Raw genomic sequence first — 56,085 nt, 5'->3', positions numbered from 1 at the left:
CGTCCGCCGGGAGGGTCCCTGGGTGGTGCCGCAGCGGCTGGAGATCGAGGTCGGGAGCGGCGCGGTCTCGCTCGACTTCACCGGCGCCGTGATCGCACTGCCCGTGCTCGAGATCGAGGCGTCGGTGCACAGCGGCTCGGTGACGCTGGTGGTGCCGCCGGACGTACGGGTGGACCTCGACGAGGTGACGGTGCGCAGCGGCAGTGCGCGGAACCGGGCGCAGCCCGACCCCGCGGCGCCGGTCCGGCTGCAGGTGCACATCACGGGCAAGGTCCACAGCGGCAGCATCCGCGTACGCGCCCCGAAGCCGCCGCGCCGCACCTTCGGGCAGTGGTTGTTGCGACGCCCGCAGTCGAAGCCGGAGCTCGGCCGCTGACCGGTCCGGCGTCAGGACGACGCCGGACCGGCCTGCGCGGCTGTGATCTCAGCCGAGTCCGACGGAGAACACGTGCAGCTCCCCGTCCTTCGGCAGCGTCACGCTCTTGATCTGCTTGCCGTCGGGCACCTGGAAGGGCGTCGTGGCGAAGACGTACGCAGGTCCTCCCTGACCCCCGCCCTGGTTCCTGGGGGCCTTGCCCACCACGGTGTTGCCGAAGACCGGGTCGCTGCCGCCGCCCGGCAGGGTCCAGTCGCCGAACGACAGGTCCGCGGTGCCGGTCGTGCCGTCGGTGAACGTCACGGTCGCGCTGCCCCGCTGGTCACCGTTGGTGGCGGAGCCCACGAACAGCAGCCTCCGCGCGTCCTCGGCGGCCGCGCCCAGCTCGATCGTCTGGCCGCCCGCGACCAGGTTGTCGGGGCGCCCCTGCGGGGCGGCGGGCCACACGAACGACGTGCCCGACGCCTCCAGCCGGGCGCCGCCCTTCAGCCCGGCGGCGGCGAGCCCCTGCCGGGAGAAGGTGTTGCCCGCGCCGTCGAGGTCGCCCTGGCCGTGGTCGGCGTCGTCCGACATCCCGGTGTTGTCGTACGCGGCGGACAGGCTGCCCTCCGCGGCGACCAGGACGTACGCCGAGAGCTTCACAGGGGCGGACTTCCCGGATCCCTTCACGGTCAGCGGGACTTCGTAGTAACCCTCGGGCGTCCCGGCTGCGGCGGTGACGGTGAACGCGACGCTCCCCGACCCCGTCCGCGCATCGAGCTTCAGCTGCTTGCTGCGCGCACTCCCGCTCAGCTCCTTCGGCACCTCGGCGGTGACCGTCAGGCTGTGGTCGCGCCCGCCGAGCCGCTGCGCGTCGACGGTGATGTCCGCCCCCGCGCCGCCGGGCACGACGGTGGACTGGTTGGGCGTGGCACTGACCAGGAAGGGGTGCTCGCCGGTGCGGTACGAGGGCGGCGCCGCCTGCGCGGACGTCGCCCAGTGGGTGTCGGGGGTGGTGGAGAGGGTGAAGTCGAGGCGGCCTCCGCCCCGTACGACGGACTGCGGAAGGTACGTGCGCTCCCAGTCACGGCCGTCGAGCTTCAGGTCGTGGACGTACGGGGCGGACGCCGCGGCCTTCGGCGCACGGATGTCCAAGTCCCTTCCACCGCCCGGGAGATCGAGCACGGCGCGCTCGAACAGGGGGCTGTGCACGGAGAGGTCGGGCGTGCCGGGCGTCGAGGGGTAGACGCCGAGCGCGGCCCAGACGTACCAGGAGGACTGGGCGCCGAGGTCGTCGTTGCCGGGCTCTCCGTCGGGCGTCGGGCTGAAGAGGGTGGTGGCGATGTCACGCACCGTCTTCTGGGTCTTCCAGGGGGTGCCGAGGTGGTTGTAGACCCACGGAACACCGAAGTTGACCTCGTTGCCCGCCCACATGTACGGCTCGTTCGGGCCCGCGTTGAGCTTCGCGAAGAAGGTGTCGAGCCGCTGGGACGTCGCGTCGCGGCCGCCCATCGCCTGGATCAGACCGGCCGTGTTCTGCGGTACGAGCCAGTTGTACTGGGCGGCGTTGCCCTCGTCGAAGCCGTCCTGGCCGAACTTGCCGGGGGCGGGCGGCTGGTAGCCGGGCCCGTCCGGGAAGCGGCCGTCCTCGCCGCGCGGCTGGAGGTAGTCCGTGGCCGGGTTGAGGATGTTCTGCCAGTTCTGGGCGCGCCGGGTGAAGGTGCGGGCGGTGCTCTCGTCGCCCGCGGCCTTCGCGAGCTGTGCGATCCCGAAGTCGTCGATCGCCCACTCGAGGGTGACCGAGCCGCCGACGCGGGCGTGGTCGCCGCGGGAGGCGTCGTTGTTCGGTGCGTAGCCGCGCTCGACGTAGTTCGCGATGTCCGGGCGCTCCTTGTACGCACCCGGGGTGTCGTCCACCGTCGTCGCACCCTTGACCAGGTACTTCAGCGCGGTCCTGAGGTCGAAGTCACGGGCGCCGAAGGCGTAGAGGTTGGAGATGAGGGCGACGGAGTTGTCGCCGGTCATCTGCCCGGTGTAGTCGTTGGCGACGGGCCAGCGCGGCCACCAGCCGCCCTGCACCGCGTCGTTGACGAGCGACTGCGCCATGTCGCTCGCCTCCTTGGGCCAGAGCATCGCCTGCAGCGGGGCGAGCGAGCGGTAGGTGTCCCAGTCGGAGAAGTTGGCGTACTGGTGACGGCCCTTGGGGAGCGTGCGGATCTTGTTGTCGAAGCCGATGTAGCGCCCGTCGGCGTCGTCGAACGTGTTCGGGTGCATCAGCCCGTGGTAGAGCGAGGTGTAGAAGGTCTTCAGCTCGTCGGTGTCCTGGCCCGCGACCCGGACCTTGCGCAGCGCAAGCGTCCACTGGTCGCGGGTCTGCTGCCGCAGCGCGCCGAAGTCCCAACCCGGCACCTCCGCGGCCATGTTGGCCTCGGCGCCGTCCACGGAGACGTACGACATCGAGATCTTGGCCTGCACGGTGCGGTTCTTCGCCGTGTCGAAGGTCAGATACGCGCCCGCCTTCGGGGCGTCCACCGTGTCGCTGCCCGCGGTGACGGTCTTGCCGTCCCAGGTGCCGTGCGCGGTGAACGGCTGGTCGAAGGTGATGGCGTAGTGGACGGTGTACTCGTTGCCCTTGCCGCAGAAGTTCCCGGTCGTGGCCGACCCGGTCACCTCGCGGTCGCCCACGACACGCATGTCGGCGGCCTTGTCGCCCGCGAGGCTGGCACCGCCCTTGACGAGGACCTGGGCGGCGGCGCCTTCGGGGAAGGTGAAGGCGGCGAGTCCGGTACGGGTGGTGGCGGTGAGCTCGGCCCGTACCTTCGAGTCGTCGAGGGTGACGGCGTAGTAGCCGGGCTCCGCCTTCTCGTCGGTGTGCGAGAAGTGCTCGACGCGGTCCCAGGGGGCGGCGCCGACGTCACCGGTCACGGGGAGGACCGGCACGTCGCCGAAGGCGGTGCAGCCGACCGAGGCGTGATCCATGCTGAAGCCGCGGATGGTGTCGCTGTGGTACTGGTACCCGGCGTAGGAGCCGGGGGTGTCGGGAGAGAACTGCATCATCCCGAACGGGGTCGAGGGCCCGGGGAAGTTGTTGATCTCACCGACGCTGGACCCGCCTCTGCCGGTGCCGATGAGGGGGTCGACGTAATCGCTGGGATCGTCGACGAGCGGGGCGCCGTGTCCTCCCGCGAATGCTCCTGACAACGTTGTCACAGCAACTGAAGAAGGCGCGGCCGTCCCCACGAACAGCATCGCCGCGACCGCGGCCAGCGCACCTCGAGTCTTCCAACGTCTCACGCGTACCTCCTGCTTACTTGCGGCTCAAACCCACCACACCCTCAGGGACGAACGGCGCCAGGTCAAGAGGAGGACGCAGAAGGAGAGTTGGCGACACCCCCGCGCACCACACCCTCGGACGAGTAGCGCACGACCAGAGTCAGAACCCCCGCCGTGACCGCGAAGATCCCCGTCACGGGATTGACGTACCCGGGCACGACCGCCTCGTACGTCCATCCGTTCTCCAGATGGCACCCGAACCGCAGGGGGACGAAGGAGGTCTCGTACCCGTCGAGCAGCTTGGCCCGCTCCGGCCCCAACGCCTCCTGGCACGCGCGCAGTTGGCGGTCCTCGTCGAGCAGTACGAGGTGCAGCACACCCCAGGTGTACATGCCGATCATGCCCGCCCACACCAGCAGCGCAGCGCCCTTCACGGCGGTCCGCGTGGTCCACCCGGCCCCGGCCCGCGACAGCAGCAGCACGGCGCGGATGTCGATCCACAGCGCGGCGACGCATCCGGCGACGGCCACCAGGATCACGAGGACGGGGTGGTGGCCGTCGTAAGGGTCTCCTGACATGCGGCGCAGCCTGCCACATGTGCACGCCGCATTCCGGATACGACTCCCGTTACCACCCTTCCCGACGAACTACCGCAAAACCACTCACTCCCCACTCCACAACCGCAGCTTCTCCGGATTGCGGACCGCCCAGATGTGCGTGACACGGCCGCCGGAGAGGCCGAACGCCGCCACGGACACGGTGACCCCCTCGTGCCGGGCGACCAGCCCCGGCAGCCCGTTGACCGTCCGCTCCAGAAGCACGAGCCCAGGGGTCTTGCCGGCGAACCCGGCCAGGAACTGGGCGATGCGCTCACCGCCCTCGACCGGGCGCAGGGCGGCGGCGACCAGACCGCCGCCGTCGGCGATCATCGTGGCGTCGGGGTCGAGGAGCCCGACCAGGGCCTCGATGTCCTTGGCCTCCCAGGCCTGCTTGAAGTCCCGTACGAGACCGGCCTGCCCCGCGGCCGCCCCCACCGGAGCCTGAGCGTCACGCACCCTCCGGCGCGCCGAGGACGCCAGCTGCCGGCAGGCCGCGGGCGTGCGCCCGACGATCGCGCCGACCTCCCCGAAGGGGTACCGGAAGACGTCGTGGAGGATGAACGCCACGCGCTCCGCGGGGGTCATCGACTCCAGTACGACGAGAAAAGCCATGTTCACGGACTCGTCCAGCGTGACCAGCTCAGCGGGGTCGACCGGCTCGGCCCCCGCCTCGGCCCGCCCGCTGAACCACTCCGTACGGTCGGGCAGCGGCTCGGGTATCCACTCGCCGACGTACCGCTCGCGCCGGACCCGCGCCGACCCCAGCAGATCCAGACAGATCCGCCCGACCACCGTCGTCAGCCAGGCACCGGGCGCCTCGACCGCCGCCTGCCGCTGCGGCGACATCGCGTACCAGCGGGCGTACGCCTCCTGCACGGCGTCCTCGGCCTCGGCGACCGACCCGAGGAGCCGGTAGGCGACGTTCATCAACTGCCGCCGCTCGCCGGTGACCGTACTGGTGCTCATGCTCGACCTCACATTTCGCGGGCCCGTGTCGTCGGACTACTGAGACCTTACTGATCCACTTGCCGCGAGGCAGAAGAGAGGACCGCGTCATGGCCGCACAGACGACGGCAGCACCGACCACCACCAGAGCCACGTTCCTCCAAGTCGCCATAGCCCTGCAGACGTTGACGATCTTCCTTCAGGCAGTCAGCGCGGGACTGCTGCTCTCCACGTCCTACGGCGAGACGCTGCACAGCGCCGGAGCGCGCGTGATGTACGCGGCCACGATGCTGTACGTCCTCGCCGCGATCCTGGCGTGGCGCCCGGGCGGCGGCTCACCGCGCCCCATCCTCTACTCGTCCGGCTTCCTGGTCCTCGCGTCGGTGCAGGTGGTGCTGGGCGTGACGCACCACCCGGCGCTGCATGTGCCGCTGGGCGTCCTGATGTTCGGCCTGAGCCTGCTGGCACTGGGCCAGGTGCTGTTCACCACTCGGCCGCAACCCTCCCGTGAGGCATGATCGACAGATCCCCCACGATCGGAGAGCGCCGTATGCCAAGTGGACTGACAGCCCTGGCACTTGGGAGCTTCGGCATCGGCCTGACCGAGTTCCTGATCGCCGGTCTGCTGCCGCAGGTGGCGTCGAGTTTCGAGGTCTCCGAGGCGGCCGCGGGCTGGCTGATCTCGGGTTACGCACTGAGTGTCGCGGTCGGCGCGATCGTGCTGACCGCGGCGACGGCGCGGCTGCCCCGCAAGAGGATCCTGGTCGGCCTGGTGGCGCTGTTCGTCATCGGCAACCTGCTCTCCGCCGTCGCACCGGACTACCGGATCATGCTGCTCGGCAGGGTGGTGGCGGCGCTGTGCCACGGCTCGTTCTTCGGGATCGGCTCGCTGGTCGCGCGCAGTCTCGTCGTACCGGAGAAGAAGTCGCGCGCGGTGGCGGTCATGTTCGCCGGGCTGACGGTCGCGAATGTGCTGGGCGTGCCGTTCGGCGCGCTGGTGGGTGAACGCTGGGGCTGGCGGGCGGCGTTCTGGGCGGTGACCGGATTCGGCGTACTGGCACTGGCGGGGATCGTGGCGCTCGTACCGGCGGGGACGGCCGAGACGAGCCCGCCGCACCAGTTCCGAGCATTCCGCTCCGGGCAGGTGTGGCTGACGCTGGCGGCCACCGCGCTCAGCTACGGCGGGATGTTCGGGGCGTTCAGCTACATCGCGTACACCTTCACCGAGGTCGGCGGCTTCTCCGACCGGGACGTCGCCTGGCTCCTCATGGTGTACGGGGCCGGCCTGGTGGCGGGAAACCTGATCGGCGGACGGGCGGCCGACCACGACCGCGACCGGGCCCTGATACTCGCCCTCCTGGGACTCACCGCCACCCTGACCGCGTTCGGCCTCCTCGCCACCAGCGCCACGGCCTCCGTGATACTCGTCTTCCTGATGGGCCTGTTCGGCTTCGCCACCGTGCCCGGCATGATCACGCGCGTCACGGACTTCGCCCGCGGAGCGGCACTGGCAGCCAGCGCCAATGTCTCCGCGTCCAACCTGGGCAACGCACTGGGCGCCTGGCTGGGAGGCCTGGCCATCACGGCAGGCCTCGGCTACGCGGCGCCGCTCTACGTAGGGGCGGGCATCGCCCTGATCTCGGTGATCGTCATGACGATCGCCCTCCGAACTGCCAGGGATGCACCTCGACCGAGGCATACCGATCCACGGTGAGGACGGCACGTGCGGTGTCCGCATCGGGAGCCCGAAGCAGCACAGCCGTCCCCAGCCAGGTGACACCGTCGTCGGCGAGAAGCGGCCCGAAGGCGATCAACTCCGCGTCCCCCGAGGGCACATCGAGATCCACGGCGTCCCCCTCCCCCAACCCGAGGACCAGATACCGGTCCCCCTCGGTGTCTCCGCCGGGAAACTCCCACATGGTGCGCCCCAGCACATTGCGCCACCGCCGCAACAGCACGTCGCGGTAGACACCGGCCTGATACCCGGGCTCGTCGAAGGCGAAGGCACGAGCAGAAGCAACATCGGGAAGATCGAGAATATGAATGCTGCCGGTGGGCGCTTCCCGATCTTCGGTCAGAGTGGGTCCACGAGCGATCATCTCCTTGGCGAACCCGTCCATGTAGGACCAGTGCGCTTCGAGCAGCTCGCCACGTAGCTCCAGGGAGCCGGGCCGATCACGGTGATAACAGAGAAACTCCATCTCACCAGTCTCCAGCAGGTCAGGCCGCGTTGACCAACTTCATGTACTTCGCCCAGTCCCAGTACGGCCCCGGGTCCGTGTGGTCGGTGCCCGGAACCTCGACATGGCCGATGATGTGCGTGCGCGTCTTCGGGATGCCGTAACGGTCACAGACGGCCGCGGTGAGCTTCGCCGACTGCTGGTACATCACATCGGTGAACCACTCCGGCTGATCGACCCAGCCTTCGTGCTCGATGCCGATGGAGCGCGTGTTGTAGTCCCAGTTGCCGGCGTGCCAGGCGATGTCCTTCTCACGCACGAACTGTCCGATGTAGCCGTCGCCGGAGGCGACCATGTAGTGCGCGGACACCTTGCGGGCCGGATCCTGGAAGATCCGCATCGCGTCCTGGAAGGTCTCCTGAGTGACGTGGATGACCACGTAGTTGAGGGGATAGCTGCTCGGACGGCTGGAGACCGTGTAGTTGGAGGTGCTCGCCGGTATCCAGTGCGTCACGGGATACGGAGCCGCGGCAGCAGCACGGCCGGCGGCCAGCGGCCCCAGCGCGGCGGCCGCGGCGGTAACCGCGGCACCCTGCAGCAGGCGTCGGCGCGAGGGTCTGTCGGCGTGGGGGCTGGGCTGGTCCATGGGGCGCTCCCTTGGGGAGGGGGATGGGGGGCACGCAAGCGCAAGTCGCGTCCATGACAACGACGCGCCTCATGATGAGCCCACCCCCACACCCCTGCCAAGACCTCCTGGAACATGCCAAAGGGCCGACCAAAGGCGGTTCGCGCCAGGGGTCGGCCCCGGAGGTTCAGCAGCGTGCCATCGGGGTCACTTCGTCGTGGGCAGCACCATGAGCGAGTGGCTGGTGTCGCCGCTTCCGCCCCCCACGCCCGTGACGTAGATCCTGCCGTCGTGCCAATGCGGCCACGCTCCCGAGCTCATGCTCTTGTTGACCGACTCCGGATACTCGACGAGCGTCTTCATCGAACCGTCGTACTTGCCCATCTCGATCAGTTTGGCGGCATTGTCCGTCTTGACGTACACGAGGATCCGGTTCGCGCCCGTCCCCATCAGCGGAATGTACTGGGTATGCGCCTGTGCGGGCGTTCTCCACACCTGTCGACCGCTGTCGAGGTCGTAGGCCGTCACGAAGCCGCTCTCGTGGTCCTTTCCGGCTACCCCCATCACGAAGACATTGGCGAACACGGCGGTGTCCGGCCATACGCTGCCAGACGCGCGTTCAGTGAACAGGTTCACTGTCTGGTCCAGCGCGCTGCCAAACACACTGCGCCGCACGCCATTTGCCTCATTCGCGACGTAGGTCTCGGTGTTGGAGCTGAAGACCATGGGCAAGGTCGAGACGGGGAAGGTAGTTGCCCGATTTCCCTCCTTGGTCATCCACTTCGCCTTGCCTGTTTCCGGGTCGATCAACGACTCGGTGTGCCACGACTTGACGTTCGGATAGCTGCCGCTCTCACAGCGCTGCACTCGGACGAGGAGCTCGCCTCCGGTGTACGAACCGGCATTGCAGCCGCCTGTGGCTGCCCGTTCCGGGTTCCAGGCAGAGGTGCCGTCGGCGATCCGCAGCGCGATGCTCTCCTTGTTGGTGCGGACGACCACAACACCACGCGAGCGAGCCACCGAAACCTGGTCACGGTCAACTGGATCGACGTCATTGGCCTTGAAGGTGAAGTTGAGCGACTTACTCCAGACCACCTTGCCGGTGTCGAGGTTGTACGCGGCAACGTGATCGCACGCATACCCAGCCCAAGCGCCTTCGTGCTTCCCGCCGTAGGCGACGACACCAATCCCGCCGTACGAGTCCGACGGTGCGAGGCATGCATGGTTGCCGGCGCCAGGGAGCGGTGTCGTCCAGAGCTGCGTGCCGCTCTTCAGGTCGTACGCCGTCACCCCGTCGGCCAGGGTCTGCACCACGGCCTTGCCGGTGAACCAAGTACCTTGCGTCTCCTGGTGGTTACCGATCCAAGAGGCGTTCGTCTTCACGGTCCAGAAGGGCTGGACGGACGAGCTCCTGGTCAGATACCAGGCGCCGACGCCGCCTGCTCCGGCCAGGACTACCAACGCCAGAACCAGCGTCAGGATGAGCCCTGTTCTCTTCTTGGGCGGACGCGGCGGCCCGATCGGGTTCGGTTGGCCATAGCCATATCCAGGAGGTGGCGGCATCGCAGGCTGCGGCTGCGGTGGGTACGCGTACCCCTGTTGTGGGGGCACAGCCGGCTGCGGCGGCCCGTACCCCGGCTGCGACTGCCCATAGGGCCCCGGTGTCCCCGGAATTGGACCGTTTACGGCCATTGCGCCGCGCTCCTCGAGTATTGAACTGTTCCAGCCCTACAGACCCTGATACGGGGGCTGCTGGGGATAGCCCTGCGGGGGCTGCTGGGCGTACGGATGGGGATTCGGCGGAGCCTGCCCCGGCACGTGAGCCGGGTACTGCGGCTGGTGTGGGTAGCCGCCGTAGCCCTGGACGGGCGTGCCACCGCCAGGGCCGCCCGGGCCGCCCGGGCCGCCACGATTGCGGCGACGGATGATGACCGCAACGACGATGCCGATGCCGATGACCACGACAGCCGCGATCCCGCCGACGATGGCGAGCAGGGCCCCCGAGGACGGACTGCTCGACGAGGCAGCCGACTCCTCGGAGTTGCGGTCGGTCGACCTGTCGGTGCCGGGAGCCCCTCCGGACTCCTTGGCCGCCGGCGCCTGCCCGAGCGGTCCTTCCTTGGGCCCTGCGGGGATGCTCATGGTGAGCGCCGAGTACGGGCGCAGGATTCCGTAGCCGAACTTGTCGTCCGGCTTCTTGGTGATCGTGTTGCCGCCGTACGTCGTCGACTTGATGAGCCGGTTGATGACCTGCCCAGCAGTCAGATCGGGGAACTTGGCCCGCACGAGAGCCACTGCAGCCGAAACATAGGCCGTCGAATCGGATGTACCCGATCCCTCTGCGTAACCGCTGGGACTGGAGGTCTTGGCCCCCACGATATTTACACCGGGGGCGGTAATGGTAAGACCATGGCCGTAGTTGGAGTCGTCCCAGACATTCGCCTTGCCGTCAACGGCGCCAACGGAAACCACCCCAGGGAGGGCAGCCGGGTAAGAAATCGAGTCATGCCCGTCATTTCCCGAACCCGCGACTACGACAACATCGTGCGCCTGCGCGTACGCAACCGCTTCAGCGCCATCAGAGCCGGGCCTGGTCCCGCCGCCACCAAAGGACAGATTGATGACCTTGGCGCCATGATCGACTGCGTACCGAACCGCCGGGGCCCAAGTAGCGTCGTGAATATCCTTGCCATTGGACGAAATCCGAAGTGGAAGGATCTTCGCAGCAGGCGCAAGCCCCATCACACCGTCTGCATGGTGGGCGCCGTGGCCATGCCCCGCAATCTCACTGGCCAGGGAGGTTCCGTGGCCATCGAGGTCCCTGTGCGCACTGCCACCGGCACTGAGGAAGTCCTTGCCTGGAAGCACCTGCCCAGTCAGGTCTGGATGACTTCCGTCCACTCCCGTGTCGACCACTGCGACCGTCACGCCTTGGCCTTTGCTCTGGGACCAAACAGATTCGGCGTCGAACGCCTTCAAAATCCACTGCTTGTCCCGGATGTAGTCGGCCGACGCCATCGGAGCCGAAGCGAGGAGCAAGGCTCCCGTCAGGGCCACAACTCCCGTCGCGGCCCAGACTCGCTTGACGCCCATTCCTTACTCCTCAATCAACCACTGAAATGCACTACTGACCCTGGTACGGGGGCTGCTGGGCGTAGGGGGGATTCTGCGGCGCCTGGCCTGGAGCATTGGCCGGGTACTGCGGCTGATTCGGGTAGCCGCCGTAACCCTGTGCAGGGGTGCCGCCGCCGGGGCCGCCCGGGCCACCGCGGTTACGGCGACGGATGATGACCACGACGATAATGGCGATCACCACGACTACTGCGATGCCGGCGACGATCGCGATCGGGCTCACCGACGAAGAGTCGTCCGATGATGAAGAGGACGAGTCCTTCTTGGGAGTATCCGACTTCTCCGGATTCGCTGCGGACTTCGACGCAACGGGCGACTGCGCGAGGGGACCTTCCTTCGGACCAGCCGGGATGTCCATGGTAAGCGCGGAATACGGGCGGATCATCCCGTAGCCAAGCTTCTCGTCAGGCTTCTTCGATACAGCATTGTCGCCGTACGTCGCCGACTTGATCATCCGGTTGATGATCTGCCCGGCCGTCAAATTCGGGAACTTGGCACGCAGCAGAGCGGCTTCAGCCGATACGTAGGCCGTCGAGTCTGAAGTACCCGTAGCTTCCGCATAGCCGTTTGGCTGATTTGGCGCCACGACGATGTTCTTTACGCCCGGAGCAGTCAGAACGAGACCCTTGCCCCAGTTCGAGTCATTACCGACCTTCAATGATTCGTCGACGGCCCCTACGGACACCACCCCGGGGAGGGACGCCGGAAACCCAATGTTATCGATCCCATCGTTTCCGGCACCGGCCACCACAACGACATCATGCTGCTGCGCGTAAGCAATTGCTTCCGCACCCTTGGAAGTTGACGATCCGTTTGAAGCGGCGAAGGAGAGGTTGATCACCTTGGCGCCGGCATCCACCGCGTAGCGGACAGCCGGTGCCCAATTGGTTTCCGGATTGTCATTGTCCGGGGTGGTGACTCGCACTGGCAAGATTTTTGCCTTTGGTGCCAGCCCCATCACTCCATCGGCATTTCCTGCACCATGCCCATGAGCCGCAATGATGCCAGCCATTGACGTGCCGTGGCCGAGCGTGTCCTCGTTAGGATTCCCTGCGCCCGTAAAGTCCTTCCCCGGCAGTACCTGCCCAGTGAGGTCAGGATGGGTTCCGACCACTCCGGAGTCCACAACGGCGACCGTCACGCCCTGCCCTTGCGACACAGTCCAGACCTTCTTGGCGTTGAACGCCGTCAAAGGCCATTGCTTGTCCCTGATGTAGTCCGCCGACGCACTCGTGGCTGAACCAAGGAGCAAGGCTCCCGTCAAGGCCACAACTCCCGTCGTGGGCCAGACTCGTTTGAAACCCATTCCTTGCTCCTCACTCAACTACAACTGGTCACGCCAGCGAGCAGCCCACCCAGCGCTTGCCGGGTGGGCTGCTCGTTCACCTACTGGATGGTGGGCGGTACGATCCGGCCCTGCTCTTCGGAGATCCAGGTCTCCTCGTCCTCGACCAGGTAGTCCGGACGATCGCTGCCCTCGCCCTGGCCCTTCTTGCCCTTGCCGCGGCCAGCAGCGCCGCCCATGCCGCCTGCGCCCGACGCTCCACGCTGCGAGCCGCCGCGGCTGCCGTGCAGACCGGAACCGGCACCTGCGCCGGTCTTGTTGGTGACTCCCTTGGCTGCGCCGACCGCGCCGCCACGGGCCCGGGCAAGTGCCCCTCGGCCACCAGCTCCGGAAGCGCCACCGCGTGCACCCGCACCGGCGCCGCCGCCCATTCCGCCCATTCCACGGCCAGCAGCGGCACCACCTCGGCCCGCACCTGCGGCGCCACCGACGCCGCCGCCACGACCACCGGCACCGGCTGCCATGCCGCCGGCCAGACCGCCTGCACCGGCAACGCCGAAGCCAGAACCGGATCCTCCACCGACGCCGCCACCGCCGAGGCCACCTGTTCCGACACCTCCACCGACGCCACCGCCGCCACTGCCGATGCCGCCACTACCGATTCCGGTGGTGGGTGTCGGCGTGGTGATGCCGTCGACGCTGGTTCCGACTGACGGCGGCGTGTAGCTGCCGATGTCGTGACTACCCGTCGACGGGAGCGTGTGGGCCGGCGGAAGGCTTGAGTCGTGCGGAACCGTCGGGGCGGTCTGAACAGGCTTGACCTGACCCGAACTCCACTTGTCCGTCGTACCCGCCTTCCCCGGCACCTTGGCATTGGAAGTCGGGATGTGGACCGGCGGCGGCACCGTCACCTGGTTGTTCGGCGGGGTGATGGGCTTTTGCTGGTCAATGTTGTCTGTCTTGATGTTCTTCGCGTACGTCTGGTAGTTCGACCCAAGACTCTCCATCACGGAGACGGCCTGCAGCTGCCTCTCCTTGGTGGCCGAGAGCCGGTCCGCGTTCGCCGCAGCCGCAGCCTTCGCGTCGACTCCGTTCGCAAGGTCCTTCTGCATCTGCGTGTCGTCGCGGTCGTAGTCGGAAAGCTTGTCGCCGACCTTGTCCCAGAATCCAGGCTCCTTGATGCTCCGCATCGTCTCCTTGGCCTGGCGCAGGTCGTTCTGGACCGCATCCATCTGCCCTGCTGTCAGGCTGGCGTACGCGGCAGCATTGCGGATGCTGGTGGAAACTTCCTGAGCCTTCCTCTGGAAGGCCTGGGCTGCCTGCCCCTCCCAGTGCTCAAGGACGTTCGAAACTGCCTTGTCCAGCATCCCGGCGACGCTGTCCCCGGCAGACACGCCGTCCACTCGCCCCGTTTTGTCTCCCTCGCCGCCGGAAAGGGTGTGGTGGACCGACTTCCAGTGCTGGCTGATCTCGAGGATCTTGCCCGGATCTGCATCCTCGACCATGCGCTTCAAGCCCTTGATCGAGTACTCCATGAAGTTGGTGTCCAGCCCGGTGGGACGGTCCATTCCACCGTTCGGCTGCTCCTCCAGCTTCTCGTCGTGCTCCTTCTGAAGCCTTTCCTCATTCGCCTTCCGGATCGCCTCTTGCTGCTGAGGCGTCGTGTATCCGTATGCCATTGAACTTCCCCTCCGTCAGTGGCCCTAGCCAGGAATGCGTTTACTCAAGTCCGGGCTTCGTCTTGGGGCCACCGGAGTTGCCCCCCATCTGGGTCTTGTTCGCGTTTTCCTGCTCGCTGTACTTGTCCCTGACCTTCGAGGTGCTCGTGCCGAACTCGTCGATCAGCCCGTGCAGCTTTTTGATCATGGCCTCGATACTGGTCTTCATCTCGCCGTGTGCAGCGTGAAGCTTCGCCGCTTCCTTGAACGACTCGTGCCCCAGAGCCGTCGCCGGGATCTCCGTGTTGTACTTCGCCGTCGTCCCCGCAGTGTCCATCTCGTCGAGCAGTCCCCAGAGCTTCCGGATGACCTCATCCATCGCGCTGAGATCGACCCGCATCCCGCTACCGTCGCCCGCCATAACCCCGTTTCCTCTCCCCTGTTACCTATATGTCTTTGTTGCCAGACGACTACAGCGAACCCGTGCCCGCACCCGCAGCCCGCGTCTGCTTCCGTCGCCAGTCGCGGACCACCACACCGCTGCCGGCCACCGTCAGCACCAGCACCAGCGATCCGCCCATCACGTACATCGCCGTCCGCCGATCGCGTTCGGCTTGGGTCTCGCCCATCGTGACCGACATCGGGACCACCTGGCCCGCCACCACGTCGGGCTTGGGGTCCATGACCGCGTCGTCCGCCGGCTCGGAGTCGTCACCCAGGGCCGCGATCGGGTCCACGACGCCCCAGCCGAGGAACTGGTTCGGGCCGCGGCCCGTGCGCTTGGCTGATTCCTCTATGCGTGTGGTGAGCTGCTTCGCCGTCCAGTCCGGGTGCTTGGACTTCAGCAGGGCTGCCACGCCCGCCACGTACGGGGCCGCGAAGCTCGTGCCGTCGGCCGTGCACTGGCCGCCCTTGGGGACCGTCGAGATCATGCCTACGCCGGGCGCCGCCACGTCCACGAACTTGCCCGACTGCGAGAAGAACGCCCTCTCGTCGTTGCGGTCGGAGGCACCTACCGCGAGGACCCCCTCGTACGACGCCGGATAGGTGGCCAGCTGATTGCCGTCCGCGCCTTCGTTGCCCGCCGCCGCGATGATCAGGGCTCCCGCAGTCACCGCCCGCGCCACTGCTGCCCGCAGTTGCGCATTGTCCTGGCGCTTCACCGTGTCCGAGGAGATGTTGATGATCGAGGCGTGCTTGCTGACCGCGTAATCGATCGCGGCAGACATCGTGCCCGAGTTGCCCTGCTTCTTCGGATCGTCGCTGCCGCTGCCCGTGTACCGGAGCGGCAGGATCTTGGCCTCCGGAGCAAGCCCCGCGAAGCCGCTGCCCTTGGCCGGGCGCGCCGCGATGATGCCCGCGACCCGGGTGCCGTGGCCCTCGAGGTCCACGGTGCCGTCCGTGCTGCCCACGAAGTCCCTGCCGCCGGGGGCCAGCGCCCCGGCCAGCTGATCGTTTCCCTTGTCCACGCCGGTGTCGATCACCGCCACCGTGACACCCGCGCCCTTCGACTCCTCACGGAGCTGGTCGAGGAGGATGCGCTGCAGCGACCACGGCGTGGGCTTGATGTTGCCGCCGCCGAAGACGCATTCGGAGCTGGAGGCCAGGCCGAAGTCAGGTTTGTCGTGCTTGTCGGAGGCGGCGGCGGACGCTGCGGGGACTGCCGCCAGGCAGGCTCCCGTGGCCGCGAGTACGCCAAAGACCCGCTGCAGTGCGCGGGTTCCACTCGTACGGGGCATCAGGACCCCCATGTTCAGGACTCCCAGGGCTTGCGTGAAAGGTGAAGTGCCTACCGACAGACGTGGGTCGACCCGGCAGCAGCGCTGACCGGGTCGACCCACGTCCATGACTTGCTCAGCCCCAGGTGGCGGCGTTGCTCTTCTCCGTCGCCTGGTAGTTGTCGGCCGAGTTCTGCAGCGCGGAAGAGATCTTCAGCAGGGTGGCGTGCAGGTCGGCGGCGGTGGTGTCCCACTGCTGCTGCTTGGCCTGGTAGCCCTGCTGGGCCTCGCCTTCCCAGGTGTTGGCGACGCGCTTGACGGACGCCTCCAGGTCATCGAGCTGCTGCTTGATGCGCTGGGCGGTACCCGAGACGTCCTGCGACGCCTGGGTGATGGTGGCGAAATTGACGAGAATGGGCATCGCCAATGCTCCTTTACAGAAGAAGGAAGTCGGTACGTTCGATGGCAGTGCTGTGAAGAGCGGGCAGATCAGCCGAAGTCGGACATGATCTTGCTGATCTCAGAGTTCTGCTGGTCCTCGGACGCGTTGTAGTTCGTACGCGTCGAGTCCACGGCGTCCTTGATGTCGCCCAGGATGCCGTTCATCTTGCGAGCGTCCTCGTTCCAGCGGTTCTGCAGCTGGTGGTACGAGGTCGCCGCCTCGCCCTTCCATCCGGACGCGATCTGGTCGATCACGCCGTTGAGCCGCGAAATCTCGCCCTGGATCTGACCCCGAACGGTGTCGATCTTCCCCGAGAGGACGCGGAGTTCGTCCTCAGTTACCTGAAACTGGCCGGCCATGGTGCACCTTCCCCCATGCTTCGTTGGTGACCGGGTAGCCGTTGTCAGCCCCCGGAATAAGCTTCACGTCAATGAGCTCTGTGCTCACTCTATCGCCCGTCTGTCACACAGCTATGGGCAGATGCGATCAGTTACAGATTTCACACAGTCACGTGACCGGCTTGCAGTGAACATGCCCAAGTCGTCACGCGGGTAAGGCTGTTGGACCTCACTGACTCTGCGGCTGGGCTGCCGCACCGGTGTCGAGCGTCGGTCCCTTGGGGATGAATTCGGCCCAGGTCGCCGGTACGGGCGCCGAGTCCGTGGTCTTTTCGTACCCCAGTCGTGCCCTCGCCTTGTCCGTCTCCGAGGCGTCCTCGCCAGTGGACGGCGACGTCGTGGTCGACCCGTTCTTCTTCGTGGAGTCGTTGCCCGACGGCAGTGCGTAGCGCAGCCCGGTGTCCGTGAGCAGATACTTCGCGCCACCCCCCTCCGCCGTACCGGACAGCTCCGTGAAGAGCAGCCCCGAGCCCGAGGACACATAGGCGTTGAGTGATTCGGCGGACACGTTCTTCGGGTACGACGATCCGGCCCACGCCGTCAGCAGCGGCTTCTTGGTGGCCGGGTCGGGCGTGCCCTTGTAGACGCTGCACGCGGTGTCGTGCGCCTTCGCCCCCTCCGTCGGCGCCGAGGTGTTCGCCCACTTCGGGCTCAGCTTGGGCCAGCCCTTCCCGGCCTCGAAGACGTCCATCGAGCCGCCGTTGGCCTTGATCAGGTCCGTCGCGCTCACCTTCACGGGGTCCGTGGAGGCGTCCGCGTACAGCTTCGAGGCGTCGGGGAGCCCCCGGAGCAGCTGTGCGACGAACGGCGACACCCTGGCGACGTGGTCCTTCAGGACCACATAGAACTGGGTCCCCGAAGTGTCCTGCGACTGGAGGACCATGCCGACGGTCCGCGCCTTGTCGGGCATGCCCTGCATCGAGGTCTGTTCGCCGAGTCCCGGGATCGTCGGGAACTCGATGTGACCGCCGTCGTTCAGCGAGGCCAGCCACTCCTTGCTGACCCTCTGCGGGTCGGCCGCACCGCCGATGACCGCGGTACGCAGCTGTTCCTGCGTGGTTCCGGGCAGGGTGTTGGGCACGGCCGTCGGGTCGCCCACCAGGAACTTCGAGCCGTTGCTGTCGATGATGTACTGCGCACCGGGGTGCGTGCCGTCCGTCGTGCTGGAGTCGACCACGTACAGGACGTCCGCCGGTCCCAGCGCGCCCTTCTTCTGGTCGGTGACGGCCGAGGCTTCCTTCTCGTTCAGTACGAACACCGCGCGGTCGATGTTGGTGCCCGTCCCGACCGAGGGCCGCTCGCACACCGCCCAGACCTTCGCCTTCTCCGCGTCCCCGGCAGTCGGCAGCCGGTCGGGCGCGTACGGAATGCCGAGCGTCGAGCCGTGCGCGATCCCGCTCTTGTCGATCTCCGAGCCCTTGACCTCCAGGACCTCGCCCTTGCCCTTGTCGAGCAGGAGCTTCGCCGAGGCGTAGTTGAGGACCGGGTGCAGCGTGGGCACCTTCTTGCCGCCCGGGCCCTTGTCCGGGAGCACGACATATCGGGTCGTCGAGTCGGAGTCGACGATGATGTACTTCCCCGGTTCGTCCCAGCCCTTGGGCGCGGAAGGCTTGATCACACCCCAGCCGACGCAGCCCACGACCAGGATCACCCCCACGATCAGACTGGGCATGACCGTCTTGAACGGCCGCGGTGCACCTTCCTCGGAACCGCCCGGCGACGGCGCGAGGAACGCCGCCACTGTGCGCTTGCGAGCGAACGAGTAGGCGCTGAGCTCATCCTTACGCGTTGCCATGTGTGCCGGTTCTCCCCGTTTCGCGACGTACTTAAGGCCTGTGTGAAGCCGAGCAGGCCCCTACTATGCCCTGCCCGCTTGCCCCCGCGGGGGGCCGGGGGTTGTACGGTGACCATTCGCATGCGTCTCTTGCTTCACATCTGCGAGCGACGCAGAGGACCCAGCAGAGGTCGCTGAGAAGGCACCGCTTCGGAAAGGGATGTCCCGGGGGATGACCAGCGCTACCCGCTCTCGACGTGATCGCCGCACACCACGGCAGGCCGCGGCCCCGGTTCCGGCCCCTTCGGCCGTACTGGCCGCGTCGCCGCGCACCTTGCCGAGGCCCGGCGGCATCGGCCCGCTCCGGCTCCAGCAGCTCGTACTCCTCGAGGTCGCCGCCGCTCTCGTGGTCGGCGCCTGGGTCACCGAGAAGTGGCTCGTGGCACCCGCGGTCGTGGTGGCCGCCGTGCTGCTGCTCTTTGCCGTACTGCGGCTGCACCACCGTCCGCTCGTCGAGTGGTACGACACCACGCGCGCCCTCAAGGGCCGTCAGCGCGCGGCCAAACTGCCCGTGCCGCCCGGCACGGAGCCGTGGCTCGCGCCTGCCGTCGAGTGCGATCCGGCGCTGCGTACGTACAACTTCGTGTCCAGGGACGACCGTTCGATCGGAATGATCGGGGACGGGACGTTCCTGACCGCCGTCCTCTTCGTCCAGCCCGGTGACGAGCCGCTGCGCCCGTCCGTCGGCCGGCGTCAACTGCCGCTGGATCTGGTGCAGGAATGCCTGGAGGTCGACGGGATCAAGCTCGCCTCCGCGCAGGTCGTCCAGCACACCCAGCCCGCTCCGGCGCCGCACCTTCCGCCGCAGTCGGTGGCTGCCCGTTCGTACGCGCCCGTGCAGGCCCAGGCCGGTTCCCCGGCGCTGCGGCTGACGTGGGTCGCGCTCAAGCTCGACCCCGAGCTCTGCCCGGAGGCCGTCGAGGCGCGCGGCGACGGTGTGCCCGGTGCGCAGCGTGCGCTGCTGCGCATCGCCGACCAGCTGGCCAGCCGTCTTGCGGGCGCGGGCTTCGAGGCGACGATCCTCGACGAGGCCGAACTCGTGCAGGCGATCGCGACGTCCAGCTGCCTCAACCCGCGGGCCAACGCCCAGCGCGGGCAGAACGGGGGTCCGGCGCAGCGCCGTACCGCCGAGTCCGTACGCAACTGGCGCGTGGACGACCGCTGGCACTCCACGTACTGGATCTCCAAGTGGCCGCAGCTCGGTCAGGGCGGGGTCGCCCTGCCGCAGCTGGTCACGCAGTTCACCTCGATGCCGGTGCTCGCGTCGACCTTCTCGATGACGCTGAGCCGGGCCGGCAACCGCGGTACGTCGCTCACCGGTCACGTCCGGATCACCGGCCGCGGTGAGGACGAACTGACCAATATCCGCCAGGAGTTGGAGCGCACGGCGAACGCCGCCAAGGTCGGCCTGGTCCGACTCGACCGGGAACAGGTTCCCGGAGTGCTCGCCACGCTGCCGCTGGGAGGTACGTACTGATGTCTTACCCCGCCCCCGCCCCCGCTCCCCCCGAGCAGCGCCGCCCCGCGCACGTGGCCGCCCCCGGCGACACCGGACTCATCCCGATCGTCCAGCAGCCGGAGCCCGCCTCCCAGCAGCAACGGCGCATCTTCGCGCCGGGGTTCGGGCTGCGCGGCCCGCGCCGCAACCGCCACGTCGTCTCCCCCGACGAGGTCAACGCGATCTCGCTGCCGATCGGCGACGACGGTGTCGTCATCGGTACGGACACCGAGAACATGCCCGCGGTCCTCGGCCTCGCCCGGCCGACCCGCTTCGACGTCGTGCTCGTCGGCGGCCTGTGGATGTCGCAGGTGCTCGCGCTGCGCGCGGCCGCGACCGGCGCGCGCGTCGCCGTGGAGACCGGCCGTCCGCAGGCGTGGGCGCAGCTCGCGCAGGTGGCGGGCGGCGGTCAGCAGTGCGTCACCGTGTACCCGGTGGGCCAGGTGCCCCCGCAGGGTCCTTCGGTCTCCAGCCCCGTGGTGCTGATCCGCGACTGCGGTGTGCGTCCGCCGCGCGGGCGCGTCTCGTCGCTGCCGTGGCAGGCCGTGGTGACCGTTCTGCCCTTTATCGGGGAGTACGGCCCGCGTTGGCTGTCTCAGGCCCAACTGGTCGGGATTCAGCGGATTTCGCCGCAGGAGACGGTTCTCGTACGGGAGACGCTCGGCATTCCCGCGTCGGATCTGGAAGTGCTGCCGACGCTCTCCGACAATGTGGCGCTCTGGTCGACCCGCAAGCACCGCAAGTACGTGATGACCACGCCCACCGATGCGGAGACCGGCCTGCTCGGGACCGCGCGACGGCTCGACTGACGGGTCGGCCGGCGGCTCCGCTTACGGGCGACCGAGACCGGATCGGGACCGTATCCGGTCCCGGTCTGGCCGGGTGAGTCCGAATTGAGGACAACATCACGTGTCCGCAGTGGCCTGAGAAAGCTTAGGCTCGTCTGGTGATGCGGTGACGTCGTGGATGTGCAGCCCGCGCCCCATCCGCCCGTTACATCACGACGCATGCAGCAGTTGACCAGGAGGCAGTGCAGTGAGCAGGGACCGTTCCGAGTACAGCGGAAGCCCGTCCCCGGACGGCGAAGAGCGCGACATCGACCTCACGGGTGAGTTCGAGATCGATTACGCGCCGCCTGCCTACATGGCCTGGTACGACCAGACGAACGGCGGCGGCGCACAGTCCGGACCTGCGGGTCCGCCGCCGCCCACCGGTGCTCCGCTCGGCCCGCCCGGGGCCGCGCCGCAGGGCCCGCCGGTGACGCCGCCGCCCGCCGCACCGCAGCAGCCGGTGCCTCCGCAGCAGCAGACGCAGGGGGGCTACGGGTATCCGCAGGCACCCCAGCAGCCCGTGCCACCTCAGCAGGACACACAGGGTGGTTACGGCTACCCGCAGCAGGCGCAGCAGCAGCCCGTGCCGCCCCAGCAGCAGACGCAGGGCGGTTACGGGTATCCGCAGCAGACGCCGCTGTACCAGCCGCAGCAGTCCCAGCAGTTCCAGGTTCCTCCCCAGGAGCCGCAGCAGGCCGCGCCCCAACAGCCCGCCCCCCAGGCCCCGCAGCAGCAGAGTGCGCCCGCCGCAGGGCAGCTCTCGCCTCCCGGCTTCCCCGTCCTTCGGGCCGTCGACGCGGAGAGCGAGCCCGCTCCTGCGCCCGCCCCCGAGCCGGAGCCCGAGCCCGTCGCGCCCGAGCCCGAGCCACACGTGGTGGTGAACTTCGCCGCCGCCGACGCCGAGGCCGCAGCCCTCTTCGGCGACCCGGAGCCCGAGCCCGAGCCCGAGCAGGCCGAGGAGGAGCCGGAGCCCGAGCAGGCCCAGGCCCCCGAGCCCGCGCCGGAACCGGAGGCCGTTCCGGACCCCGAGCCCGCGCCCGAGCCCGAAGTCACCCAGCCTCCCGCGGCCGCCGCGCCCTCCCCGGAGACCGGTTCCGTCGTCCTGCCCGAGCCCGCGCCGGCCCCGGCCCCCGAGTCCGCCGCGATCCCGCCGCAGGCCGCCCCCTACCCGCCGCAGGCCCAGCCGCAGCCGCAGGCGGCGCAGCTGCCGCCGCTGCCGGAGGGGTACCAGCCGGTGCAGCCCGCGCCAGGCCCCGGCCAGCCGCTGCCCCCGCAGGCCCAGCCCGCGCCCGTACAGCAGCAGCCCCAACAGCCCGCCGCCCAGGGCGGGTTCGGCCCCGCGCAGCCGATGCCGCAGGCGCAGCAGCAGCCTCCGCAGCAGGGCGGTTACGGCTATCCGCAGCAGGGCCAGCCGATGCCGCAGCAGCCCGAGCCCGGGTACGGCTACCCGCAGCAGCCCGGCCAGCCGCAGCCTCAGCAGCCGATGCAGCCCCAGGCCGCTCCCCCGCAGCAGCCGATGCAGCAGCAGCCGCAGCCGGGTTACGGCTACCCGCAGCAGGCCCCCCAGGAGCCCCAGCCCGGATACGGCTACCCGCAGCAGCAGATGCCCCCGCAGGCCCAGCAGCAGCCCGCGCCCCAGCAACAGCAGCAGCCTCCGCAGCAGCAGCCCGTACAGCCTCAGGCGCCTCAGGCGCCTCAGGCACCCCAGCCCCAGCAGGGCTGGTCCGCACCCACGGGCCCTCAGCCCGGTGGCCCCGGCCAGCAGCCCACGGGCATGCCGGCCGGTGCGCCCCTCGGCTACAACGCGGCGGTCGAGCTCTCCTCCGACCGGCTTCTGCGCAACCAGCCCAAGAGCCGTAAGAACAACACCGGTCCCTCCCGCTTCAAGCTCGGCGCGAAGAAGGAAGAGGAGGAGCGCCAGCGCAAGCTGCAGCTCATCCGCACCCCGGTGATGTCCTGCTACCGCATCGCGGTGATCAGCCTCAAGGGCGGCGTCGGCAAGACCACGACGACGATCTCCCTCGGCGCGACCCTCGCCTCCGAGCGCCAGGACAAGATCCTCGCGATCGACGCCAACCCGGACGCCGGTACGCTCGGCCGCCGCGTACGGCGCGAGACCGGTGCGACCATCCGTGACCTGGTCCAGGCGATCCCGCAGCTCAACAGCTACATGGACATCCGCCGCTTCACCTCGCAGGCCCCGTCAGGGCTGGAGATCATCGCCAACGACGTGGACCCGGCGGTCTCCACGACCTTCAACGACCAGGACTACCGCAGTGCGCTGGAGGTCCTCGGCCGCCAGTACCCGATCATCCTCACCGACTCGGGCACGGGTCTCCTCTACAGCGCGATGCGCGGAGTCCTCGACCTCGCCGACCAGTTGATCATCATCTCGACCCCGTCGGTCGACGGTGCGAGCTCCGCATCGACCACGCTCGACTGGCTCTCCGCGCACGGCTTCGCGGACCTCGTCCAGCGGTCGATCACCGTCATCTCGGGTGTCCGCGAGACCGGCAAGATGATCAAGGTGGACGACATCGTCGCTCACTTCGAGACCCGCTGCCGCGCGGTCGTCGTGGTCCCCTTCGACGAGCACCTCGCGGCCGGCGCCGAGGTCGACCTCAACATGATGCGGCCCAAGACCCGCGAGGCGTACTTCAACCTCTCGGCGCTCGTCGCCGAGGACATCTCCCGCGTCCAGCAGGGCCAGGGCTGGGGCGGCCAGCAGCAACAGCAGCCGCAGCAGGGTTACGCACCTCAGCAGCAGCCCCCGCAGGGCCAGCAGCCGTACGCCCAGCCCCAGCAGGGCCAGGGCTGGGGAGCCCCGCCCCCGCAGCAGCAGCCGCCGCAGCAGCAGCCCGGTTACCCGCAGCAGCAGCCCCAGCCGGGCCAGGACTGGCAGCAGCAACAGCCGCCCGCGGGACCGCCGTCGGGCTGGACGCAGTAAACAGCGGAACCTCACGAAAGGGGCCGGCACCCTCACGGTGCCGGCCCCTTCGCCGTCCCCATACTTGGAATGTCCATGACCGATTCCAAGTCCGCCGTTGAACCGCCCTTGAACCCCTGTTGACCCTCCCCTGCCACGCTGTCATGAGGGCTATCACGGGGGATTGCTGTGGCGATCGAGCTGCCAGGGGAAGTCGTTTCGTTCCTTCAGTTCATCGGCGTGAACTGGCCGACGGTGAACGAGGACAAGGTCCGTGAATTCGCCGGGCACGTACGGGAGTTCGCGACGAAGCTCGAGGAGACGCACTCGGACTCCACGGCGACGGTGAAGCAGCTGGCCGATGTGTACCAGGGGGCGTCGTACGAGGCGCTCCTCGCGAAGTGGGCGCAGCTCTCCGACGGCCATATGACCGAGATGATCCAGGCGTGCCACGTCGTGGCGACCGCCCTCGACATCGGCGCCGACGTGATCGTGGCGATGAAGGTCGAGGTCATCGCGGAACTCGTCGTCCTCGCCGCCACGTTCGTGGCCGACCAGGCGGCGGCGGTGGCGACACTCGGCCTGGCCGAGGCGGCCGTGGCGCTGATCATCGAAGCGGCGGAGAAGCTGGTGGACTTCCTGGTCCAGCAGCTGGAGCAGTACGTCATCGGGCAGATCATCGAGGCCGCCATCGACCCCCTGATCGAGGTGGTGGGCCGGGCGGTGAGCGGTCTGATGTTCCAGGCCGCGGAGTCGGCGCTCGGGGTGTCGGCCGACGGAGCCCAGGGCGGGACCGGCTTCGAGATCCACCCCGAAGTACTGCAGGAGCGCGCGGAGTTGATGCACGGCCACGCCGAGAAGGTGGCCGGCCACGCCGAGATGTTCCGTACGAGCATCGCAGGGGTCAGCTTCGAATGAGCGAGGGGATGGGCAAGGGGCTGGGCAAGGGGGTCCGGCGCGAACACCGCACCGGACGGACCCCTTCCCCATGACCCCGTACGGCTACGTGAGGTCGAACTCCCCGTCGCGCGCCCCCAGTACGAAGGCCGTCCACTCGCCCTCCGTGAACCGCAGCACCGTGTCCGGGTCCGCCGAGCTGCGCATCGCGACCGCCCCGCCCTCCAGATAGGCGATCTCGACCTTCTCCTCCTCGGGGCCGCCGGGTGCGCTGACCCACTCGGCACCGCTGATGTCCATGGCGTACAGCTCAGCCTTTTCCTGCTCGGTCGCCACCGCGCTCACTCCGTTCCGCTTGCCCTTGACGCTCTTCGAGGACTGTAGCGCCCAGCCCCCGGCCGACCGGCGTCAGTTCCTCAACTGGGAAGCAAGATTGGTGTAGACCACTGGCGGACCACTGCACCACAACTTCACTCTTCCGTATGGCATTTCCGCAGCCCAGACAGGGTACGGACATCCGTTGACACGTCTAGACCACCGCTGATAAACCTTCGCTTCACCAGTGGACGCCCCTTGATTCATCTGACGCGAGGTCACCGCACCATGGACAGAAGAATGACGCCAGGCATCACCCGGCATCCCCGGAGCCGCCCTCGATTCCGGCTGCTTCTGGCCACCGGAGCCACCGCGTTCGCCCTCGCGGCGGCCACCGCGACCCCGCTGAACCCGGCGCCCCAGCAGGCCCAGGCCGCCGACGGCGGGAAGAAGGTCCTCACCGTCGCGGTCGCGCAGAGCGTCGACTCGATGAGCCCGTTCCTGGCGACGCGCCTGGTCTCCACGACCGCGCTGCGCCTGATGTACGACTACTTGACCAACTACGACGTCAAGGACGGGCACACGGTCCCCGGTCTGGCCACCGCCTGGAAGTCCTCGGCGGACAAACTGACCTGGACGTACACGATCCGGAAGAACTCCAAGTGGTCGGACGGCCAGCAGGCCACCGCCGACGACGCCGCCTGGACGTTCAACAAGATGATGTCCGACCCCGGCGCGGCCACCGCCAACGGCAGCTTCACGTCCAACTTCAAGAAGGTCACCGCCCCGGACCCGCAGACGCTCGTCGTCGAGCTGAAGAAGCCCCAGGCGACGATGACCGCGCTCGATGTGCCGATCGTCCCGAAGCACGTCTGGGAGTCGGTCAAGGACTTCTCGAAGTTCAACAACGACCAGAAGTTCCCGGTGGTCGGAAACGGCCCCTTCATCCTCACCGACTACAAGGTCGACCAGTACCTCAAGTTCAAGCCGAACAAGACCTTCTGGCGCGGTGCGCCGAAGTTCGACGAGCTGGACTTCAAGTACTACAAGGACAACGACGCGGCGGTCGCAGCCCTCCAGAAGGGCGAGGTCTCCTTCGTCCAGGGCCTCACCCCCGCGCAGGCCGCAGCCCTGAAGTCGGCGCCGAACATCAAGGTCAACGACGCCCCGGGCCGCCGCTTCTACGCGCTCGCCACCAACCCCGGCGCCAAGGCCAAGGACGGCACCAAGATCGGCAACGGCAACCCGGCCCTGCTCGACCAGAAGGTCCGCCAGGCCCTGTTCGCCGCCACCGACACCAAGACCATCATCGACAAGGTCTTCCAGGGCCACGCCGTCCAGGGCGAGGGCTACATCCCGCCGCGCTTCACCGACTACCACTGGCAGCCGGACGCGAGCCAGAAGATCGCCTACGACCCGGCCAAGGCGGCCCAGCTCCTCGACGAGGCGGGCTACAAGAAGAACGGCGACGGCAAGCGCGTCGGCAAGGACGGCAAGCCGCTGAGCTTCCGCATCCTCTGCCACGCCACCGACCCGAACGACAAGGCCATCGGCAAGTACATGCAGGAGTGGTGGTCCAAGCTCGGCATCGGCCTCAAGGTCGACTGCCTGGACAACGTCTCCGACCCCTGGGTGGCCGGCGAGTACGACCTGGCCTTCGACGGCTACTCGGTCAACCCCGACCCCGACTACGTCCTGTCGATCCACACCTGCGCGGCGCTCCCCGCGACCGCCAAGGACACCGGCGCCACGGACAACTTCATCTGCGACAAGCAGTTCGACGAGCTCTACGCCAAGCAGGCCGTCGAGTACGACCCGGCCAAGCGCGCCGACCTCGTCAAGCAGGCCGAATCGCGGCTCTACGACACCGGGTACATGAACGTCATGGCCTACCCGAACGCCGTCGAGGCCTACCGCACCGACCAGATCAAGTCCATCGACACCATGCCGCTGGCCGCGGGCAACATCTGGGGCCAGGACGGCTACTGGTCCTGGTGGTCGGCGGTCCCGGCCGGCGCCACCGCGAAGTCCGACTCGGGTACGTCCACGGGCGTCGTCGTCGGCATCGTCGCCGCGATCGTCGTCGTCGCCGGGCTCGGGGGCTTCCTCGCCCTCCGCCGCCGCTCCACCGCGGAAGACCGTGAGTAACTGATGAGCACTGCCTCCACCACACCGCTGGCGGAGGGTGCGGCCGACGGCCCGGTCCAGGTCAGGACCGGGCCGTCGGGCCCCCGCACCCGCACCCGCAGCAATGCGACCGCCTATCTCCTCTACGTCGCGGGCAAACTGGGCGGCGCCGCCGTCTCCCTGCTCGCCGTGCTGGTCACCAGCTTCTTCCTCTTCCGGATCGTCCCCGGCGACCCGGTCCGTACGATGACGCACGGCCGCCCGGTCTCGCACGACCAACTCATCCAATTGCGGAAGCAGTTGGGCCTGGACCTGCCGACCTGGCAGCAGTTCACCGAGTACTGCGGCAAGGCCCTCACCGGCGACCTCGGCACCTCGTACCAGTTCCACGCACCGGTCGGCGACCTCATCGCCCAGAAGCTCCCCGCGACGCTGCTGCTCACGGGCGTGGCCGTGGTGATCTACTCGATGCTCGGCCTCTGGCTGGGCACGCGCTCGGCGTGGAACCACGGCGGCCTCGGGGACAAGATCTCCACGGGCGTCGCCCTCACGCTCTGGTCGGTCCCGTCCTTCTGGCTGGGCCTGCTCCTGATCATCGTCTTCTCGGTCGGCATCGGCCCGATCCCCGGCCTGTTCCCCACAGGCGGCATGGAGTCGGGCGACACGACAGGGATCGCGTACGTCTTCGACGTGGCCCACCACATGGTCCTGCCGGTGCTGACGCTGGTGGCGGTCGGGTACGCCCAGACCCTGCTCGTGATGCGCTCCTCGCTCCTCGACGAGATGGGCAACGACTACCTCACGACGGCGCGGGCCAAGGGGCTCCGGGACGATCTCGTACGCCGCCGCCATGCCGTCCCCAACGCGCTCCTGCCGACGGTCACGATGGTCTTCATCAACCTCGGCCATGTGGCGGCCGGTTCGATCCTCGTCGAGACGGTCTTCTCCTGGCCGGGGCTCGGCGGGCTCTTCTACCAGGCGCTGAGCGTGCCCGATCTCCCCCTGGTCCAGGGCCTGTTCGTGGTCTTCGCGGGCGCGATGATCCTGATGAACCTCCTGGCCGACCTGCTCTATCCGCTGCTGGACCCCAGGGTGGGCCGATGACGACCGCACAACAGCCCGCGTCCAAGTCCCTCGCCTGGACCCGTCGCCGCGCGTCCGTCGCCCGCTTCTGGACGACGTACCGCGCACACAAGGCGGGACTGATCGGCCTGTCAGGCCTGGCGCTGATCGCGCTGGTGGCGATCTTCGCTCCCCTCCTTGTGGGCAGCGACGTGCAGAGCGTCACGAGCGCGCCGGGCGGGGCCCTGGAATCACCGAGCGGTGAATTCCTTCTGGGCACGGACCAGTTCGGCCGCTCGCTCCTCGGCCTCCTCATCTGGGGCGCCAGGATCTCCCTCGTGGTCGGCCTGCTGGCCGCGTTCCTCTCGGTGGCGATCGGGACGCTCGTCGGGATCATCGCCGGGCACTTCGGCGGCTGGTTCGCGACCGTCCTGATGCGGATCACCGACTGGTTCCTGGTGATGCCGACGCTGGTCCTGGCGATCGTCCTCGCGACGGTCCTCGACCACTCGATCTGGACGGTGATCCTCGCGATCGGCGTGACGAGCTGGCCGACGACGGCGCGGCTGGTCCGCGCCCAGACGCTGGCCGTCGAGTCACGTCCGTACATCGAACGCGCGAAGGCGCTCGGCGGCGGCCACGGCCACGTCATGTCGCGGCACGTCCTGCCGAACGTCATGCCGCTGGTCCTGGCGCAGACGACGCTCGGCATCTCCAACGCGATCCTCACGGAAGCCACCCTGGCCTTCCTGGGCCTGGGCGACCCCACGGTCATCTCCTGGGGCGGCATGCTCCAGGACGCGCGCGAGGCGGGCGCGGTGTCGTCCGGCCACTGGTGGTACCTGGCGCCGCCCGGGATCGCGATCGCCCTGGTCGCGCTCTCCTTCACCCTGTGCGGACGGGCGATCGAGTCCGTACTCAACCCGAAGCTGGGGGCGGGCCGTTGAGCGCGCTGGAGATCAAGAACCTGGAGGTCACGTACGGCTCGGGCCCCGGTGCGGTGCCTGCCGTACGAGGCGTGGACCTGACGGTCGACGCGGGCCAGAAGTTGGGCATCGCGGGCGAGTCGGGCTGCGGAAAGTCGACGCTGGCGCTGGCCCTGCTACGGCTGCTCCCGGCGTCGGCACATCTGTCGGGCGAGATCCTGCTCGACGGCGAGGACGTCCTCACGATGAAGTGGGGCCGGCTGCGGGCGGTGCGCTGGGCGGGGGCGTCGATCGTCTTCCAGGGCGCGATGCACTCGCTCAACGCGGTGCACCGCATCGGCGACCAGATCGCGGAACCGCTGCTCGTACACGGGCAGGCGAGCCCGGCCGCGGCGCGGCGGCGCGTGGGCGAGCTCCTGGAACAGGTGGGGCTGCCGGCGGCGCGGTCGGACGCGTACCCGCACGAGCTGTCGGGCGGGCAGCGGCAGCGCGTGATGATCGCGATGGCGCTGGCGTGCGATCCGCAGCTCATCGTGGCGGACGAGCCGACGACGGCGCTGGACGTGATGATCCAGGCGCAGATCCTGCGCCTGATCGAGGAGTTGGTGGCGGAGAAGTCCATCAGCCTGCTGATGATCAGCCACGACCTGGCGGTGCTGTCCGACACGTGCGACCGGCTCGCGGTGATGTACGCGGGCCGGGTGGTGGAGGAGGGCCCGGCGGCAGACGTCTTCGCGGCGGCGGAGCACCCGTACGCACGGGCGCTGTCGTCGGCGTTCCCCCGGATCGGGGACGCGGGGTCGCGGCGGGCGCCGAGGGGTCTGCCCGGGGATCCGCCGGATCCGTCGGCGCTTCCTTCGGGCTGTACGTTCCATCCGCGGTGCGGGGTGGCGGAGGCGGTGTGCGCGACGGAGGACCAGGCGCTGAGGGTGGCGGGGCCGGGGAGGCGGGCGGCATGCGTCCGGGTGGGCGCGGCATCCATCCCCCACCCCGCCCCTTCCCGAAACCGGGGGTGAACCCCCGGCCCCCCGGGCCCCGCCTTTGCGGGGGCTTCGCCCCCTGCGCCCCCGTACGCGACCTTCGGCCGCGTGTCCTCAATCGCCGGACGGGCTGGATTTTGCTGGTGTGGGCTTTCCGGTGTCGCATCCGAACGGACCGCAAGCGGCCATTGAGCAACCCCCACCCACGCCAGCAACCTCCGCGAGAGCGGCGCCGGTTTAGGCGCAAAACCAGCGGTCCGGGGGCAGCGCCCCCGAACCGGGGCCGCACCACTGAAACCCCGCCAGGGGGTCTGGGGCGCAGCCCCAGTTTCGGGAAGGGGCGGGATTGGGGAGACCAGCCCGCTGCAGGCGCACCCCCGGCCCACCCCGACACCGTCCAACCAGCCCAGGAGTACCCATGACGAAGACCCCCCTCCTCTCCGCCGACGCCCTCCGCGTCACCTTCCCCGGCCGCCGAGGCGCCCCACCCGCCCACGCAGTGGACGGCGTGGACCTGGACATCGCCCCCGGCGAAATCGTCGCCCTCGTAGGCGAGTCCGGCTGCGGCAAGACCTCCCTCGCCCGCACCCTCCTCGGCCTCGTCCAGCCCACCTCCGGCCAAGTCACCTTCGCGGGCGAACCCCTCGCCCACACCGCCCGCACCCTCAAGGCGTACCGCAAGCGCGTCCAGCTCGTCCTCCAGGACCCGAGCGGCTCCCTCAACCCCCGTCACACCGTGTACGACGCGGTCGCGGAAGGCCTCCGCATCCACGGCACGAACACCCACGACGGCGACGAACGCGAAGCCGTCTCCCGAGCCCTCTCCCGCGCCGGCCTCCGCCCCCCGGAGCGCTTCTTCCTCCGCTACCCCCACGAGCTCTCCGGCGGCCAGCGCCAGCGCGTCGTCATCGCGGGCGCGCTCGTCCTCGACCCCGAGCTGATCATCGCCGACGAACCGGTCGCCTCCCTCGACGCCTCCGTACGCGGTGAGATCCTTGCCCTCCTCCTCTCCCTCCGCGACGAACTCGGCCTCTCCGCCCTCGTGGTCACCCACGACCTGGGCCTCGCCTGGAACATCGCCGACCGCGTGGCCGTCATGTACCTGGGCCGCATCGTCGAGTCGGGCCCGGTGGAGGAGGTCCTCACCAACCCCCAACACCCGTACACACAAGCCCTGCTCTCCGTCCTCCCGGAGGCGGACGGCGAACCGGTCGTCCTCTCCGGCGAGCCCCCGGACCCCACCCGCATCCCCTCCGGCTGCCGCTTCCACGCCCGCTGCCAGATCCTGGCGAGCGGCGAGGCGGAGCGCGCAGGGGTCGCGGACCGATGCCGTACGGAGGACCTCCCCGTACTCAGCGGCGGAGCCCCGGCCCAACAGGTGGCATGCCACTGGGCAACGGCACCCGCGAAAACAAGTCAGGCCTGACGAACCCGCGCATGGAGGTGCATGTCGTGCCACCCGTCGGCGTGGAGCGCCGCCCCGCGCCGTACCCCCTCCGCCGCGAACCCCGCCTTCTCCGCGACCCGACAGGACGCCGGATTCCCCGTCGAGTGCTCCAACTCCAGCCGATGGAAGCCCACTTCACCCAACGCCCACTGAGCCAGCACACCAAGCGCCCGCGGGCAGACACCACTACCCCGCGCCTCCGGCGCCACCCAGTAGGAGATGGTGGCGGTGCCGTCGACGAGATTGAGGTCCCGCAGCGACATCTTGCCCAGCACAGCTCCCGAGCCCGAGTCGGCGACAGCCCAGTGCGCCCCCTGCTCCCCCTTCCAGGAGCCCCGCCACCGCTCGACCCACTCGCCCGCCTCCGCCAGGGAGTCCATCCGGCGCGCATGCCAGCGCTGGATCGCCGGATCCTGGTACGCCACCATGACAGCACCGGCATCGCCGGGCAGCCACGGCCGCAGAACAACGTCTCCTTCGACCCCGACCGGCAGAACCGGCTGCTCGGTCGCGGACAGTGAACCGGCGGCTATCGCAGGGGTGACCAGTGCAGGCATGGGCCGCATTGTCCGGGCCCCGCCTCCAAAGGATCAACTCCTTTACGGAACAGCCGCGTTCACCACCGCACCCGGCACCCGCCGCAGCCCCGGCGTCTGCACCACCGACACCAGCACCGATGCCCCGGCCATCACCGCCATCGCGCCCCCGGCCGGCACGTACTGGGCCACGGCCCCCGCCAGCGCCGCCCCCACTCCCTGCATCGTGAGCATCCCCGCCGTGTGCAGCCCGAGCGCCTGCCCCTGTACGTCGGGCGGTGTCAGCTCCACGAGCTGCTCCATCAGCACCAGGCTCGCCGCGTACCCGACCGAGGCCACGGCGACGGCGACGGCGACGAGCACCACCGGCATCCCCGGCCGCAGCACGAAGACCAGATACGGCACGGCGAGCAGCAGCCGCAGCGGGGTGGCGAGCCGGGCCCGCCACGCCACCGGGACCACCCGCCCCACCAGCACGTCACCCGTGAACATCCCGAAGGCGGCGACAGCGAGCAGCAGTCCGGCCCGCTCGGGTGCGTACGGGACGAAGAGCGCCTCGCACCCCACGATCAGCCCGTTGGGCACCCACAGCGCGAAGAGAACGGCCCGCCGGGGCGCGGACGAGAAGAGCAGGACATTCACCCGCCAGGTCTCCCGCACCGAGGGCCGGCCCGTGGCGCGCGTGGGCCGGAGGCTCAGTCCATAGCGGGCAACGACCGCCCCGAGAACATCAAACCCCGCCGCGATCAGGAGAGTTGGCCTCGGCGAAACGGCGGCGACCAGCACCCCGCCCAGGCCGAATCCGCAGATCTGCACGATCCCACCGGACATGTTGAAGACCGACCGCCCCAGGACGTACCCCTCCTTCGGAAGGATCTCGGCGAGCAGCCCGTACCGCACGCCGCCGCCCACGGAACCAGCCAGCCCCAGCAGAAGGATCACCGCGAAGGAGCCCCAGAGCGGCAGCCCGGGGACGGCCAGCACCGCGGATCCCGCACCGAAGACGAGGGCAAGGGCGACCAGAGCGGCGCGCGGCCGCAGCCGGTCGGCCGCCGAGAGCAGCGCCACCGCCCCGACGACCTGCGCGAAGGAGCCGCCGAACATGGACAGCGCGGACAGCAGGGGCGAGCCGGTCGTCTCGTAGACGAGGACACCCAGCGCGATGCCGCTGACCGTTGAGGCCGCTCCCGTGAGCGAGACCGTCGCGAAGAGCGGGGTGAACTCCGGTGTGCGGAAGAGGTCTTGGTAGCTGCGCATGGAACGGAGCCTGCGCGGCGCCGGAGAGCGGGCACAATGTTTCGCGGAGGGGCGAAACATGGGGCTGTGGCTGATCGACGCCGACACACTGGCGAACAGCCGCTTCGTCCTGTCCACGCTGTCCGAGACGGTGGCCTGCCTGGTCCTGCTGGAGCGCGGAGATGCCGCCCACCCCGGCGAGCGGACCTGGCTGGCGGCGCACCGCCCCGCGTACCGGCAGCTGATGGCGGCCGATCCCGTCACGCATCAGCTGGTACGGGCGGCGCTGCGCCCGCGCTGGATGGCGGACTTCTTCACCCCCGTGCCGCCCTCCACGGGACCCCTCTCCTTCGAGGCCGAGGTGGCGGTGGTCCGCGCGACACCGCCGGAGGTGGCGGTCGAATGCCTGCGGGTGTCGATGGACGGCCGGCTCCCTGCCGCTCTCGTACGCGACGACCTGCCGGACCGCGCCGCCGATCTGTTCACCTGGGTGTGGGAGGAGACGGTCCTGCCGTACTGGCCGCGCCGCCGGCGCCTCATGGAGGCCGATGTCCTGTCCCGTACACAGCAGTTGACCACCGGCGGGTGGGCGGCGGCGCTGGACGGCATACGGCCGGAGATGCGCTGGCTGGGCGACGGGCAGCTGCGCATCAACCACCAGGACTACCCGCCGCGGACGGTGTCGGGCGCGGAGCTCCTCTTCGTCCCGACCGGCGGCCGGGCGGGCTGGGTGGCCTGGGACGAGGCCGAGCGGCGTTTCGCGGCGGTGTACCCGTACGCGGGAGCCCTGTCGGAGTCCGACCGGTCACCCGCACCGGAGGCCCTGTCCAGGTTGCTGGGACCCGGCCGGGCGGCGGTCCTCACCCTCATCGCCACTCCGCTGAGCACCACCCAACTGGTGGCGCTGACCGGCCAGGGGCTGGGGTCGGTGGGCCGCCACCTGAAGGTGCTGCTGGATGCGGGGCTGGCCGGGCGCAGAAGGGCGGGGCGCTCGGTGCTCTACTTCCGTACGGCGGCCGGGGACACGCTGGTCGAAGCCGGCGCCCGCCTGTAGAGGAGCGAGGCCTGTCATCCCCGGGCCGTACTGCCCGCCAGCCTCATCCGGATGCGGATGACGGTGCCTCCGGGTGTCGTCCGCATGTCGGCGGCGTCGCTCAGTTGCCGTACGATCCACAGCCCGCGGCCGTTGAGGAGCCCGGTGCTCGGCGGCAGGTACCCGGCCAGCGCGGTGTCCAGGGTCCCCTGCGGGTCGGTCACCTCGCAGACCAGTTCGCCCGCCGCGACCCAGATCCGGCACATGCCGCCGCTGCCTCCGTGGCGTACGGCGTTGGAGGCCGCCTCGTCGACGCAGACCAGCAGCGAGTCGAGGCGGGCGGCGGCCAGCCCTGCCGCCCGCGCGTACTGTGCGGTGAACTCCCTTAATCGGGCGAACTGTTGCGGCCCGTCGAAGTGGAACTCGTCCCGCTTCGGCGGCGGTTCGGGCAGCGGCGCCGCATCGCAGGCCGCGCTGAACTCGGCCGGGTCCATGTGCGCCGGATTGGGCCGCACGGCCGCCATCACCGCATCCGCCCCCGCTCCCGCTCCCGTCAGGGAGGGGTGCGTCAGCTGGGCGGCGCGCAGGATCGCCCCGGGCAGTGCGCGGGTGTCGTACGGACAGAGGTGCCGGGCGCCGCTCGACGCGAGGGCGAGGGTGAGCAGTGCCTCGTAGCGGATCCACTCCCTCGCCTCGTCCTCGCTCCGGCCGTCCCAGGGGGCCTCGCCCACCACCCGGGAGGGACCCGGCTCGCGGTGCGCCTGGTCGTGGTAGGCGAGGAGCGTACGGGCGGGTGTGGTGTACCAGTCGGCGGGCGCGAAGGTCACGGCGTCGGCGCGCGGGCCCAGATGGCGGCGTAACAGACGGGTGTTGTACGGGCCGGTGGCGATGAACACCGGCTCCCCCGCGGACAGTCCGGCCCTGGCGAAGGGCACCGCGGTGGCCAGGAACTGCTCGTCCTCGCTGTACATCAGCAGGCTGTGGAGGTGAGTGGCCGGCCTCCGCCCGGACGGCCCTCGGGGTTCAGTCATCGGGGATCAACTCCAGGAGAGTGAGCGGCAGTTCGATCCGGTCCCACCCGCACGCGCCGAGCATCTCGGCGACGACGGGCTTTCGGGTGCACAGGACGAGGCGACGGCCGCGGTCCATCATTGAGGCGTACGTGACGAGCACATGAAGTGCGGAGAAGTTCAGGAAGGTCACTTCGGACAGGTCCACCGTGAGGTCCGGGGCGGGGGCAGGGGCGGGGCCCGGGTGGGAGTCGGAAGCGAGCAGCAGGGCCGCCAGGGCGGCCTGGTTCGTGAGATCCACCTGTCCGGCGAGGCGCACTCCGGGTGGGTCGGTGGTGCACCAGATCTTCAGTTGGGAATCGGCGTAGTACGCGGGCACCGGGACCTCGTCCCTCCGCACACCGTGGACCGCCCAGACCGGAGCCGGGACGCGGTATGGCTGTCGGCCGGCCGCAGAGGACCGGAGCGCGTCCGCCGGCGGGCAGGAGGGACTCCCCTCTTCGGGGCCGCCGTATGCCGGCACCGGAGCAGCGCTCGCAACGGTGGGGGCATCTACGGAGTCATATCGACCGTACGCCTGATCACCGTCACAATGCGGACACCGAGCCTCCGGACTTAGGCGTACCCCGACTGAAGGGACCCGTGCCATGACCTACGGAGAATCCGGCCTCGACGGGACCGTCGACCGCCTCTTGAACGACCATGCCGAGGTCGACGCCTCCGCCGAAGGAGCCCTGGACAACCTCGACCAGTTCCACATCGGCGGCGCCGAGGCGGTCGACCGGCTCATCCCCACCCTGGCCCTCGCGCCCGGCGACACGGTCCTGGACGTCGGCTCCGGCTTCGGCGGTCCCGCACGCCAGATCGCCCGCCGCACAGGCCAGTCGGTCGTCGGCCTCGACATCACCCCGGCGTACGTCGACACCGCGCGCGACCTCACCGCCAGGGCCGGGCTCGGCGACCGCGTCCGCTTCCACGCGGGCGACATCGCGGACTACCGCCCCGACGCGCCCTTCGCGGCCGCGCTCACCATGCACGTCCAGATGAACGTCCAGGACAAAACCACCTGGTTCCACCACATCGCCGAACGCCTCACCCCGGGCGCACACTTGGCGATCTGGGACGTCTGCCAGCCGGACGATGCGGCCGAGCTCCACTGGCCCATGCCCTGGTCGCTGGACGGTACGGACAGCTTCGTCGTGCCCGCCGAGACGCTGCGCACCCGCATCGAGGACGCGGGATTCACCACGACGGAGTGGATGAACGAGTCGGCCTGGGTCCAGAACTGGATCACCCGCACCTTCGCGGACGGCCTGCCCGAAGGCCCCTCCCTGCCGATGCTCCTGGACGACGGCTACACCCGGCTCATCAACTACGCGACCGCGCTCACGGACGGCACCCTGGAGGTCTGGCGCGGCTGCTTCACGAAGGACGCCGGCTGACTCACATCAGGTCCAGCTCGGCACGGACCGTCTTGCCGAGCGGTACGCGGTCCAGCACCTCCCACCGGTCGGCGAGCGCCTCGACGAGGAGCAGCCCGCGCCCGGAGTCCGCGTCGGGCGCGGGGGCGGTGAGGTGCGGGCGGCGCTCGGTGCGGGTGTCGGAGACGTCGATACGGAGGAAGACGGGCGTCTGCAGGAGCCGGAGCTCGAAGTCCCGCCCCGGAACGAGCCCGTGGGTCGTGGCGTTCGCCGCCAGCTCCGCGATGATCACGGCGGCACTGTCGGAGACGGCGGTACCGCGCGGGATGCCCCAGGAGTGCAGCTGATGCAGGGCAAGGTGCCGGGCGAGGCGGGCCCCGAGCCGCGTCGAGCTGAAGCGCTGGGTGAACACACGTACGGTGACCGGCTCTTGGTGGGTGTGGGGGTGCGTCATGGGCCCAATGTGGCGCGCTGCTGGGGCTGTTCACCAGATCAGGGACCCGTACGCTCTGCAAGCGTACGGGTACGCGGGGTAGACAGTAGCGGTAACTGCCCGTGACCATAGCCGACATGACAGACGGTACGGGTGGCGGCGAGCCAGAGTCATCGGACAGCCTCAAGGCATTCGGCGAGGTCGTCAAGATCTTCCGCAAACGCGCGGGCTACACACAGGAGGAGTTCGCACCACTGGTCGGCTACTCACTGCCGACCATCGCCTCCATCGAACAGGGCAGGCGCCTTCCGCCGCCGGGGTTCGTGGAGCAGGCGGAGGAGCTGCTGGACGCCTTCGGCGTGATCAGGGGTGCGGCACGGCATTTGTCGCGACAGCCGGGGCTGGCGAGCTGGTTCAGGCAGTGGGCGAAGCTGGAGGCGGAGGCGATCACGCTCTACACGTACGAATGCCGCCTGGTTCCAGGCCTGTTGCAGACGGAGGCGTACGCACGGACGCTGTTCACGGAGCAGCTCCCGCCGCTGGACGACGCGCAGGTCGAGGCCCAGTGGGTGGCGCGGGCCGAGCGGCAGGGGCTGCTGCGGGAGCGGCCGAACACGGCGTACAGCTTCATCCTGGAGGAGCACCTGTTCCTGCGCGAGATGGGTGGTCCGGAAGTCACACAGGGGCTCATCGATCACGTCCTCAACCTCGCCGATCAACGGAACATCGAGATCCAGGTCATGCCTCTGGTACGGAACACGCATGCCGGGTTGGATGGCCCCATGCAGCTGCTGGAGACACCGGAAAACCGGTGCTTCGCGTACTGCGAGGGGCAACGAGGCGGGCAATTCGTCTCCGTCGCAAAGGAGATCAGCGTCCTGCAGATGCGATATGCCAGGATGCGGTCACAGGCTCTCTCCCTCGTAGACTCCGTGAGCCTGCTGCAACGGATGCGAGGAGAACTATGAGCACCCCCGAACTCGCCTGGTTCAAGAGCAGTTACAGCAGTGGCGGCGATGGCGACTGCGTCGAAGTCGCCCTGGATTGGAGCAAGTCCAGCTACAGCAGCGGCTCCGGCGACGACTGCGTAGAGATCGCCCCCTGCCCCACCACCATCCACGTCCGCGACTCCAAGTCGCCCCAGGGACCCCAACTCGCCCTGCCCCCCGCCACTTGGACCCGCTTCGTCACGTACGCGACTCAACCCTGACGCCGACAACCCCCGGCCGTTCCGCAGGAAACCCCCGCTCCCGAGCCCGAACGACCACACCCAGCACCGCCACCAGGAGCACGATCACGCTCCACGGGAACGACATCGGCCCGAACCAACTCAGCAACAGGCCCCCAACCGCCCCGCCCACCGCCATGAACCCGTTCCACACGGTCACCAGCAAGGCCTGAGCCGAGTCGCCCCCCGCGTCGGTCACCGCGGTCTGCAGCAGCGCGCCCACACCTCCCCAGCCGAGCCCCCACAGCGTCACGGCGACGTACACCGCGCCGGAATGGTCGGCCAGCACCGCAAGCAGCGCAGCCCCGGCGCCAAACAGCACCACAGCAGCGATCGTCAGAACCCTCAACAAGCTGTCGGCCCGCGCCCCGACGACCAGGATGCTCACGATCGACGCGACGCCGAAGACGAGCAGCACCACATCCACGGAGTCCCCCATCCCGTACGCGTCGAGGAACGTGGCAATGTACGTGTAAAGGATGTTGTGCGCCAGCACATACGCCGCCACCACGAACAGCACCGCCACCACCCCCGGCCGGCCCAGCGCCCGCAGCACCGGCTCCCGGCTCTCCGCCCCCTGCCCGGGAAAGTCCGGGACGGCCACGTAGATCCACCCCACCAGCCCGACAGCAAGAACGGTCACCAGCCCGAACGTCGGCCGCCAGCCCAGCACTCCCCCCAGCAGCGTGCCCACGGGAATGCCCAGCGACAGAGCCAGCGGAACCCCCGACATGGTGATCGCGATCGCCCTGCCCTGCAGATGGGCGGGCGCCAACTTCCGTGCGTACCCGACAAGAAGCGCCCATACGAAACCGGCGCCGACCCCCGCGACGAACCGGGCCACCATCGTCACCAGATAGTCCGCCGAAACAGCCGTGACCGTATTGGCCAAGGCGAACGTCACCATCGCACCCAGCAGCAGCGGCTTGCGCCGCCAGGTCGCGGTGGCCATGGACAAGGGGATCGCAGTAACGGACGAGGCAATGGCATAAACAGTGAGCGCCTGCCCCATGGCCGGCTGGCCGACCCCGAGGTCGTGGCTCATCGCAGGCAGAACCCCGGCGGGCAGCGCCTCGGTCAGGATTCCCATGAAGGCCGCGGTGGCGAGCGCGAGCAACGCACCCCAGGGCAGCCCGCGTTGTGTGCAGGTTGTTGTCATGCCTCGTATGCTCGAACCCTCACATCAATGTGAAGGTCAAGCCAGGGCTAGATGAGGCAGGTCACATGCGTATCGGGCAGCTGTCCGAGCTCACCGGAACGTCCCGCAGGCTGCTGCGCTACTACGAGGAACAGGACCTGATCGCGTCCACGCGCGCCGCGAACGGCTACCGCGACTACGGCGACGAGTACGTCGACAAGGTGCTGCAGATCAGAGGCCTCCTCGACGCCGGGCTCCCCACCCGGGTCATCCGGCAGATCCTGCCGTGCCTCAACAGCCCCCGGACCATCAGCATCTCGGACGCGACACCGGAGACGATCGCCACGCTGGAACAGGAGCTGAACAGCATGAGCGAGCGCATCCGCTGCCTCGTACGCAACAGGGACGCCATCACCAGCTACCTGGACGACGTACGCGACGCCACCGCACGCCAGGCCGCCTGAGGCCTACGCCTCGTACGCCTCCACCAGCTCCGTCGACCGCTTCACGTCCGCCGCAATCGCGACGAGCAGCGACTCGATGGAGTCGAACTTCTCCTGCCCGCGCACGTACGCCAGGAAGTCCACGGCCACGTGCATCCCGTACAGATCAAGACCCACCCGGTCGATCGCGTACGCCTCGACCGTCCGCATCACGCCGTCGAACTGCGGGTTCGTCCCCACAGAGATCGCCGCGGGCATCCGCTCGCCGTCCGCCGTCAGCCAGCCCGCGTAGACCCCGTCGGCCGGGATCGCGGAGTGCGGCAGCGTCTCGACGTTCGCCGTCGGGTAGCCCAGCTCGCGGCCGCGCTTCGCGCCGTGCACGACGACGCCCTCGACGCTGTGCGGGCGGCCCAGGATCTCGCGTGCGCCCGTCAGATCGCCCTCGGCGATGAGGCGGCGGGTGAGCGTCGACGAGAAGGGCTCGCCGCCGCCCGCGTCCCCGCTCACGAACAGGTCGATGACCTCGACCTCGAAGTCGTACGTCTCGCCGGTCTCGGCCAGGAACGCCACATTGCCTGCGGCCTTGTGCCCGAAGCGGAAGTTGGGGCCCTCGACGACGAGCCGCGCGTGCAGCTTGTCGACGAGCACCTTCACGACGAAGTCGGCGGGCGACAGCTTCGAGAACTCGGCGGTGAAGGGGAGGATCAGCAGCGCGTCGACGCCCAGCTCCTCCATCAGCTCCGCGCGCCGGTGGTGCGGGGCGAGCAGCGGGGGGTGTGTGCCGGGGCGCACGACCTCGCTGGGGTGCGGGTCGAAGGTGACGACGACCGAGGGAATGCCCAGCTCACGGGCGCGCTGCACGGCACGCCCCATGATCAGCTGATGCCCGCGGTGCACGCCGTCGTAGGAGCCGATGGTGACGACGCTGCGTCCCCAGTCCTGGGGGATGTCCTCCAAGCCACGCCAGCGCTGCACTGATACCGCTCCTCGCCCGAAAACCGAAACCGAACCTGTGTACGTCTCATCACGCCTACTCACGCAGGTCTAAGACTGCCATGCCCGGCCGTCCCGGCCCGCATCGGCATGGGTCCGCCGAGCGACTCGACCGTTCTGCGGGCGCTCGGTCCGATGACGGCGGCCCATTCATCAGGGGCGTCGGCGAACCAGTCCACGATCTGCGCGGCGAATCCGGGGACCTCCTCCGCCAGCTCCACCAGGCGTCGATCGAAACAGGAGGCGCCTTCGGGCGTACGGACCAGGAGGAGCCCGGTGCGGTGGACGAGGTCCCGGGTCCGGGGCTCGGAGCGGTGCGGTGATCCCTGGGCGGCGGCCTGCAGCAGGGCGTCCAGAACGGTGTGGTCGCAGCCCGCGTACCGCTCGTGATCGAGGAGTACGTCCACGAGCTCGGCCCGCATCGCCCGCGAGACCCGACTGCCGGGCGCGGCGAGGACGGGCGCCAGGGCGGCCCGGACCTGGGGCGGATGGCCCCGCAGCATCCCGGTGACCAGCGGAAAGAGGACGGCCCTGGCGGCGGGCCCGTGCTCGAAGCGCCGGTCGACGAAGGCGGCGGCATGGGCTGCGCCCTCCGGGTGGCGGTCGACGTACTCGCGTACGAGGTCGGCGGCCCGGCGCGCGAGCGCGGGGGTGTCCACCTCGGCGAGCGCCCGCAGCACCTCGCCCGCGCCGTCGCCGGGCTCGTCCAGCCGGGCCCGGAAGGCGGCGAGGACCTGGTCCGGGTGGGTGGCGAGCGCGACGGCTGCGGCGGAGGCGGGGAGCCGGCCGGAGGAGAGGAGGAGCAGGGCGCGGGGCAGATAGCGGGTCCGGGTCGCCGGGTCGGTCACGAGGAGGGCGAGCGCGGGCCCGTGGAGGTCGGTGTCGGCGGTACGCCCGAGGAGGGCGAGGGCGGCGTACCGCAGCAGCTCGCGGTCGGCTTCGGTGGTGACGTGCGGGGCGACGAGGAGACCGTGGACGGCAGCGGCGGCCCGGCGGGCGGGGCGGTCGTCGTGGGCCCAGCGGTCGACGGCCCGGCAGAGGGCGGGGGTCTCGTCCTCGGCGAGCGCGGCGAGGAGTTCGTCGGCGCGGGGGTGCGAGGCGGCGGCGAGGGCCTCGGTGAGATCGTCCACGGCGAGGCGCCGCCGGGCGTAGAGCAGCGCCTGCGCGGCACGTGCGACGGTGGGCAGCACGTCTGCCCCCGGGGAGGCGGGCAGCGCCCGCTCGTCGGCGAACCACCCACAGAGCAGCACCTGCACAAAGCGGGGCGCCGCCACGAGCCGCCGCGCAACGGCATCGAGATACCGGTCCCGCCCCGGCTCGTCCCCGGGAACCCCGTCGACCGGCACGAGCCGCCGCAGCAGATCGAGGCGCACCTCGTCGCCGATGGCGACCCGCTCCCAGAAGCCGGGCCCGAACAGCCCGTAGGCGCCGGGGTGTTCGCCGCTCACGGCAATCCGGTCGGCCAGCCGCCGCAGCACGGCACGCTGCTCCTCGGCGTCGGACAACCGCAGCAGCACCTCGGCAAGGAGATGCACGGCCCACCAGCGCGCGTCGTCGAGGCGGACATGGAGCTCCCCTGTGGGTGCGGGGACTCGTTCCGGCGCGGGGGTCTGCTGCGGGAGCCGGATCTCCGCCGGAGGGGGCGCCAGCCGGTCCACGGCCTCCAACAACTCCCCCAGCCTGCGGCCCAGTTCAGCCGGTCCCCGCTCCCGGCCCAGCACGAGCAGCGCGCGGATCACCGGGCCGATCCGGTGGCGGGGTACCGGCAGGGCGCGGGAGGCGTCGCGTGCGCCTGGTACCGGTGCGTCGCTCGGGCCGGGGCGGGAGGGGAGCCGTACCGTCGGGTCCGTCGGGCCCTTGCCCTCGTGCCAGCGGTGGACCAGCGCCCTCAACGCCCCGTCCACGTCCAGGTGTTCGCCCTGGATCCAGTCGGCCAGCTCCTCGTGCGCGAAGCGGTAGCCGGTGCCCGCCGGGGTGATCAACCCCTCGGTGAGTACCGCCGACGCCCAGCCCGTACGCCACGGGAACAGCTCCTCGAAGGCCTCGCGGTCCAACTCCCCCTGCCCCGGCCCCAGACACCGCCGCGCCGCCTCGTGCACCCGCCCCGACACCCGCGCCGCCAGCCTCCGCACCGCGCTCCCCCGCAGCGCGGGCCCAGCCCCGGCCGCGATGCGGACCGCGATCCGCAGGCACATCAGGTCCAGGTGCGCGGTGAAGATCTCCTCGCGGGACGGGCAGCCCTCCGCCCCCTCCGGGAGCGCCTCGCGCACCTCCGCGAGGAGCCGCAGGGCGAGGGGGTGCGCCGCGTCGGCGGGCGCGAGGGCGCCGTCCGGGATTCCGTTCCGTACGCGCGCACGCTCCGCCTCCGCCGCCGTCAGATCCCCGATCCGTACGACGTCCGCCGCTCCCTCCGGATAGAGCGCGGACGCCTGCTCCCAGTGCTCGGGACGGCACGCGACAACCATCCGCACCCGGTGCGCCCGCAGCCAACTCGCCGTCCCCGCCGCCCAGTCGGCCATCCGGTGTGCCAGTACGGGCGCCATCTCCTCGGGCCCGTCGAGCAGCACGAGCAGGGGCTGGCCCGCGTCCGCCGCGAGACGTGCGACCCCCTCGGGCGTGGCCGCCCCCAGACCGCCCGGGGCGACGATCCGCCCGGCCTGTTGGAGGGTACGGGCCACCGCGTCGGCGACCGACGCGTCCCCGGCGCGCAGATCGGCGCCGCGCAGCCAGAGCGTCGGCGCGGGCTCGGCGCCCCGGGCCCGCCGTGCGGCGAGCGCGCCGAGTTCTGTCGTACGACCACTGCCCGGATCCCCGACGACGCCGAGGACCAGCCCGGCGAAGGAGTCCAACTCCCGTACGACATCCGGTCGTTCGACCACGTCCAGCCGCACGTCGACCGCCCCCACCGAGGTGGCCGTCAGCTCCAGCACCCCCGCCAGATTCAGATCGCGCCCGTACGCCGGCACGACCGCCCCGTTCCGCCGCAGCAGCTCCCCGAGCCCCGCCCCGCGCAACGGCACCGCGAACCCCGCCGCCGACCGCCCCGCCTCCAGCGCGGTCCCGATCACCCCGAGCACGGCCCCCGTGACGGCGTCCAGAACCGGCCCCCCGGCCGCCTCCCCGCCGAGCCGCAGCGCATTGCTGCCATCCGTACCGACCGCCAACTCCAGTGCGGCGCCCAGCAGATGGAAGCGGTCCGTCGCGGTGTACGTGACCTCCGCCTCGCCCAGGATCCGCGCCTCGCGCCACCCGTGCGCGGCGATCCGCACATACGTCCCCGCCTCGACCCCCGCCTCCCGTACGGCGATCGGCAGCGGCCGCACCCCGAGCCCATCGGTCCGCAGCAATGCAAGACCGAGCTCCGGCAACGAGGTCACGTCCCCGGCCTCGGCGAGGAAGGTCCGCTGCCCGTCCGCGTGCAGCACGACCCTGCTCAGCCCGTCGACGGCCTCATGACTGGTCACCACCGTGCCCCGGTCGTCCGCGACGAAGCCGGTGCCGCGCGGGCGCCCCGCCAGATCGCAGATGCGTACCAGCGTCTCCCGGTCCCCGCGTCCCATACCCCGACGGTAGGCATGGAGTGATCAGCAAGAGAAGAACGCCCGGCGAAAGCGCCCCCGAACGCCCCTCCATTCACTCCGAGCGCCTGCCCGAAGGGGTGAATCCGGGGGTGGAAGCGGATAGACACCTTCCGAGGGGGATCGTGGAGCGGGCATGCGGCCTTGCCCGCTCCACGGTGGGCTATGCGAAGACGGCGAGACTCTTGGCCTTGCCGTTCTGGTCCTCAACGAGAACCAGGAAGGTTCCGTCGGGTCCGAAGACCGCCACCGGACCCGGCGGATACGCCGGCATCTCGATGCGCACCCCGTTGAGCAGCAGCCCCGCCCGCTTCTCGTCGACGTCCCAGCGCGGGAAGGCGGCCGTGGCGGCCTCCGCGACGGGCATGACGGTCAGCTCCTCCTGGAGCTGGTCCAGGGTCTTGGCGACATCGAGCTTGTACGGACCGACGCGCGTGCGGCGCAGGGCCGTCAGATGCCCGCCCACACCGAGCCCGGCGCCCAGGTCGCGGGCGAGGGCGCGGATGTACGTACCCGAGGAGCAGACGACGGAGACGACCAGGTCGACGACGGGAGTGCCGTCCTCGGCGGTGGCCTCACGGACGTCGTACACCGTGAACTGCGAGACGGTGACCGGGCGGGCGGGGATCTCGAACTCCTCGCCGCCGCGCACCCGCGCGTACGACCGCTTGCCGTCGATCTTGATGGCGCTGACCTTGGACGGCACCTGCATGATGGCGCCGGTCAGTTTCGCGACCCCCGCGTCGATGCCCTCACGGGTGACCCCCGAGGCGTCCGTGGAGGAGATGATCTCGCCCTCGGCGTCGTCGGTGATCGTGTCCTGGCCGAGGCGGATCGTACCGAGGTACTCCTTCTCGGTCAGCGCGAGGTGCCCGAGCAGCTTGGTGGCGCGCTCGACGCCGAGGACGAGCACGCCCGTGGCCATCGGGTCGAGGGTGCCGGCGTGGCCCACGCGGCGGGTCTTGGCGATCCCGCGCATCTTGGCCACGACGTCGTGCGAAGTGAAGCCGGACGGCTTGTCGACGATGACAAGGCCGTCCGGCGTCTTCATGGTGCTCTGCTGGCTCATTCTGCGGCGTCGTCCTCGCCCGGGGCCTTGTACGGGTCGGCGTCGCCGGCGTACGTGGCGCCCGAGGACGCCTCGCGCACCTTGGCGTCCTGGGCCCGTGCCTTGTCGAGGAGGTCCTCGATCGCCTTGGCGTTGTCGGGCAGTGCGTCGGCGATGAACGTCAGGGTCGGGGTGAACTTGGTCCCCGCCGCCGCGCCCACGGCCGAGCGCAGGATGCCCTTGGCGCTCTCCAGGCCCGCTGCCGCACTGGCCCGGTCCTCGTCGTCGCCGTAGACCGTGTAGAAGACCGTGGCCTCCTGCAGATCGCCGGTGACCCGTGTGTCCGTGATGGTCACATGCGTGCCCAGACGCGGGTCCTTGATGCCGCGCTGCAGCTTCTCGGCGATCACCTTGCGGATGAGGTCCGCCAGCTTCTTCGCCCGCGCGTTGTCGGCCACTGGTCCGTCTCCTTCTCAAGCCTTGCTAATCGTCTTCGTCGCCGTGCAGCCGCCGCCTGACGGACAGCAGCTCCACCTCCGGCCGGGCGGCGACGAGTCGCTCGCACCGGTCGAGTACTTCTTTGAGATGCCCCGTCTCCCCGGACACCATCGCCACACCGATCTCGGCCCTGCGATGGAGATCCTGGTCGCCGACTTCGGCCACGCTCACCGCGAACTTGCGGTGGAGCTCGGCCACGATCGGCCGGACGACGGAGCGTTTCTCCTTCAGCGACCGTACGTCGCCGAGGAGCAGATCGAAGGACAGAGTCCCCACATACATGTGTGCCCGGATGTCCCGCCGGTTCGGGTTCGCGCCCCGCCACATCTGTTGGCAGGGACACAAGAACCGTACACGCAACGGCCGGGGCCGCTCGACGGAAATAACTTCCGCCGAGCGGCCCCGACTGATGCTGTACGGATCAGTCACGCAGCGACTAGCCGCGCGGCTTCTCGCGCATCTCGTACGTCGCGATGACGTCGTCGATCTTGATGTCGTTGAAGTTACCGAGGTTGATACCACCCTCGAAGCCTTCGCGGATCTCGGTGACGTCGTCCTTGAAGCGGCGCAGACCGGTGATGTTGAGGTTCTCCGAGATGACCTTGCCATCGCGGAGCAGGCGCGCCTTGGTGTTGCGCTTGACCTCGCCGGAGCGGACCAGCACACCGGCGATGTTGCCCAGCTTGGACGAGCGGAAGATCTCGCGGATCTCCGCCGTACCGAGCTCGACCTCTTCGTACTCCGGCTTGAGCATGCCCTTGAGGGCCGCTTCGATCTCTTCGATCGCCTGGTAGATGACCGAGTAGTACCGGACGTCCACACCTTCGCGGTCGGCCATCTGCGCGGCACGACCGGCCGCACGGACGTTGAACCCGATCACGATCGCGTCGGAGCCGGTCGCCAGGTCGATGTCCGACTCGGTGACCGCACCCACACCGCGGTGCAGGACGCGGATGTCGACCTCTTCGCCGACGTCGAGCTGGAGCAGCGAGGCCTCGAGGGCCTCCACCGAACCGGACGCGTCGCCCTTGATGATGAGGTTGAGTTCCTGCACCAGACCGGCCTTGAGCGCCTCGTCCAGGTTCTCCAGGGAGAACCGGACACCCTTGCGGGCGAAGCGGACGTTGCGCTCACGCGCTGCACGCTTCTCGGCGATCTGACGGGCGGTGCGGTCCTCGTCGACAACCAGGAAGTTGTCGCCGGCACCCGGGACGTTGGTGAGACCGAGGACGAGGACCGGAGTCGAGGGACCCGCCTCTTCCACGTTCTCGCCCTTGTCGTCGAGCATGGCGCGCACTCGGCCGTAGGCGTCGCCCACGACCATCGTGTCGCCGACCCGCAGCGTTCCGCGCTGGACGAGGACGGTCGCGACGGCGCCGCGGCCCTTGTCCAGGTGGGACTCGATCGCGATGCCCTGTGCGTCCTGCTCCGGGTTGGCCCGCAGGTCGAGCGAGGCGTCGGCGGTGAGGACGACGGCCTCCAGGAGGGACTCGATGTTGAGGCCCTGCTTGGCGGAGATGTCGACGAACATCGTGTCGCCGCCGTACTCCTCGGCCACCAGACCGAACTCGGTGAGCTGACCGCGCACCTTGGTCGGGTCCGCGCCCTCGACGTCGATCTTGTTGACCGCGACCACGATCGGCACGTTGGCCGCCTTGGCGTGGTTCAGCGCCTCGATCGTCTGGGGCATCACACCGTCGTTCGCCGCCACCACGAGGATCGCGATGTCGGTGGACTTGGCACCACGGGCACGCATGGCGGTGAACGCCTCGTGACCCGGGGTGTCGATGAAGGTGATCTTGCGGTCTTCACCGTTGACCTCGGTGGCGACCTGGTACGCACCGATGTGCTGCGTAATACCGCCGGCCTCGCCCGCAACGACGTTCGTCTTGCGGATCGCGTCCAGAAGTCGGGTCTTACCGTGGTCGACGTGACCCATGACGGTCACGACCGGCGGACGCGAGACCAGAGCCTCTTCGCCGCCCTCGTCCTCGCCGAACTCGATGTCGAAGGACTCGAGCAGCTCGCGGTCCTCCTCCTCGGGGCTGACGATCTCCAGGACGAAGTTCATCTCGTCCGCGAGAAGCCGCAGCGTCTCGTCGGGGACCGACTGAGTGGCCGTGACCATCTCGCCGAGGTTCATCATCACGCCGACGAGCGACGCCGGGTTGGCGTTGATCTTCTCGGCGAAGTCGGTCAGCGAAGCACCGCGGGACAGACGGACGGACTGTCCGTTGCCACGGGGCAGCATGACGCCGCCCACCGACGGAGCCTGCATCGACTCGTATTCCTGGCGCCTCTGGCGCTTCGACTTACGGCCACGACGGGCGGGCCCGCCGGGACGGCCGAAGGCACCCTGTGTGCCACCACGGGCACCGGGACCGCCGGGACGTCCACCGAAGCCGGGACGACCGCCGAAGCCGCCGCCACCGCCGGGAGCGCCACCGCCACCCGGACGACCGCCGAAGCCGCCGCCGCCACCGGGACGACCGCCGCCGCCCGGACCTGCCGGACGACCCTGGAAGCCACCGCCGGCCGGACGGCCTGCGCCGCCTGCGCCACCGGGACGGCCGGGACCGCCACCGGGACCACGGCCACCGGGGCCGCCGCCGGGACGGGGAGCTGCAGCGGGACGCTGCGGCATCATGCCGGGGTTCGGACGGTTACCGCCCGGAGCACCACCCGGACGCGGGGCGCCGCCCTGCGGACGGGGCATGCCACCCGGGCTCGGACGGCCGGGGCCGCCCTGACCCTGCGGACGCGGGGCGCCACCGGGGCCGCCCTGCGGGCGCGGAGCGCCGGAACGGTCGCCACCGGGGCGGTCGCCGCCGGGACGCGGGGCGCCCTGGGGACGAGGCGCGCCCGGACGGGCCATGCCCGTGGAGCCACCGGAGGTGAAGGGGTTGTTGCCCGGACGGGGACCGGCCGGACGTGCGCCGCCGGGACGCGGGGCGCCCTGGCCTGCGGGACGCGCGGGACGGTCGCCGCCGCGCTCGCCACCACGTGCGCCGCCCTGGCCGCCGTCACGCTGACCGCCGGCCGGAGCCGGACGGGCGGGCGCGGGGCGCGGGCCGGGGGTGGCACCCGCGGGACGCGGGGCCTGCTGCTGCGGGGCAGCGGCGGGCTGGGCCGGAGCCGGAGCCGAGAACTCGGCGGCCGGGACCGGAGTCACCGGGGCGGGCTTGGCCGCGGCGGGCTTGGGGCCCGGACGCGGACCGGCAGCCGCCGGCGTGGAAGGCGCCGCAGCAGGGGTGCTGGGCGCGGGGGTGCTGACCTCGGGGGCCTCGGCGGCGGCCGGCTTGGGAGCCGGTGCGCCGGGCTTCGGGGCAGCAGGACGTGCCGCAGCCGCCGGGGAGGGCGCTGCGGGCTTCGAGGGCGTCGCCTTGCGGGGCGCGCCGGGCTTTGCAGCGGACTTGCCGGCGTTGCCGCCGGGCCCCTGCAGTGCGTCAGTCAACTTGCGTACAACCGGCGCCTCGATCGTCGAGGACGCCGAACGTACGAATTCACCGAGTTCTTGGAGCTTGGCCATGACGACCTTGCTCTCAACCCCGAACTCCTTGGCGAGTTCGTATACCCGGACCTTAGCCACTTCGCTCCTTTTAGGTCCGGGTTACCGCCGGACCGTCGCTACTTCATGGGCGTACTCATCGCGTACTCATCGAGTGCTCATCGCAATCTCGACCTACTTCCAACTCGCGAGGTACCTGACCGCACGGGGTCCCGTGCCGTTCTCTTCTTACGGTGTTGCGGTGCTCTGCTCGACGTACCGGCTCAATGTCTCGCTGTCGAGCGGACCCTGGACCTTGAAGGCCCGGAGGAACGCCCGGCGGCGGACCGCCAGGTCGAGACAGACCGAGGCGGGGTGCAGATAAGCACCCCGGCCGGGCAGCGTACCGCGCGGATCAGGGACACAAGTGCCCTCGACCGCGACGATGCGCAGCAGATCGCTCTTGGCCGCTCGCTCCCGGCATCCCACACAGGTTCGCTCAGGGCACGCGGGAGTATGCGTACGGCCAGACACGGTTAAGTCTACCTCCCCGTAACGACCTCACCCCTTTGGGGGAAAAATCGAACGGATGTTGTGATCAGTCGTTGATGATCAGTCGCGGTCTTCGTCGGCCTCGGGCTGCTCGGTGTCCGGGCGGATGTCGATCCGCCAGCCGGTCAGGCGCGCGGCGAGCCGGGCGTTCTGGCCTTCCTTGCCGATCGCAAGGGACAGCTGGTAATCGGGGACGGTGACCCGGGCCGAACGCATGCCGAGGTCCACGATCTCGACCTTGTTGACGCGGGCCGGCGAGAGGGCGTTGGCGACCATCTCGGCCGGGTCGTCCGACCAGTCCACGATGTCGATCTTCTCGCCGAGCAGCTCGGCCATGACATTGCGCACACGGCTGCCCATCGGGCCGATGCAGGCGCCCTTGGGGTTGAGGCCGGAGCGCGTGGAGCGCACCGCGATCTTCGTGCGGTGGCCGGCCTCGCGGGCGATCGCCTCGATGACGACCGAGCCGTCCGCGATCTCCGGGACCTCCAGCGCGAAGAGCTTCTTCACCAGGTTCGGGTGGGTGCGCGAGAGCGTCACGGACGGGCCGCGGACGCCCTTGGCGACACGGACGACGTACGTGCGCAGGCGCAGCCCGTGCGTGTAGTCCTCGCCGGGGACCTGCTCCTGCACCGGCAGGATGGCCTCCAGCTTGCCGATGTCGACCAGGACGTTCTTGGGGTCCTTGCCCTGCTGCACGACGCCCGCGACGACATCGCCCTCACGGCCCGCGTACTCGCCGAACGTCAGATCGTCCTCGGCGTCGCGCAGCCGCTGCAGGATGACCTGCTTGGCGGTGGTCGCGGCGATCCGGCCGAAGTCGCCCGGGGTGTCGTCGAACTCCTTGGGCTCCTGGCCCTCTTCGAGGTCTGCGGGGTCCTCCTTCGCCCACACCGTCACATGCCCGTTCTCACGGTCGAGGCTGACGCGCGCGTGACGGCGCGCTCCCTCGGTGCGGTGGTAGGCGATGAGGAGGGCCGACTCGATCGCATCGGCCAGCTGGTCGAAGGAAATCTCCTTCTCCTTCGCCAAGCCCTTCAGAAGCTTTACGTCGATGTCCATGGCTACGCCTCCTCTTCCTTCTCGTCGTTCTCGTCGTTCTTGTCCTTGCGGCTGAATTCCAGCTCGACGCGCGCCTTGGCGATCTCCGAGAAGGCGACGCGGCGGGCGGTGGGCTTGCGCCCCTTCACGCCCGGCACTTCGAGGTCGAGGCCCTCGTCGTCCACCTTCAGGACGCGCGCGACCAGTTCGCCGCCCTCGGTCAGCGTCAGCTTGGCGAGGCGGCCGATGTTGCGTACGTAGTGGCGGTGCTCGGTCAGCGGGCGGTCCGCGCCCGGCGAGCTCACCTCGAGGACGTACTCGCCCTCGCCCATGACATCGCTCTCGTCGAGCTTCGCGGAGATCTCACGGCTCAGCTCGGCGCAGGCGTCGAGCTCGACGCCCTCCTCGGAATCCACGATGACGCGCAGCATGCCGCGGCGGCCTGCCCGGGACACCTCGATCTCTTCCAGATCCAGGTCCTTGGCGGCGACGAGCGGTTCCAGCAGCCCGCGCAGCCTCTCGCTCTGGGTGGTGCTCATCCGGGTGACTCCTCGGCCGCGTCTGCTGTTGTGGGTTTGTCGCGTGTCAGGTCAAAGGGTATCCGGTCGCGGGGGGTGTTGCCGTCCCTCGGCCGCGGGCCCGCGGGTACGCTCGCCTGCGGTGATCACTTCGAGGGGCCGAGGGAGACACACGTGCCGCGCACGGGGACCACACGCAGGCGTGCGCTGATCATGACGGGGGCGGGGCTGCTGGCAGCCGGCTGCTCCTCCGAAGAACCGGTGAAGAGCGCGCCGAAGCCGGCTCCGGCCGCCGCCGATCCCGAGACCGTACTGCGGAAGCGTTCCGCCGCTGCGAGCCGGGCGCTGCTGGGGCAGTACGACGCCGTGCTCGCCCGGCATCCGGTGACGGCGCGGTTGCTGCGGCCGATGCGGGAGGCTGTCGCGGCGCATGTCCAGGCGCTGTCCCCGGTACGGACACCGGCTGCGCGGGTACCCGCCGCCCCCGCGGACCGCGCCTCCGCCGTGAAGGCGCTGATCGCCGCCGAGCGGCGTACCGCCGGTGCCCACACCGCATCGCTGGACGCCGCCCCCGCCGAGCTGGCCCGGCTGCTGGCTTCCGTGGCGGCCGCGGGCGAGGTGCACGCGTATCTGCTGACCGAGGGGAACCGCTGATGAGCGCTCTGGACGCGGCGCAGGCCGCGCTGGCTGCCGAGCATGCCGCCGTGTACGGGTACGGGGTCGTCGGCGGGCGGGTGCGTGCGGGGCGGCGCGACGAGGCGCGTGAGGCGTACGCCGCTCACCGTTCCCGGCGCGACGGTCTCGTCCGTACCGTGCGTGACCTGGGCGGGACGCCGGTGGTGGCCGACGCCGCCTACGCGCTGCCCTTCGCGGTGACCGGGTCCGACGCGGCGGTGCGGCTGGCGGCCGTCCTGGAGGACCGGGTGGCGGACGTCTACTCGGATCTCGTACGGGCTGCGGAAGGCCCCCTGCGCCGTGAGGCCGCCGGTGCGCTGCGGGAGTCCGCGGTGCGGGCGGTGCGGTGGCGGGGCGGCGGGAGCGTAGCCTTTCCTGGGCTCGTGGAGCGCACCGTGACGACCAAGACCGCCGATGAGGGAACACCGCAGGTATGACTTTTGAACCGCCGCAGCGGCTGGTGAACGCGCTCGGCGAGGCGCAGGACGGGCAGGCGGAGCAGTGGCTGAAGGATCTGCCGCGGCTCCTCCAAGAGGCTGCCCTGCAGCGCGAGTTGACGGTCGAGCGGATCCAGATGCCCGGCGGACGCAGCAGTCTGGTGGCCCTGGTGCGGCAGGCCGACGGCACCCCCGCCACGCTGAAGCTGGCGCCCGGGCGGGGCCGGCCCGAACCGGAGCGGGCGGCCCTCACACAGTGGAACGGCTTCGGGGCGGTTCAGCTCCTCGGTCCCGACACGGGCGACGGTGCGCTGCTCATGGAGCGGCTGCGACCCGAGGTCTCGGTGCGCTCCCTGCCCGAGTCGAGGGCCCTGCTCGAAGCAGCCGGCACGCTGCGCCGCCTGTGGATCGAGCCTCCGCCGGGCCGCAACTGCGAGACGGTGACGGAGCGCACGGGCCGGCAGGCCGCCGCCATGCGCGCCTCGGTGGCCGCGTTTCCCGAGATCGCGCCGCTGGTCGACGCGGCCGTGGGTGTACGGGACGAACTCGTGATGCTGCCCCCGGAGACACGGCTGCTGCACGGCACGTTCCGCCAGAGCAAGGTGCTGTCCTCCGAACGGATGCCCTGGCTGGCGATCGGTCCCGACCCCGTGGTCGGCGAGACGGCATTCGACCTGGCCCGCCTGGTGCGCGACCGGGTCGAAGACCTGATCGCGGCCTCGACGGGCGCTTCGACCACCCGTCGCCGGGTGAAGAAGCTGGCCGAGTCGCTGGAGGTGGACCAGGAGCGCCTGCGCGGCTGGACCCTCTTCCGGGCCGTGGAGTCCGGGGTGCGGGCGCTGCGCGTGGGGCGCCCTAAGGACGCGGAACTGCTGCTGGAGTTCGCGGACTGGCTGTGAGCCGCAGGGCCAGGACCGGGCAGTCGGCCTCGGCGCGACGGGCGGCCCTGGTGTTCACCAGGGTGTCGACGATCAGGGGGTAGCCCCACTCGTCCGACGTGATGTGGTCGGGCAGCTGCTCGACGCAGAGGCGGTGGCCCGTACAGGACGTCCAGTCGATCTCGATGTGGGTCCGGCTCATCGGGGTGTCTCCTCGGGGACGGGGAGCAGCGGCGTGAAGTCGCTCGCCGTGCAGTGGCCCGTCGCGTGGTGGTCGAGTTCGGCGGCGAAGACGGTGAGGGCGCTGCGGACGAGCCGTACCGTGCCGTCGGGGTGGTGGCAGGCGCCGCGGCCCTCGACCAGGCCCGACCAGCGGGTCACGTCCTGGCGCAGGGTCGACTGCGGTCCTGGGTGGGCGAGTTGGGAGAACGCGCCCGCGATACGGGGCAGCCCGTTGAGGCAGGGGCCGCACTGGCCGGCCGACTGCAGGGCGAGGTAACGCAGCACGCGGGCGGTCTCGACGAGGCCGCAGCGGTCGGCGGGGAGAGCCGCCAGCACTCCTGCGCCGGGGGCGGCTCCGTACGGTGTGAGGCTCTTGGCGCCGAGGTTGAGGCGGGCGGCGTCGGCCGCGGGCAGCCAGGCGCCGTGGTAGCCGCCGATCAGGACCGCGGAGGCGCCGTCGAGCGGCAGGAGCCTGCGCAGCGGGGTGCCGACGGGGGTCTCGACGACCTGGGGCGGGGCGGTCGCGGTGTGCACGGTGCAGAGCATGGTGCCCGGCTCGGACGCGGTGCCCGCGGTACGGAACCAGTCGGGGCCGTAGCGGGCGATCAGGGCCAGATGGGCGAGGGTCTCGACATTCTGGACGAGGGTGGGGGCGCCGCCAACTCCCTGTTCGCGCACGGGCGGTTGGGGGTGACGGGGGCGGGCGGGTCTGCCGCTGAGGTGCTCGGCCAGGGCGGAGGACTCGCCGGAGAGGAACCGCGCGGGGACCTCGGTGAGGTGGACGGGGCGGGGGTCGTGCGGGCGGGAGGCGATGGCGTCGCGGAGGGTGCGGGTCAGCCCGGTGCCCTCTTCGAGGGTGAGGAAGGCGGCTTTCGCCCCGAGGAACCCGGCCGCCAACTGGAGCCCGTCGAGGACGAGTTGGGGATTGCGAGCCAGGAGTGTCTTGTCCTTGGCGCTGGCGGGCTCTCCCTCGGACCCGTTGGCGACGACCACGGGCGAGCCCCCGGCGGCCGCGACGGCGGCGAGCTTGCGGTGCACGGGGAAGGCGGCCCCGCCGCGCCCGGTGAGCCCGGACGCCTCGACGGCGTCGAGCCGCAGGGTGGCGGGGAGCGGCCCGTGGGCAAGGGGCTCGGTGCCCTCCGGCGGAAGGAGCCGGCCGGGGAGGGTGCGGATCGCGGTGGTCATGGGGTCACGCTCCTTTCCGTACGCGGGCAGGGGGTTGGGGCGCTGCCTGCTGCCGCGGGAGCGGGCGGGCGCCGTCGAGCAGCGACGCGGGGGTCTCGGGGCGCCGGCCGGCCCGTACCTCGTACAGGACGCGCACGGTGACCCCGCCGACGACGGCGACGACGCACACGACGGTGAGCCAGGTCATCCAGTCGACGCCGGTGTCCGTGCCGATCCCGATGCCGTGGACGAGGGCGACGGGCCAGGAGAGATAGGCGAGCCAGTGCACGGCACGCCAGACGCGGTGGCCGATGCGGCGCCGGAGCAGGCTGGTGGCGACGACGGCGAGCATCAGGTCGAAGGCGACGGTGCCGAGTCCCAGCCAGAGGGGCTGGTAGTCGGAGGCGAAGGGGACGAGGACGTCGAGGAGGGAGATGTTGACGTAGCTGTCGAAGACCGAGCTGCCGATGTGGACGGCGAGGAAGACGACGGCGAGGAGCGAGAGGGTCCGGTGCAGCCCGACGGTGCCGAAGCGGGGCAGCCCGGGAAGGCGTTTGCGCAGGTGGACGAGGATGCCGAGGAGCACGACGGCGGTGAAGAGGACGAGGCACACGACACCGGTGGCCCGGCTGACGTACCAGAGGAGGGGGCTGTCGGCGGTCATGCGGGGCCCCCTTCGGTCGGGAGGGGGGCTATGCGGGACAGGGCCGCCCTGGTGCGGCTCACTGCTTTGCGCCACGGGAGCGGTTCGGGGGGCCAGCCGTTCAGGGTGAGGACCGTGCCGTCGTGGGCGACCAGGCGGGACGGGAGGTTCTGGGAGCGCAGCCAGGACTCGCCCTGGGGGCCCTTGGCGAGTGTGGCCGTGGACGCCGTGTTGGCGTCTGCGCAGGTGGCCGCCGCCACCGACACCGTGCGCCAGGGGGAATCCGCGCTGGTGCCCGTGGTCGGGTCGATGATGTGGTGCAGCGGGCGGCCGCCGCGCAGCCAGTTGCGGGCTGCCGTGCCCGACGTGGCCAGGCCTCCCTCGCGGATCGTCACCGTCGACTGAGGGCCGTCCGTCACCG

The 56,085-nt window shown here is 70.0% G+C and carries 54 protein-coding genes (2 of these 54 cut by a window edge); 20 read left to right on the top strand and 34 right to left on the bottom strand.

The genetic code is table 11. The features are described from left to right. Positions 1 to 376, top strand: partial view of a DUF1707 domain-containing protein gene (locus tag OG707_RS29915; protein WP_329123745.1) — the 3' portion only. It extends 278 nt beyond the left edge of the window; only the last 376 of its 654 coding nucleotides appear in the window; its start codon lies beyond the left edge, outside the window; the stop codon is at positions 374 to 376. Between the two features lie 48 nt (positions 377 to 424). Here OG707_RS29915 and OG707_RS29910 read toward each other — a convergent pair whose 3' ends face one another. The 3 genes from OG707_RS29910 to sigJ all read right to left on the bottom strand — a co-directional run bounded on the left by OG707_RS29910 (position 425) and on the right by sigJ (position 5,193). Next, entirely contained in the window at positions 425 to 3,649 is a 3,225-nt protein-coding gene (locus OG707_RS29910) for a GH92 family glycosyl hydrolase (protein WP_329123743.1), read from the bottom strand. Between the two features lie 62 nt (positions 3,650 to 3,711). Continuing rightward, complete coding sequence (locus OG707_RS29905; protein ID WP_329123741.1) at positions 3,712 to 4,206, bottom strand: hypothetical protein; 495 nt, start codon at positions 4,204 to 4,206, stop codon at positions 3,712 to 3,714. An 84-nt stretch (positions 4,207 to 4,290) separates the two neighbouring features. Further along, a complete protein-coding gene (gene sigJ / locus OG707_RS29900) occupies positions 4,291 to 5,193 on the bottom strand; it encodes an RNA polymerase sigma factor SigJ (protein WP_329123739.1) in 903 nt (300 codons plus the stop codon). Between the two features lie 89 nt (positions 5,194 to 5,282). Between sigJ and OG707_RS29895 the strand changes: the two genes are divergently transcribed. Further along, the gene (locus tag OG707_RS29895) at positions 5,283 to 5,690 is read left to right on the top strand and encodes a hypothetical protein (protein WP_329123738.1); all 408 of its coding nucleotides are present in this window, start codon (positions 5,283 to 5,285) and stop codon (positions 5,688 to 5,690) included. Positions 5,691 to 5,722: 32 nt separating this feature from the next. Continuing rightward, the gene (locus OG707_RS29890) at positions 5,723 to 6,886 is read left to right on the top strand and encodes an MFS transporter (RefSeq protein ID WP_329123736.1); all 1,164 of its coding nucleotides are present in this window, start codon (positions 5,723 to 5,725) and stop codon (positions 6,884 to 6,886) included. Here OG707_RS29890 and OG707_RS29885 read toward each other — a convergent pair. The 11 genes from OG707_RS29885 to eccB form a co-directional block, all read right to left on the bottom strand. Further along, a complete protein-coding gene (locus OG707_RS29885) occupies positions 6,822 to 7,373 on the bottom strand; it encodes a YciI family protein (protein WP_329123734.1) in 552 nt (183 codons plus the stop codon). The two genes, OG707_RS29890 and OG707_RS29885, sit on opposite strands and share 65 nt — an antisense overlap. Positions 7,374 to 7,392: 19 nt before the next feature. Beyond that, entirely contained in the window at positions 7,393 to 7,998 is a 606-nt protein-coding gene (locus OG707_RS29880) for an N-acetylmuramoyl-L-alanine amidase (RefSeq protein ID WP_329123732.1), read from the bottom strand. A 186-nt stretch (positions 7,999 to 8,184) separates the two neighbouring features. Further along, positions 8,185 to 9,360, bottom strand: a complete 1,176-nt coding sequence (locus tag OG707_RS29875; protein WP_329123731.1) for an outer membrane protein assembly factor BamB family protein — start codon at positions 9,358 to 9,360, stop codon at positions 8,185 to 8,187. Between the two features lie 345 nt (positions 9,361 to 9,705). Beyond that, positions 9,706 to 10,995 (bottom strand): type VII secretion-associated serine protease mycosin, encoded by a 1,290-nt coding sequence (mycP, locus tag OG707_RS29870; protein WP_329128049.1) that lies wholly within the window; start codon positions 10,993 to 10,995, stop codon positions 9,706 to 9,708. Between the two features lie 106 nt (positions 10,996 to 11,101). Next, entirely contained in the window at positions 11,102 to 12,415 is a 1,314-nt protein-coding gene (gene mycP, locus OG707_RS29865) for a type VII secretion-associated serine protease mycosin (protein WP_329123728.1), read from the bottom strand. A gap of 80 nt (positions 12,416 to 12,495) precedes the next feature. Next, entirely contained in the window at positions 12,496 to 14,073 is a 1,578-nt protein-coding gene (locus OG707_RS29860) for a WXG100 family type VII secretion target (RefSeq protein WP_329123726.1), read from the bottom strand. A gap of 40 nt (positions 14,074 to 14,113) precedes the next feature. Further along, complete coding sequence (locus tag OG707_RS29855) at positions 14,114 to 14,473, bottom strand: hypothetical protein (RefSeq protein WP_329123724.1); 360 nt, start codon at positions 14,471 to 14,473, stop codon at positions 14,114 to 14,116. Positions 14,474 to 14,522: 49 nt separating this feature from the next. Then, a complete protein-coding gene (mycP, locus tag OG707_RS29850) occupies positions 14,523 to 15,791 on the bottom strand; it encodes a type VII secretion-associated serine protease mycosin (protein WP_329123722.1) in 1,269 nt (422 codons plus the stop codon). Between the two features lie 115 nt (positions 15,792 to 15,906). Continuing rightward, positions 15,907 to 16,197: a WXG100 family type VII secretion target gene (locus tag OG707_RS29845; protein ID WP_329123720.1), complete on the bottom strand. Its 291-nt coding sequence runs from the start codon at positions 16,195 to 16,197 to the stop codon at positions 15,907 to 15,909. Between the two features lie 62 nt (positions 16,198 to 16,259). Further along, on the bottom strand, positions 16,260 to 16,571 hold the full coding sequence (locus tag OG707_RS29840) for a WXG100 family type VII secretion target (protein ID WP_206960714.1): 312 nt from the start codon (positions 16,569 to 16,571) through the stop codon (positions 16,260 to 16,262). A 208-nt stretch (positions 16,572 to 16,779) separates the two neighbouring features. Next, complete coding sequence (eccB, locus tag OG707_RS29835; RefSeq protein WP_329123717.1) at positions 16,780 to 18,405, bottom strand: type VII secretion protein EccB; 1,626 nt, start codon at positions 18,403 to 18,405, stop codon at positions 16,780 to 16,782. A gap of 211 nt (positions 18,406 to 18,616) precedes the next feature. On the opposite strand from eccB, the gene eccE reads away from it, so the two are divergent. The 4 genes from eccE (at position 18,617) to OG707_RS29815 (ending at position 24,616) form a co-directional block, all read left to right on the top strand. After that, entirely contained in the window at positions 18,617 to 19,921 is a 1,305-nt protein-coding gene (gene eccE / locus OG707_RS29830; RefSeq protein ID WP_329123715.1) for a type VII secretion protein EccE, read from the top strand. Continuing rightward, a complete protein-coding gene (locus tag OG707_RS29825) occupies positions 19,921 to 20,751 on the top strand; it encodes a hypothetical protein (protein ID WP_329123713.1) in 831 nt (276 codons plus the stop codon). The genes eccE and OG707_RS29825 overlap by 1 nt, the downstream gene beginning before the upstream one ends. Positions 20,752 to 20,977: 226 nt before the next feature. Further along, positions 20,978 to 23,719, top strand: a complete 2,742-nt coding sequence (locus OG707_RS29820) for an SCO5717 family growth-regulating ATPase (RefSeq protein ID WP_329123711.1) — start codon at positions 20,978 to 20,980, stop codon at positions 23,717 to 23,719. Positions 23,720 to 23,938: 219 nt separating this feature from the next. After that, positions 23,939 to 24,616: a WXG100-like domain-containing protein gene (locus OG707_RS29815; RefSeq protein ID WP_329123709.1), complete on the top strand. Its 678-nt coding sequence runs from the start codon at positions 23,939 to 23,941 to the stop codon at positions 24,614 to 24,616. Positions 24,617 to 24,700: 84 nt separating this feature from the next. On the opposite strand, the gene OG707_RS29810 is transcribed toward OG707_RS29815, so the two are convergent. Further along, a complete protein-coding gene (locus tag OG707_RS29810) occupies positions 24,701 to 24,931 on the bottom strand; it encodes a DUF397 domain-containing protein (RefSeq protein ID WP_329123707.1) in 231 nt (76 codons plus the stop codon). A gap of 279 nt (positions 24,932 to 25,210) precedes the next feature. Between OG707_RS29810 and OG707_RS29805 the strand changes: the two genes are divergently transcribed. The 5 genes from OG707_RS29805 (at position 25,211) to OG707_RS29785 (ending at position 31,431) form a co-directional block, all read left to right on the top strand. Beyond that, positions 25,211 to 27,058, top strand: a complete 1,848-nt coding sequence (locus OG707_RS29805; RefSeq protein ID WP_443071419.1) for an ABC transporter substrate-binding protein — start codon at positions 25,211 to 25,213, stop codon at positions 27,056 to 27,058. Positions 27,059 to 27,061: 3 nt separating this feature from the next. Next, positions 27,062 to 28,141, top strand: a complete 1,080-nt coding sequence (locus tag OG707_RS29800; RefSeq protein WP_329123702.1) for an ABC transporter permease — start codon at positions 27,062 to 27,064, stop codon at positions 28,139 to 28,141. Then, positions 28,138 to 29,046: an ABC transporter permease gene (locus OG707_RS29795; protein ID WP_329123701.1), complete on the top strand. Its 909-nt coding sequence runs from the start codon at positions 28,138 to 28,140 to the stop codon at positions 29,044 to 29,046. The genes OG707_RS29800 and OG707_RS29795 overlap by 4 nt, the downstream gene beginning before the upstream one ends. After that, complete coding sequence (locus OG707_RS29790) at positions 28,992 to 30,041, top strand: ABC transporter ATP-binding protein (protein WP_329123698.1); 1,050 nt, start codon at positions 28,992 to 28,994, stop codon at positions 30,039 to 30,041. Before OG707_RS29795 ends, OG707_RS29790 begins: the two co-directional genes overlap by 55 nt. Before the next feature lie 382 nt (positions 30,042 to 30,423). After that, positions 30,424 to 31,431 carry an ABC transporter ATP-binding protein gene (locus tag OG707_RS29785; protein ID WP_329123696.1) on the top strand — a complete coding sequence of 336 codons (1,008 nt, stop codon included), beginning with the start codon at positions 30,424 to 30,426 and terminating at the stop codon, positions 31,429 to 31,431. Here the strand turns inward: OG707_RS29785 and OG707_RS29780 are convergent. Both OG707_RS29780 and OG707_RS29775 read right to left on the bottom strand, forming a co-directional pair. Further along, on the bottom strand, positions 31,422 to 32,009 hold the full coding sequence (locus tag OG707_RS29780) for a GNAT family N-acetyltransferase (protein ID WP_329123694.1): 588 nt from the start codon (positions 32,007 to 32,009) through the stop codon (positions 31,422 to 31,424). The genes OG707_RS29785 and OG707_RS29780 overlap by 10 nt on opposite strands. Positions 32,010 to 32,051: 42 nt before the next feature. Next, the gene (locus OG707_RS29775) at positions 32,052 to 33,245 is read right to left on the bottom strand and encodes an MFS transporter (RefSeq protein WP_329123692.1); all 1,194 of its coding nucleotides are present in this window, start codon (positions 33,243 to 33,245) and stop codon (positions 32,052 to 32,054) included. Between the two features lie 58 nt (positions 33,246 to 33,303). Here OG707_RS29775 and OG707_RS29770 point away from each other — a divergent pair, with 58 nt between their 5' ends. Further along, positions 33,304 to 34,278: an ArsR/SmtB family transcription factor gene (locus OG707_RS29770; RefSeq protein ID WP_329123690.1), complete on the top strand. Its 975-nt coding sequence runs from the start codon at positions 33,304 to 33,306 to the stop codon at positions 34,276 to 34,278. A 14-nt stretch (positions 34,279 to 34,292) separates the two neighbouring features. On the opposite strand, the gene OG707_RS29765 is transcribed toward OG707_RS29770, so the two are convergent. Both OG707_RS29765 and OG707_RS29760 read right to left on the bottom strand, forming a co-directional pair. Further along, positions 34,293 to 35,288 (bottom strand): anti-sigma factor RsbA family regulatory protein, encoded by a 996-nt coding sequence (locus tag OG707_RS29765; RefSeq protein ID WP_329123688.1) that lies wholly within the window; start codon positions 35,286 to 35,288, stop codon positions 34,293 to 34,295. Continuing rightward, positions 35,281 to 35,646: an STAS domain-containing protein gene (locus tag OG707_RS29760; RefSeq protein WP_329123686.1), complete on the bottom strand. Its 366-nt coding sequence runs from the start codon at positions 35,644 to 35,646 to the stop codon at positions 35,281 to 35,283. Before OG707_RS29760 ends, OG707_RS29765 begins: the two co-directional genes overlap by 8 nt. A 268-nt stretch (positions 35,647 to 35,914) precedes the next feature. Between OG707_RS29760 and OG707_RS29755 the strand changes: the two genes are divergently transcribed. Further along, positions 35,915 to 36,709, top strand: coding sequence for an SAM-dependent methyltransferase (locus tag OG707_RS29755; RefSeq protein WP_329123684.1), 795 nt, complete (start codon positions 35,915 to 35,917; stop codon positions 36,707 to 36,709). Position 36,710: 1 nt separating this feature from the next. Here OG707_RS29755 and OG707_RS29750 read toward each other — a convergent pair whose 3' ends face one another. After that, positions 36,711 to 37,142: an ATP-binding protein gene (locus OG707_RS29750; RefSeq protein ID WP_329123682.1), complete on the bottom strand. Its 432-nt coding sequence runs from the start codon at positions 37,140 to 37,142 to the stop codon at positions 36,711 to 36,713. A 116-nt stretch (positions 37,143 to 37,258) separates the two neighbouring features. Between OG707_RS29750 and OG707_RS29745 the strand changes: the two genes are divergently transcribed. Together OG707_RS29745 and OG707_RS29740 are read left to right on the top strand one after the other, a co-directional pair. Beyond that, a complete protein-coding gene (locus tag OG707_RS29745; protein WP_329123680.1) occupies positions 37,259 to 38,089 on the top strand; it encodes a helix-turn-helix domain-containing protein in 831 nt (276 codons plus the stop codon). Beyond that, positions 38,086 to 38,331 (top strand): DUF397 domain-containing protein, encoded by a 246-nt coding sequence (locus OG707_RS29740; protein ID WP_329123678.1) that lies wholly within the window; start codon positions 38,086 to 38,088, stop codon positions 38,329 to 38,331. Before OG707_RS29745 ends, OG707_RS29740 begins: the two co-directional genes overlap by 4 nt. On the opposite strand, the gene OG707_RS29735 is transcribed toward OG707_RS29740, so the two are convergent. Further along, positions 38,309 to 39,508 carry an MFS transporter gene (locus tag OG707_RS29735; protein WP_329123676.1) on the bottom strand — a complete coding sequence of 400 codons (1,200 nt, stop codon included), beginning with the start codon at positions 39,506 to 39,508 and terminating at the stop codon, positions 38,309 to 38,311. The two genes, OG707_RS29740 and OG707_RS29735, sit on opposite strands and share 23 nt — an antisense overlap. Positions 39,509 to 39,573: 65 nt before the next feature. Between OG707_RS29735 and OG707_RS29730 the strand changes: the two genes are divergently transcribed. After that, positions 39,574 to 39,951, top strand: a complete 378-nt coding sequence (locus tag OG707_RS29730) for a MerR family transcriptional regulator (RefSeq protein WP_329123674.1) — start codon at positions 39,574 to 39,576, stop codon at positions 39,949 to 39,951. A 3-nt stretch (positions 39,952 to 39,954) separates the two neighbouring features. Here the strand turns inward: OG707_RS29730 and OG707_RS29725 are convergent, their stop codons facing one another. The 9 genes from OG707_RS29725 to rimP all read right to left on the bottom strand — a co-directional run bounded on the left by OG707_RS29725 (position 39,955) and on the right by rimP (position 51,666). Continuing rightward, the gene (locus OG707_RS29725; RefSeq protein WP_329123672.1) at positions 39,955 to 40,905 is read right to left on the bottom strand and encodes a bifunctional riboflavin kinase/FAD synthetase; all 951 of its coding nucleotides are present in this window, start codon (positions 40,903 to 40,905) and stop codon (positions 39,955 to 39,957) included. 59 nt (positions 40,906 to 40,964) lie between these two features. Continuing rightward, positions 40,965 to 44,483: a serine protease gene (locus tag OG707_RS29720; protein WP_329123670.1), complete on the bottom strand. Its 3,519-nt coding sequence runs from the start codon at positions 44,481 to 44,483 to the stop codon at positions 40,965 to 40,967. 181 nt (positions 44,484 to 44,664) lie between these two features. Beyond that, positions 44,665 to 45,570, bottom strand: a complete 906-nt coding sequence (gene truB / locus OG707_RS29715; RefSeq protein ID WP_329123667.1) for a tRNA pseudouridine(55) synthase TruB — start codon at positions 45,568 to 45,570, stop codon at positions 44,665 to 44,667. After that, positions 45,567 to 46,007 (bottom strand): 30S ribosome-binding factor RbfA, encoded by a 441-nt coding sequence (gene rbfA / locus OG707_RS29710; protein WP_329123665.1) that lies wholly within the window; start codon positions 46,005 to 46,007, stop codon positions 45,567 to 45,569. The genes truB and rbfA overlap by 4 nt, the downstream gene beginning before the upstream one ends. A gap of 25 nt (positions 46,008 to 46,032) precedes the next feature. After that, the gene (locus OG707_RS29705; protein WP_206962755.1) at positions 46,033 to 46,329 is read right to left on the bottom strand and encodes a DUF503 domain-containing protein; all 297 of its coding nucleotides are present in this window, start codon (positions 46,327 to 46,329) and stop codon (positions 46,033 to 46,035) included. A gap of 154 nt (positions 46,330 to 46,483) precedes the next feature. Beyond that, positions 46,484 to 49,636 carry a translation initiation factor IF-2 gene (infB, locus tag OG707_RS29700; RefSeq protein WP_329123662.1) on the bottom strand — a complete coding sequence of 1,051 codons (3,153 nt, stop codon included), beginning with the start codon at positions 49,634 to 49,636 and terminating at the stop codon, positions 46,484 to 46,486. Positions 49,637 to 49,783: 147 nt separating this feature from the next. Beyond that, a complete protein-coding gene (locus OG707_RS29695; protein WP_329123660.1) occupies positions 49,784 to 50,068 on the bottom strand; it encodes a YlxR family protein in 285 nt (94 codons plus the stop codon). A gap of 78 nt (positions 50,069 to 50,146) precedes the next feature. Next, positions 50,147 to 51,148 carry a transcription termination factor NusA gene (gene nusA / locus OG707_RS29690; protein ID WP_329123658.1) on the bottom strand — a complete coding sequence of 334 codons (1,002 nt, stop codon included), beginning with the start codon at positions 51,146 to 51,148 and terminating at the stop codon, positions 50,147 to 50,149. Between the two features lie 2 nt (positions 51,149 to 51,150). Then, positions 51,151 to 51,666 carry a ribosome maturation factor RimP gene (gene rimP, locus OG707_RS29685; RefSeq protein WP_329123655.1) on the bottom strand — a complete coding sequence of 172 codons (516 nt, stop codon included), beginning with the start codon at positions 51,664 to 51,666 and terminating at the stop codon, positions 51,151 to 51,153. Between the two features lie 153 nt (positions 51,667 to 51,819). On the opposite strand from rimP, the gene OG707_RS29680 reads away from it, so the two are divergent. The 3 genes from OG707_RS29680 to OG707_RS29670 are packed head-to-tail and all read left to right on the top strand — an operon-like array spanning position 51,820 to position 53,656. Next, on the top strand, positions 51,820 to 52,299 hold the full coding sequence (locus OG707_RS29680) for a hypothetical protein (RefSeq protein WP_329123653.1): 480 nt from the start codon (positions 51,820 to 51,822) through the stop codon (positions 52,297 to 52,299). Further along, a complete protein-coding gene (locus tag OG707_RS29675) occupies positions 52,299 to 52,757 on the top strand; it encodes a ferritin-like domain-containing protein (protein ID WP_329123651.1) in 459 nt (152 codons plus the stop codon). Before OG707_RS29680 ends, OG707_RS29675 begins: the two co-directional genes overlap by 1 nt. Then, positions 52,754 to 53,656 (top strand): aminoglycoside phosphotransferase family protein, encoded by a 903-nt coding sequence (locus tag OG707_RS29670; RefSeq protein WP_329123649.1) that lies wholly within the window; start codon positions 52,754 to 52,756, stop codon positions 53,654 to 53,656. Before OG707_RS29675 ends, OG707_RS29670 begins: the two co-directional genes overlap by 4 nt. Here the strand turns inward: OG707_RS29670 and OG707_RS29665 are convergent. The 4 genes in view from OG707_RS29665 to OG707_RS29650 are tightly spaced (at most 4 nt apart) and all read right to left on the bottom strand, a layout consistent with a single transcriptional unit that may run on beyond the window. Then, the gene (locus OG707_RS29665) at positions 53,613 to 53,837 is read right to left on the bottom strand and encodes a ferredoxin (RefSeq protein WP_329123647.1); all 225 of its coding nucleotides are present in this window, start codon (positions 53,835 to 53,837) and stop codon (positions 53,613 to 53,615) included. The genes OG707_RS29670 and OG707_RS29665 overlap by 44 nt on opposite strands. Then, positions 53,834 to 55,042 (bottom strand): NADH-ubiquinone oxidoreductase-F iron-sulfur binding region domain-containing protein, encoded by a 1,209-nt coding sequence (locus OG707_RS29660; RefSeq protein WP_329123645.1) that lies wholly within the window; start codon positions 55,040 to 55,042, stop codon positions 53,834 to 53,836. Before OG707_RS29660 ends, OG707_RS29665 begins: the two co-directional genes overlap by 4 nt. A 4-nt stretch (positions 55,043 to 55,046) precedes the next feature. Next, positions 55,047 to 55,685 carry a ferric reductase-like transmembrane domain-containing protein gene (locus tag OG707_RS29655; protein ID WP_329123642.1) on the bottom strand — a complete coding sequence of 213 codons (639 nt, stop codon included), beginning with the start codon at positions 55,683 to 55,685 and terminating at the stop codon, positions 55,047 to 55,049. Beyond that, a protein-coding gene (locus OG707_RS29650; RefSeq protein WP_329123640.1) for an FAD:protein FMN transferase crosses the window boundary here: on the bottom strand, positions 55,682 to 56,085 show its end. The gene runs 628 nt beyond the window's last position; 404 of the gene's 1,032 nt are visible here — the last part of the coding sequence; its start codon lies beyond the right edge, outside the window — the gene reads right to left on this strand; its stop codon occupies positions 55,682 to 55,684. Before OG707_RS29650 ends, OG707_RS29655 begins: the two co-directional genes overlap by 4 nt.

It is taken from the genome of Streptomyces sp. NBC_01465, from assembly GCF_036227325.1.
In the GTDB taxonomy this organism is placed as follows: Bacteria; Actinomycetota; Actinomycetes; order Streptomycetales; family Streptomycetaceae; genus Streptomyces.
Note: the sequence above shows the minus strand (reverse complement) of the source record. Positions and strands in the feature narration are given on the sequence as shown.

Excerpts from the sequence above, each read along its gene's own strand:
- OG707_RS29905 (WP_329123741.1), bottom strand. The coding sequence starts at position 4,206 with ATGTCAGGAGACCCTTACGACGGCCACCACCCCGTCCTCGTGATCCTG.
- sigJ (WP_329123739.1), bottom strand. The coding sequence starts at position 5,193 with ATGAGCACCAGTACGGTCACCGGCGAGCGGCGGCAGTTGATGAACGTC.
- OG707_RS29895 (WP_329123738.1), top strand. The coding sequence starts at position 5,283 with ATGGCCGCACAGACGACGGCAGCACCGACCACCACCAGAGCCACGTTC.
- OG707_RS29890 (WP_329123736.1), top strand. The coding sequence starts at position 5,723 with ATGCCAAGTGGACTGACAGCCCTGGCACTTGGGAGCTTCGGCATCGGC.
- OG707_RS29885 (WP_329123734.1), bottom strand. The coding sequence starts at position 7,373 with ATGGAGTTTCTCTGTTATCACCGTGATCGGCCCGGCTCCCTGGAGCTA.
- OG707_RS29880 (WP_329123732.1), bottom strand. The coding sequence starts at position 7,998 with ATGGACCAGCCCAGCCCCCACGCCGACAGACCCTCGCGCCGACGCCTG.
- mycP (WP_329128049.1), bottom strand. The coding sequence starts at position 10,995 with ATGGCGTCGGCCGACTACATCCGGGACAAGCAGTGGATTTTGAAGGCG.
- mycP (WP_329123728.1), bottom strand. The coding sequence starts at position 12,415 with ATGGGTTTCAAACGAGTCTGGCCCACGACGGGAGTTGTGGCCTTGACG.
- OG707_RS29860 (WP_329123726.1), bottom strand. The coding sequence starts at position 14,073 with ATGGCATACGGATACACGACGCCTCAGCAGCAAGAGGCGATCCGGAAG.
- OG707_RS29855 (WP_329123724.1), bottom strand. The coding sequence starts at position 14,473 with ATGGCGGGCGACGGTAGCGGGATGCGGGTCGATCTCAGCGCGATGGAT.
- mycP (WP_329123722.1), bottom strand. The coding sequence starts at position 15,791 with ATGCCCCGTACGAGTGGAACCCGCGCACTGCAGCGGGTCTTTGGCGTA.
- OG707_RS29840 (WP_206960714.1), bottom strand. The coding sequence starts at position 16,571 with ATGGCCGGCCAGTTTCAGGTAACTGAGGACGAACTCCGCGTCCTCTCG.
- eccB (WP_329123717.1), bottom strand. The coding sequence starts at position 18,405 with ATGGCAACGCGTAAGGATGAGCTCAGCGCCTACTCGTTCGCTCGCAAG.
- eccE (WP_329123715.1), top strand. The coding sequence starts at position 18,617 with ATGACCAGCGCTACCCGCTCTCGACGTGATCGCCGCACACCACGGCAG.
- OG707_RS29825 (WP_329123713.1), top strand. The coding sequence starts at position 19,921 with ATGTCTTACCCCGCCCCCGCCCCCGCTCCCCCCGAGCAGCGCCGCCCC.
- OG707_RS29805 (WP_443071419.1), top strand. The coding sequence starts at position 25,211 with ATGACGCCAGGCATCACCCGGCATCCCCGGAGCCGCCCTCGATTCCGG.
- OG707_RS29800 (WP_329123702.1), top strand. The coding sequence starts at position 27,062 with ATGAGCACTGCCTCCACCACACCGCTGGCGGAGGGTGCGGCCGACGGC.
- OG707_RS29795 (WP_329123701.1), top strand. The coding sequence starts at position 28,138 with ATGACGACCGCACAACAGCCCGCGTCCAAGTCCCTCGCCTGGACCCGT.
- OG707_RS29785 (WP_329123696.1), top strand. The coding sequence starts at position 30,424 with ATGACGAAGACCCCCCTCCTCTCCGCCGACGCCCTCCGCGTCACCTTC.
- OG707_RS29780 (WP_329123694.1), bottom strand. The coding sequence starts at position 32,009 with ATGCCTGCACTGGTCACCCCTGCGATAGCCGCCGGTTCACTGTCCGCG.
- OG707_RS29775 (WP_329123692.1), bottom strand. The coding sequence starts at position 33,245 with ATGCGCAGCTACCAAGACCTCTTCCGCACACCGGAGTTCACCCCGCTC.
- OG707_RS29770 (WP_329123690.1), top strand. The coding sequence starts at position 33,304 with ATGGGGCTGTGGCTGATCGACGCCGACACACTGGCGAACAGCCGCTTC.
- OG707_RS29765 (WP_329123688.1), bottom strand. The coding sequence starts at position 35,288 with ATGACTGAACCCCGAGGGCCGTCCGGGCGGAGGCCGGCCACTCACCTC.
- OG707_RS29755 (WP_329123684.1), top strand. The coding sequence starts at position 35,915 with ATGACCTACGGAGAATCCGGCCTCGACGGGACCGTCGACCGCCTCTTG.
- OG707_RS29750 (WP_329123682.1), bottom strand. The coding sequence starts at position 37,142 with ATGACGCACCCCCACACCCACCAAGAGCCGGTCACCGTACGTGTGTTC.
- OG707_RS29745 (WP_329123680.1), top strand. The coding sequence starts at position 37,259 with ATGACAGACGGTACGGGTGGCGGCGAGCCAGAGTCATCGGACAGCCTC.
- OG707_RS29740 (WP_329123678.1), top strand. The coding sequence starts at position 38,086 with ATGAGCACCCCCGAACTCGCCTGGTTCAAGAGCAGTTACAGCAGTGGC.
- OG707_RS29735 (WP_329123676.1), bottom strand. The coding sequence starts at position 39,508 with ATGACAACAACCTGCACACAACGCGGGCTGCCCTGGGGTGCGTTGCTC.
- OG707_RS29730 (WP_329123674.1), top strand. The coding sequence starts at position 39,574 with ATGCGTATCGGGCAGCTGTCCGAGCTCACCGGAACGTCCCGCAGGCTG.
- OG707_RS29720 (WP_329123670.1), bottom strand. The coding sequence starts at position 44,483 with ATGGGACGCGGGGACCGGGAGACGCTGGTACGCATCTGCGATCTGGCG.
- truB (WP_329123667.1), bottom strand. The coding sequence starts at position 45,570 with ATGAGCCAGCAGAGCACCATGAAGACGCCGGACGGCCTTGTCATCGTC.
- OG707_RS29705 (WP_206962755.1), bottom strand. The coding sequence starts at position 46,329 with ATGTATGTGGGGACTCTGTCCTTCGATCTGCTCCTCGGCGACGTACGG.
- nusA (WP_329123658.1), bottom strand. The coding sequence starts at position 51,148 with ATGGACATCGACGTAAAGCTTCTGAAGGGCTTGGCGAAGGAGAAGGAG.
- rimP (WP_329123655.1), bottom strand. The coding sequence starts at position 51,666 with ATGAGCACCACCCAGAGCGAGAGGCTGCGCGGGCTGCTGGAACCGCTC.
- OG707_RS29675 (WP_329123651.1), top strand. The coding sequence starts at position 52,299 with ATGAGCGCTCTGGACGCGGCGCAGGCCGCGCTGGCTGCCGAGCATGCC.
- OG707_RS29670 (WP_329123649.1), top strand. The coding sequence starts at position 52,754 with ATGACTTTTGAACCGCCGCAGCGGCTGGTGAACGCGCTCGGCGAGGCG.
- OG707_RS29665 (WP_329123647.1), bottom strand. The coding sequence starts at position 53,837 with ATGAGCCGGACCCACATCGAGATCGACTGGACGTCCTGTACGGGCCAC.
- OG707_RS29660 (WP_329123645.1), bottom strand. The coding sequence starts at position 55,042 with ATGACCACCGCGATCCGCACCCTCCCCGGCCGGCTCCTTCCGCCGGAG.
- OG707_RS29655 (WP_329123642.1), bottom strand. The coding sequence starts at position 55,685 with ATGACCGCCGACAGCCCCCTCCTCTGGTACGTCAGCCGGGCCACCGGT.